41 protein-coding genes and 2 tRNA genes are annotated in these 41,742 nt (G+C 70.5%); 32 read left to right on the top strand and 11 right to left on the bottom strand.

Annotated features, from left to right (window positions below):
- From N5D62_RS24475 to N5D62_RS24460, 4 genes are all read left to right on the top strand, one after another.
- The coding region (locus N5D62_RS24475) for a uroporphyrinogen-III C-methyltransferase (protein WP_279760581.1) at positions 1–354 on the top strand (354 nt) is incomplete at its 5' end.
- A 10-nt stretch (positions 355–364) separates the two neighbouring features.
- Positions 365–1,612: a heme biosynthesis HemY N-terminal domain-containing protein gene (locus N5D62_RS24470; RefSeq protein ID WP_279760580.1), complete on the top strand. Its 1,248-nt coding sequence runs from the start codon at positions 365–367 to the stop codon at positions 1,610–1,612.
- Positions 1,613–1,673: 61 nt separating this feature from the next.
- Positions 1,674–1,750, top strand: a tRNA-Arg gene (locus N5D62_RS24465).
- A 111-nt stretch (positions 1,751–1,861) separates the two neighbouring features.
- A tRNA-Arg gene (locus N5D62_RS24460) sits at positions 1,862–1,938 on the top strand.
- 72 nt (positions 1,939–2,010) lie between these two features.
- Here the strand turns inward: N5D62_RS24460 and N5D62_RS24455 are convergent.
- Positions 2,011–3,120 (bottom strand): CaiB/BaiF CoA-transferase family protein, encoded by a 1,110-nt coding sequence (locus N5D62_RS24455; protein WP_279760579.1) that lies wholly within the window; start codon positions 3,118–3,120, stop codon positions 2,011–2,013.
- Positions 3,121–3,305: 185 nt separating this feature from the next.
- On the opposite strand from N5D62_RS24455, the gene N5D62_RS24450 reads away from it, so the two are divergent.
- Together N5D62_RS24450 and greB are read left to right on the top strand one after the other, a co-directional pair.
- Complete coding sequence (locus N5D62_RS24450; RefSeq protein ID WP_279760578.1) at positions 3,306–3,929, top strand: hypothetical protein; 624 nt, start codon at positions 3,306–3,308, stop codon at positions 3,927–3,929.
- A 130-nt stretch (positions 3,930–4,059) separates the two neighbouring features.
- Positions 4,060–4,626 (top strand): transcription elongation factor GreB, encoded by a 567-nt coding sequence (gene greB / locus N5D62_RS24445; protein WP_279760577.1) that lies wholly within the window; start codon positions 4,060–4,062, stop codon positions 4,624–4,626.
- Here the strand turns inward: greB and N5D62_RS24440 are convergent, their stop codons facing one another.
- A complete protein-coding gene (locus tag N5D62_RS24440; protein WP_279760576.1) occupies positions 4,627–6,894 on the bottom strand; it encodes a bifunctional (p)ppGpp synthetase/guanosine-3',5'-bis(diphosphate) 3'-pyrophosphohydrolase in 2,268 nt (755 codons plus the stop codon).
- Positions 6,895–7,222: 328 nt separating this feature from the next.
- Between N5D62_RS24440 and N5D62_RS24435 the strand changes: the two genes are divergently transcribed.
- The 4 genes from N5D62_RS24435 to N5D62_RS24420 all read left to right on the top strand — a co-directional run bounded on the left by N5D62_RS24435 (position 7,223) and on the right by N5D62_RS24420 (position 10,618).
- The gene (locus N5D62_RS24435) at positions 7,223–8,077 is read left to right on the top strand and encodes a hypothetical protein (protein WP_279760574.1); all 855 of its coding nucleotides are present in this window, start codon (positions 7,223–7,225) and stop codon (positions 8,075–8,077) included.
- A gap of 178 nt (positions 8,078–8,255) precedes the next feature.
- Positions 8,256–8,510 carry a hypothetical protein gene (locus N5D62_RS24430; protein ID WP_279760572.1) on the top strand — a complete coding sequence of 85 codons (255 nt, stop codon included), beginning with the start codon at positions 8,256–8,258 and terminating at the stop codon, positions 8,508–8,510.
- Between the two features lie 178 nt (positions 8,511–8,688).
- On the top strand, positions 8,689–9,780 hold the full coding sequence (locus tag N5D62_RS24425; RefSeq protein ID WP_279760570.1) for a histidine kinase: 1,092 nt from the start codon (positions 8,689–8,691) through the stop codon (positions 9,778–9,780).
- Position 9,781: 1 nt separating this feature from the next.
- Positions 9,782–10,618, top strand: coding sequence for a LytTR family DNA-binding domain-containing protein (locus N5D62_RS24420; RefSeq protein WP_279760569.1), 837 nt, complete (start codon positions 9,782–9,784; stop codon positions 10,616–10,618).
- A 21-nt stretch (positions 10,619–10,639) separates the two neighbouring features.
- On the opposite strand, the gene N5D62_RS24415 is transcribed toward N5D62_RS24420, so the two are convergent.
- From N5D62_RS24415 to kynB, 5 genes are all read right to left on the bottom strand, one after another.
- Complete coding sequence (locus tag N5D62_RS24415; protein WP_279760568.1) at positions 10,640–10,921, bottom strand: hypothetical protein; 282 nt, start codon at positions 10,919–10,921, stop codon at positions 10,640–10,642.
- Between the two features lie 173 nt (positions 10,922–11,094).
- A complete protein-coding gene (locus N5D62_RS24410; RefSeq protein ID WP_279760567.1) occupies positions 11,095–12,912 on the bottom strand; it encodes an aminopeptidase P family protein in 1,818 nt (605 codons plus the stop codon).
- A 349-nt stretch (positions 12,913–13,261) separates the two neighbouring features.
- A complete protein-coding gene (kynA, locus tag N5D62_RS24405) occupies positions 13,262–14,155 on the bottom strand; it encodes a tryptophan 2,3-dioxygenase (protein WP_279760565.1) in 894 nt (297 codons plus the stop codon).
- A gap of 8 nt (positions 14,156–14,163) precedes the next feature.
- Positions 14,164–15,468 carry a kynureninase gene (gene kynU, locus N5D62_RS24400; RefSeq protein ID WP_279760563.1) on the bottom strand — a complete coding sequence of 435 codons (1,305 nt, stop codon included), beginning with the start codon at positions 15,466–15,468 and terminating at the stop codon, positions 14,164–14,166.
- Positions 15,469–15,532: 64 nt separating this feature from the next.
- Positions 15,533–16,180, bottom strand: coding sequence for an arylformamidase (gene kynB / locus N5D62_RS24395; RefSeq protein WP_279760562.1), 648 nt, complete (start codon positions 16,178–16,180; stop codon positions 15,533–15,535).
- A 224-nt stretch (positions 16,181–16,404) separates the two neighbouring features.
- On the opposite strand from kynB, the gene N5D62_RS24390 reads away from it, so the two are divergent.
- The 18 genes from N5D62_RS24390 (at position 16,405) to N5D62_RS24305 (ending at position 33,626) form a co-directional block, all read left to right on the top strand.
- Complete coding sequence (locus tag N5D62_RS24390) at positions 16,405–18,753, top strand: bifunctional salicylyl-CoA 5-hydroxylase/oxidoreductase (RefSeq protein ID WP_279760561.1); 2,349 nt, start codon at positions 16,405–16,407, stop codon at positions 18,751–18,753.
- Between the two features lie 37 nt (positions 18,754–18,790).
- The gene (locus N5D62_RS24385; protein ID WP_279760559.1) at positions 18,791–19,579 is read left to right on the top strand and encodes an SDR family NAD(P)-dependent oxidoreductase; all 789 of its coding nucleotides are present in this window, start codon (positions 18,791–18,793) and stop codon (positions 19,577–19,579) included.
- The gene (locus N5D62_RS24380; protein WP_279760558.1) at positions 19,579–20,082 is read left to right on the top strand and encodes a MarR family transcriptional regulator; all 504 of its coding nucleotides are present in this window, start codon (positions 19,579–19,581) and stop codon (positions 20,080–20,082) included. The genes N5D62_RS24385 and N5D62_RS24380 overlap by 1 nt, the downstream gene beginning before the upstream one ends.
- 105 nt (positions 20,083–20,187) lie before the next feature.
- The gene (locus tag N5D62_RS24375) at positions 20,188–21,027 is read left to right on the top strand and encodes an enoyl-CoA hydratase family protein (protein WP_279760557.1); all 840 of its coding nucleotides are present in this window, start codon (positions 20,188–20,190) and stop codon (positions 21,025–21,027) included.
- A gap of 8 nt (positions 21,028–21,035) precedes the next feature.
- Complete coding sequence (locus tag N5D62_RS24370; RefSeq protein ID WP_279760555.1) at positions 21,036–22,187, top strand: acyl-CoA dehydrogenase family protein; 1,152 nt, start codon at positions 21,036–21,038, stop codon at positions 22,185–22,187.
- Positions 22,188–22,197: 10 nt separating this feature from the next.
- Positions 22,198–23,832 carry an AMP-binding protein gene (locus N5D62_RS24365; protein ID WP_279760552.1) on the top strand — a complete coding sequence of 545 codons (1,635 nt, stop codon included), beginning with the start codon at positions 22,198–22,200 and terminating at the stop codon, positions 23,830–23,832.
- 181 nt (positions 23,833–24,013) lie between these two features.
- Entirely contained in the window at positions 24,014–25,144 is a 1,131-nt protein-coding gene (locus N5D62_RS24360; RefSeq protein WP_279760584.1) for an ABC transporter substrate-binding protein, read from the top strand.
- Between the two features lie 37 nt (positions 25,145–25,181).
- Positions 25,182–26,102, top strand: coding sequence for a branched-chain amino acid ABC transporter permease (locus N5D62_RS24355; protein WP_279760551.1), 921 nt, complete (start codon positions 25,182–25,184; stop codon positions 26,100–26,102).
- A gap of 5 nt (positions 26,103–26,107) precedes the next feature.
- Positions 26,108–27,073 carry a branched-chain amino acid ABC transporter permease gene (locus tag N5D62_RS24350; RefSeq protein WP_279760547.1) on the top strand — a complete coding sequence of 322 codons (966 nt, stop codon included), beginning with the start codon at positions 26,108–26,110 and terminating at the stop codon, positions 27,071–27,073.
- A gap of 91 nt (positions 27,074–27,164) precedes the next feature.
- Positions 27,165–27,932, top strand: a complete 768-nt coding sequence (locus tag N5D62_RS24345) for an ABC transporter ATP-binding protein (protein ID WP_279760583.1) — start codon at positions 27,165–27,167, stop codon at positions 27,930–27,932.
- Positions 27,933–27,940: 8 nt separating this feature from the next.
- On the top strand, positions 27,941–28,642 hold the full coding sequence (locus tag N5D62_RS24340) for an ABC transporter ATP-binding protein (RefSeq protein ID WP_279760582.1): 702 nt from the start codon (positions 27,941–27,943) through the stop codon (positions 28,640–28,642).
- A gap of 25 nt (positions 28,643–28,667) precedes the next feature.
- Entirely contained in the window at positions 28,668–29,111 is a 444-nt protein-coding gene (locus tag N5D62_RS24335; RefSeq protein ID WP_279760546.1) for a thioesterase family protein, read from the top strand.
- Between the two features lie 13 nt (positions 29,112–29,124).
- Positions 29,125–29,559, top strand: a complete 435-nt coding sequence (locus N5D62_RS24330; RefSeq protein ID WP_279760545.1) for a RidA family protein — start codon at positions 29,125–29,127, stop codon at positions 29,557–29,559.
- Positions 29,560–29,624: 65 nt separating this feature from the next.
- The gene (locus N5D62_RS24325) at positions 29,625–30,818 is read left to right on the top strand and encodes an acyl-CoA dehydrogenase (protein ID WP_279760544.1); all 1,194 of its coding nucleotides are present in this window, start codon (positions 29,625–29,627) and stop codon (positions 30,816–30,818) included.
- Positions 30,819–30,991: 173 nt separating this feature from the next.
- Positions 30,992–31,186 (top strand): hypothetical protein, encoded by a 195-nt coding sequence (locus tag N5D62_RS24320; RefSeq protein ID WP_279760543.1) that lies wholly within the window; start codon positions 30,992–30,994, stop codon positions 31,184–31,186.
- A complete protein-coding gene (locus N5D62_RS24315; RefSeq protein WP_279760542.1) occupies positions 31,187–31,606 on the top strand; it encodes a hypothetical protein in 420 nt (139 codons plus the stop codon).
- 140 nt (positions 31,607–31,746) lie between these two features.
- Positions 31,747–32,520 (top strand): class II aldolase/adducin family protein, encoded by a 774-nt coding sequence (locus N5D62_RS24310; RefSeq protein WP_279760540.1) that lies wholly within the window; start codon positions 31,747–31,749, stop codon positions 32,518–32,520.
- Positions 32,521–32,663: 143 nt separating this feature from the next.
- Positions 32,664–33,626 carry a tripartite tricarboxylate transporter substrate binding protein gene (locus tag N5D62_RS24305; RefSeq protein ID WP_279760539.1) on the top strand — a complete coding sequence of 321 codons (963 nt, stop codon included), beginning with the start codon at positions 32,664–32,666 and terminating at the stop codon, positions 33,624–33,626.
- Positions 33,627–33,656: 30 nt separating this feature from the next.
- Here N5D62_RS24305 and N5D62_RS24300 read toward each other — a convergent pair whose 3' ends face one another.
- Together N5D62_RS24300 and N5D62_RS24295 are read right to left on the bottom strand one after the other, a co-directional pair.
- A complete protein-coding gene (locus N5D62_RS24300; RefSeq protein WP_279760538.1) occupies positions 33,657–34,085 on the bottom strand; it encodes a CopD family protein in 429 nt (142 codons plus the stop codon).
- Complete coding sequence (locus N5D62_RS24295) at positions 34,082–34,384, bottom strand: DUF3817 domain-containing protein (protein ID WP_279760537.1); 303 nt, start codon at positions 34,382–34,384, stop codon at positions 34,082–34,084. The genes N5D62_RS24300 and N5D62_RS24295 overlap by 4 nt, the downstream gene beginning before the upstream one ends.
- 154 nt (positions 34,385–34,538) lie before the next feature.
- Here N5D62_RS24295 and N5D62_RS24290 point away from each other — a divergent pair, with 154 nt between their 5' ends.
- Positions 34,539–35,525, top strand: coding sequence for a helix-turn-helix domain-containing protein (locus N5D62_RS24290; RefSeq protein ID WP_279760536.1), 987 nt, complete (start codon positions 34,539–34,541; stop codon positions 35,523–35,525).
- Positions 35,526–35,604: 79 nt separating this feature from the next.
- On the opposite strand, the gene N5D62_RS24285 is transcribed toward N5D62_RS24290, so the two are convergent.
- On the bottom strand, positions 35,605–36,078 hold the full coding sequence (locus tag N5D62_RS24285) for a hypothetical protein (RefSeq protein WP_279760535.1): 474 nt from the start codon (positions 36,076–36,078) through the stop codon (positions 35,605–35,607).
- Between the two features lie 354 nt (positions 36,079–36,432).
- Between N5D62_RS24285 and N5D62_RS24280 the strand changes: the two genes are divergently transcribed.
- Positions 36,433–38,499: a prolyl oligopeptidase family serine peptidase gene (locus tag N5D62_RS24280; protein ID WP_279760534.1), complete on the top strand. Its 2,067-nt coding sequence runs from the start codon at positions 36,433–36,435 to the stop codon at positions 38,497–38,499.
- A 28-nt stretch (positions 38,500–38,527) separates the two neighbouring features.
- On the opposite strand, the gene N5D62_RS24275 is transcribed toward N5D62_RS24280, so the two are convergent.
- Complete coding sequence (locus N5D62_RS24275) at positions 38,528–39,391, bottom strand: LysR substrate-binding domain-containing protein (RefSeq protein ID WP_279760533.1); 864 nt, start codon at positions 39,389–39,391, stop codon at positions 38,528–38,530.
- A 175-nt stretch (positions 39,392–39,566) separates the two neighbouring features.
- Here N5D62_RS24275 and N5D62_RS24270 point away from each other — a divergent pair, with 175 nt between their 5' ends.
- Entirely contained in the window at positions 39,567–40,616 is a 1,050-nt protein-coding gene (locus tag N5D62_RS24270) for a putative 2-aminoethylphosphonate ABC transporter substrate-binding protein (RefSeq protein ID WP_279760532.1), read from the top strand.
- 28 nt (positions 40,617–40,644) lie between these two features.
- Entirely contained in the window at positions 40,645–41,703 is a 1,059-nt protein-coding gene (locus N5D62_RS24265; RefSeq protein ID WP_279760531.1) for an ATP-binding cassette domain-containing protein, read from the top strand.
- Positions 41,704–41,742: the final 39 nt, after the last annotated feature.

The raw sequence follows: 41,742 nt of genomic DNA, 5'->3' as shown, positions 1-41,742 counted from the left end.
CGCTGGACGACGCTCAGCGGCGACATCTGGCGCGAGGCCCGCGGCCTGCTGCGCGTCACCCGGATCGATCATCCCGAGGCCGCGTTGATCGCGCCCGAGCAGTCGTTCTTCCTGCGCGAGAACCTCAAGCTGCGCCTGTTGAACGCGCGGCTGGCGCTGCTGAGCCGCCAGTTCGACACCGCGCAGGTCGACCTGCGCGAGGCGCAGGCGATGCTGGACCGCTACTTCGACGCGCGCTCGCGCAAGCTGTCGCTGACGGTGGAGCTGCTGCGCCAGGTGCAGGGCCAGGCCCGCCAGGTCAGCGTGCCGCGTCCCGACGACACCCTCGCCGCGCTCAGCGCGGTGGCCCGCTGAGGAGATCGCCATGCGGATGGTGATCTGGCTGGTGCTGCTGTTCGTCGCGGCGGTCGTCGCGGCGCTGACCCTGGGCAACAACGACGGCCTCGCCAGCTTCTACTGGCGCGGCTGGCGGATGGACCTGTCGCTCAACCTGTTCCTGCTGCTGCTGGTGGCGGGCTGCTTCGCGCTGATGACGCTGATGCAGTCGCTGGACGCGCTGCTGACGCTGCCCAAGCGCGCGCGGCTGTGGCGCATGGCCCAGCGCGAACGCAGCGCCCAGGTCGCGCTGCGCGAGGCGTGGGCCGACTACTTCGGCGCGCGCTACAGCCGCGCCCAGAAGGCGGCGCAGCGCGCGCTCAACATCCAGGCGCAGACGCCGGACCTGGCGCAGGACGGCGCCTTCATGGCGCTGGCCCACCTGGTGGCCGCGCAGAGCGCGCACAAGCTGCAGGACCGCCGCAACCGCGACGAGCACCTGCGCCAGGCGCTGCAGGTGGCGTCGACCTCGGCCGGCGCGCGCGTGCAGGAAGAGGGCGCGCGGCTGCTGGCGGCGGAATGGGCGCTCGACGACCGCGACGCGCCGCGGGCCTTGGGGCTGCTGGGCGAACTGACGCCGGGCGTCGCGCGGCGCACGCAGGCGCTGCGCCTGAAGCTGCAGGGCAGCCGGCTGGCGCGCCAGCCGCTGGAGGCGCTGCGGACCGCGCGGCTGCTGGCCAAGCACCAGGGCTTCTCGAAGTCGGCGGCGCAGGGCTTGCTGCGCTCGCTGGCCTGCGAGGCGCTGGAGACCGCGCGCGACATCGACCAGTTGCGCGGCATCTGGCAGCAACTGGACGCGTCGGATCGCCGCGATGTGTTCGTCGCCTCGCGGGCGGCGAACTGCGCCGCGGGACTGGGCGCGCCGGAGGACGGCCGCGGCTGGTTGCGGCCGTTCTGGGAAGCGATCGCGGAGCAGGGCGCCGACGAGCGCCAGGCCCTCGCCGAGGCCCTGGTGCTGTGCGCGCCCGGCCTGGGACCGGAATGGCTGCAGCGGCTTGAAGGCGCGGTGCAGCGATTCCCCCGCGACGGCACGATGGCGCTGGCGCTGGGCCACGCGCTGGCCGAGCGCCAGTTGTGGGGCAAGGCGCGGCTGATGCTGGAGCAGGCCGCGGAGGACCGCGAGCTGTCGATCGCCGCGCGTCGCCGCAGCTGGCTGCGGCTGGCCGAGATGGCGGAGCAGGACGACGATCCGGAGCGTCGCGCGCGCTGCTTCGAGGCGGCGGCGCGGCTCGGTTGAATGTTTTTCGCCGAGATACTTGCGGGCCTCTGAAAATGCATGCTATAGTCGCAGTCTTTCAGCGGCTGTAGCTCAGTTGGATAGAGTACTTGGCTACGAACCAAGGGGTCGTGGGTTCGAATCCTGCCAGCCGCACCAGAAAAACTGTTGAATCCGAGGGAAACCAGAGATTCGGCAAGCACAAGAAGAAGTAACAAGAAAAACCTGGGGTCGCGCCCACGACGGCGGCCCCTGATCAGTAAAAGTCGAGCGGCTGTAGCTCAGTTGGATAGAGTACTTGGCTACGAACCAAGGGGTCGTGGGTTCGAATCCTGCCAGCCGCACCAAATCGAAAGGCCAGCGTTTCAAGACGCTGGCCTTTTTCTTTGCCTGGACGAAACGCGAGTATCTCGCGCGAGTTATTCCGGGCGAATATCGTCCTCGCCTGAAACCCGGTCGTCGAGATTCCTGGCGGCCGCGGCACCGGGTGTCGCCGGCGTGCGCGACAGTTTCGGCGCCGGCATCGGCCACGCATGGCCGTGCTGCGTGAAGAAGTTGCGCCGGGCTTGCTGATGCGGGTGGTGCGGCGCCTCCGCGGCGGTCAGTACCGGGGCGACGCAGGCGTCGCTGTCCTCGAACCGGGCCACCCAGTGCGCGAGCGTCCGTTCCCGGATCCGCGCCGCTACCCGCTCGCGCAAGGCGGGCCATTGCGCGGGATCGTCCTGGGGCAGGGGGGGAGGGAGTTCCAACCGGCGGATCAGCTCATCGTAGAAGGGCGCCTCGATCGCGCCGAGCGACAGCCAGCGGCCATCCGCGCATTCAAAGCATTCGTAGAAATGCGAGCGGTGCAGGAAGAAGTTGCCGGACGGGTCGTCGTTCCAGTGACCGCCCGCGCGCAAGGCCTGGATCAGCGTGCCCATGTAGCCGACCCCGTCCACGATCGCCGCGTCGATCACCTGCCCACGTCCCGAGCGTTTCGATTCCCACAGCGCGCACATCAGCCCGAACAGCATCGTCAGCGCCCCACCGCCGATGTCGCCCAGCAGGGTCGCCGCCAACGCGGGGGCCTGGCCGGGGCGGGCCGCGAACGGCATCAGGCCGGTGAGCGCGACGTAGTTGATGTCGTGACCCGCGGTGCGCGCCAAGGGGCCGGTCTGGCCCCAGCCGGTCAGGCGCGCGTAGACCAGCCGGGGATGCGCCGCCAGCAAGGTGTCGGGACCGAGGCCGAGGCGCTCCATGACGCCCGGCCGGAACCCTTCGACGAGCGCGTCGGCCTGGGCCACCAGGTCGCGCACGCGGGCCAGTCCCGCTGCCGATTTCAAGTCAGCCTCCACCACGGTCTTGCCACGGTTCAACGCGGCTCCGCCGCCGAGCCGTGTCTCGCCGCCCGGGCGCTCGATGACCGTCACCTCCGCCCCGAAATCGGCCAGGACCATGCCGGCGAATGGAGCCGGGCCAATGCCGGCGAACTCGACGATGCGCAGGCCGCTCAACGGGCCGCCGGTACCGGCGTCGGTGGGGTCGTTCATGCTGCGGGGTCCTCCTCGTGGTCGAACTCATCGCACCTTACCGCGAGCGCATGCCGGACGGTTCCGTCCGGAGAACCGCCCTGGCTGTTCGCCGCACTGGGCTCGTCGCGCGGATTCGCAAGCGGTCGACTGCACACCACTGCGGATTCGCCGCCAATCCATTTCATGGCAAAGGAAGCCAACACATGTTTGTCAACTCTCCGCAATTCGGCTGGGCGCCGTCCTTCGGCGGATTTCCCGCGATGGGCGCGCGGCCCGGCTTCGGTTTCTCGCCCTTCATGGGCAACCTGTTCGGTCACTCGATGATGGGCCAGAGCAGCCACTGGATGGGCGGAGGCTGGTGGCGCCCCAACCACCACCACCATCACCATCACGCCGGCGGGTGCGGCGGCGGTCATCGGCCCCACTGGTCCCAGGTGCCGCGCGAGGGGCACTGGGACTCGTCCAAGGGCGGGTTCGTCGTCGGTGCCAGCGGCCAACTGGAGGCTTCGATCCGCCAGCCCGACGCGGACTTCAACAACAAGATCCAGTACCGCACCGCCCGCGGGGACTGGCAAGACCTGGGCTGGTCCAAGGACACCGGCAAGACCGAGACGATCCATGCGCGGCCCGGATCGACGGTCGAGTTCCGCATCCAGACGCCTCAGGGCAACAACTTCCAGGCCGGCACGACCAACAACGTTGACGGTCGCGACCATGGCCAGGTCACGTCGACTGGCAACGGCGTGCGCATCGGCTTCGAGGATCTGCGCGACAACAGTTCCTTCGACGACGCGATCCTCGACATCCGGCACAAGCCGCGCTGGTGATCGCGGCGCGGCCGCTCGATGCAGCCATGGGCGGCGGGTGATCCCGCTCACGGATGAAGGCCGGCACGGCGACGTGCCGGCCTTTTTCATGGCGCGGCACCGGCGTGGACGAGCGCGACACAATAGCCGGATGAACAAGGCATTCACGAAGGAAAGCGACGCCGCGCCCGAGGACGACGACGACGGCCCGTCGTTGCCCGCGCTGCCCAAGGGATCGCGCAACTACATGACCCCGGCAGGCTATGCGCGGCTGCGCGCGGAGTTCATGCAGCTGCTGGACAACGAACGGCCGAAGATCGTCGAGATCGTGTCCTGGGCGGCGAAGAACGGCGACCGCTCGGAGAACGGGGATTACCTGTACGGCAAGAAGCGCCTGCGCGAGATCGACCGCCGGCTGCGCTTCCTGACCAAGCGCCTGGACATCGCCGAGGTCGTCGACCCGAGCGCCCATCACGGCAGCGACCAGGTGTTCTTCGGCGCGACGGTGACCTACGCCAACGCGAAAGGCGAGGAGCGGACCATCACGATCAAGGGCATCGACGAGTCGGACAGCCTCGCGGGCGAGGTGAGCTGGGTCTCGCCGATCGCGCGCACGCTGCTCAAGGCCCGGGAGGGCGACGAGCTGCAGCTGGTGACGCCGGTGGGCGTGGAGACGATCGAGGTCGTCGAGGTGAGCTACCCGAAGCCGACGGCCTGATCAGGGCTTCACGCGCCAGACGCGCATCACCGCGCTGGAGCGCTTGAGCGTGCGCAGCGTGTCGGCGAGGTGGAGCCGGTCGCGCACCGCGAGCAGCAGCGTCATCTCCGCCGTCTCGCGTTGCTGCGAGTCGTCGCTCATCGCGATGTGCGTGATGTCGGCCTCGGCGCTGCTGACGGCGGTCGCGATCTGCGCCAGCACGCCCTTGCCGTTGCGCATCAGCACGCCGACCTCGGCCTCGAAGCTGCGCGACAACTCCTCGCCCCAGCCGACCGCGATCCAGTGCTCGCTGTCGCGCTGGAACAGCCGGCGCCCGACGGAGCATTCGGCGGTGTGGACCACCAGCCCCTCGCCGCGGCCCAGGTAACCCTTGATGTCGTCGCCCGGGATCGGCCGGCAGCAGGTGGCCAGCCGCACGGAGGCGCCCTCGCTGCCGTCGATCAGCACCTGGCCCTGCGCCGGCGCGTCGTCGGTCGCGAAGCGTCCCATCGTCAGCAGCACCGCGTCGGGGCGCTGGCCCTGCTCGGACAGCGTGCGCGCCAGCTTCTTGGCGACGATGGTCGCGATCTTGCGACCCAGGCCGATCTCGACCAGCAGCTCGTCGACATGGCGGTTGCCGGCCCAGCGCGCCAGGTCCTGCCAGAGCGCGGCGGCGGTCTCGTCCTCGGCCTTCAGGCTGGGCAGCGCCAGGCCCTCGGCGCGCAGCGCCTGGGCCAGCATCTTGTGGCCGAGCTCGCGGGATTCCTCCTGCTCCAGGTTCTTCAGGAAGTGCCGGATCTTGGAGCGCGCCCGGCCGGTGCGCACGAAGCTCAGCCAGGCCGGGTTGGGCCGCGCGCCGGCGGCGGTGACGATCTCGATCACGTCGCCGCTGCGCAGCTCGGTGCGCAATGGCACCGGTTCGCCGTTGACCTTGGCCGCGACGCAGTGGTCGCCGACGTCCGAGTGGATCGCGTAGGCGAAGTCCACCGGCGTCGCGCCCTTGGGCAGCGCCATGATCTTGGACTTGGGCGTGAAGACGTAGACCGCGTCGGGGAACAGGTCGATCTTCACGTGCTCGAGGAACTCGGTCGCGTCGCGGGTCTCGTCCTGGATGTCGAGCAGGGATTGCAGCCAGCGCGAGCCCAGCTGCTGCGCGCCCTTGGCGTCGCCCTTGCTCTTGTAGAGCCAGTGCGCGGCCACGCCCTTCTCGGCGACCATGTGCATCGCCTCGGTCCGCATCTGGAATTCGACCGGCGTGCCCAGCGGGCTCACCAGCGTCGTGTGCAGCGACTGGTAGCCGTTGGGCTTGGGGATCGCGATGTAATCCTTGAAGCGGCCCGGCTGCGGCTTGTACAGCTGGTGCAGCACGCCCAGCGACCAGTAGCACTGCGGCAGTTCCTGCACGATCACGCGGAAGCCGAAGATGTCGCTGACCTGCGCGAAGCTCAGGTGTTTCTCGCGCATCTTCTTGTAGATCGAGAACAGCGTCTTCTCGCGCCCCTGGATCTCGGCGCGCAGGTTGGCCTCGGCGAAGGCCTTCTGCACGTCGCGCTCGATGCGCGAGACCAGGTCGCGCCGGTGGCCGCGGGCCTTCGTGACCGCCTTGGCCAGCGCGCCGTGCCGCCACGGGTGGATGTACTGGAACGAGAGTTCCTGCAGCTCGCGGTAGATCTCGTTGAGGCCGAGCCGGTGGGCGATCGGCGCGTAGATGTCGAGCGTCTCGCGGGCGATGCGGCGGCGCTTGTCGAACGCCATGTGCTGCATCGTGCGCATGTTGTGCAGCCGGTCGGCCAGCTTGATCAGGATGACGCGCACGTCGCGCGCCATCGCCAGCAGCATCTTGCGGAAGCTCTCCGCCTGGGATTCCTCGCGGGTCGAGAACTGCAGCTTGTCCAGCTTGGTCAGGCCGTCGACGAGTTCCGCGGTCGGCGCCTCGAAGCGCTCGATCAGCTCGGTCTTGGTGACGCCGCAGTCCTCCATCGCGTCGTGCATCAGCGCGGCCATGATGGCCTGCGCGTCCAGGCGCCAGTCGGCGCACAGGCCGGCGACGGCGATCGGATGGGTGATGTAGGGCTCGCCGCTGGCCCGGAACTGGCCCAGGTGGGCCTCGTCCGCGAACTTGTAGGCCTCCCGGATGCGCTTGACGTCCGCCTTGGGCAGGTAATGCAGGCGATGGACGAGGGCGTCGAAGGACGAGGCGTCGGCCGGCGTGTCCGGCGGCGTGGACCGGGGACCGGCCAGCCCGGTCAGGCCGGGGATGTGAGCGGTGGCGAAGGAGCGGAGACCCATGCGTGGCAATTTAACCGATGGCGACAGGGGTTTCCGGCGAGTGGACTTGGCGTTCCGGGCGACGCGGGGCGCACGGCGTGTCCTTCTTTCGCGGGTTTACCCCTATCAAGAAATTGCGAAAGCCGGGAATCGGGGCCTAAAGTCCGGTGATCGCCCGCCGATAAACCGTTCATGCCCCGGAAGGGCTTTGGCTTGGAGGAAGTTTCCGAGCCCGGCAACCGCTGGCCGGAATGTGCGGACACCTCGCGGGAGGCGCGCCATGATTGCTGCCCTGAACAACACAACGACTTCGAATGGTCCCGGTGCGACCACCGGGCAGTCGGCGCGCGTGCGCGAAGCTGACGTCTACGATCCCTCGACCGATGCGCCGGCCGAGGCGTCCGCCGTGGTGAGCCTGTCCTCGCAGGCGGCCAGCTTGGCCGCGTCCGGCAGCGGCGCCCCGGCCCAGGCCGCGACCGGCCCCGCCGTGGCCGTCCAGACCGCCACCGCCCAGGCGGTGACCGCGGCACCGGCCGCGCAGGGCGCCGCCGCCCAAGCCGCCGCGTCCTCGACGCCACAGCCGGCCGCCGTGGCCACGCCGTCCTCCGCCGCCGTCTCCGCGCCCGCGCCCGCGCCAGCAACCGCCCCGGCCGCCGCGCCCACCCCGGCCGCCACGACCACCCCGGCCGCCACGACCACCTCGGTCGCCACGACCACCCTGGCCGCTACGTCTACACCGACCGCCACGCCTTCCCTGGCCGCTACGCCTACCCCGGCCGCCGCGCCCCAGACGGCCGCCGCGCCCGCCGCACCAGCAGCCGCGGCTGCGTCGCAGACGTCCGCGACGGCATCCGCGAGCGCGGCCGCCGCGCCGGCGCCGGCACCCGTGCTGGCGCCCGCCTTGGCACCGCCCCCGGCGCAGACCGTGGTGGCGCAGTCGACCTCGTTCCAGGCGTCGAACGCTCTGGCGGCGCCGGTTGGTCAGTCGACGGTCGAGAAGTTCCCGCCGACGGTCAGCCTGATTCCCAACCTGGTCTACGCCGAGGCCGACAGCGACGAGAACGGCGTGATCTCGCCGGCCGAGCGGCGCGCCTACGACATCGTCCATCCGAAGCTGGGCGAGCGCCCGAGCGATGTCCCGCCAAAGCGGGTCGTCGATGCGGAGTTGCGCGAGTACACCTCGATCGCCAACAACCAGTTCTGACCGGTCGGCCCTGGGCGGGCCGGCCGACGAATCGCCCGATCGGGGGATTCGCCAAAGTCTTCCCCCTTCCGAGGGCCCACCTCAGTTGGGTAGGCATCGCGGCTTTCGCCGCGCAAAGTGGACTCCATCGCGGCCTCCTGAGGGCCGATCGCGCCGGGAGGCGCACAAGGAGTCAGCCATGCATTTCGCCGAAGTCGACACCGGGGACTACCGCATCTATGCCGGCGCGATCGAACGTCCGCGCCAGTTCGGCTATGTGGCGGCGGTCGTGGTGGTGCGGATGGGAGCCATCGAGGCGATGAACAAGCGGGAGGCCTTCCGCGACGAGAACCTGGCCGGCGGTTATGGCTGGGCCACGCCGGCGGAGGCGCTGCGCTTCGCGATCAGCGCCGGCAAGGAAGCGGTGATGTGCCGCATCGGGATGTACACATGAACGACGCGCTGTTCGAGGACTTCCTGCTGTCCCTGCCCCGGGTGAGCGACGTGGCGAGACCGCCGTCGCGTGCGAACACCGGCCCGTGTCCCGTGGCTCGACCGGCCCAACCCGTGCTTCGTCGCGCGGACACCCGCCGCGGCTTGGATCGCCGGGGCGTGCCCGCTATCGTGCGGGCATGTCGACCCCGGTCCTTCCCGTCAATCCGTCCGAGCCGGCGCATCCGGCCTGGCATGGGTTCGTCTCGTACCTGACGCCGCAGCGGGTGCTGCTGGCGCTGGCGCTGGCGACCGTTTTCGCGCTGGCGCTGCAGCCGATCTTCATCACGCCGTTCCCCGTCCTGCTGGGGCGGACGATGTTCGTGGGCATGCTGGCGCTGCTGGCGTTCTCGGCGGCGGGGCAATGGCCGCGGCGCCTGCCGCGCTGGTGGGCGCGCTGGTTGTTCCAGGTCGTGGTCGTGGCGGCGGCGGTGCCGCTGGCCACGCTGGCGGTGTACATGGTCGCGGTCGGTGGCGACTTCTCGAGCTTCGTCGAGTCCGAATCGCGGATGCTCGGTTTCCTGTGGATCGCCGGATCCGGCCTGGTCGTCGGCCCGTTGCTGGCGATGGGCGCGCTGTATCGGCAGCGCGATGCCGAGGCCCGCAACCAGGCGCTGAGCTTCGAGCTCGAGCGCAGCGAACTCGAACGCCAGGCGCTCGATGCCCGGCTGCGGCTGCTTCAGGCGCAGGTCGAGCCGCATTTCCTGTTCAACACGCTGGCCAACGTGCGGGCGCTGGTGGAGACCGGCTCGCCGCAGGCCGCGCCGGTGCTGCGCAGCCTGATCGCCTACCTGCGCGCGGCGATGCCGCGATTGCAGGGCGACGCGACCACGCTCTCCGACGAAGTGGCGCTGGTGCGCGCCTACCTGGAGCTGATGCATCTGCGCATGCCGGACCGGCTGGACTTCTTCGTCGACCTGCCGCCGGAGCTCGCCGGCCTGCGTTTCCCGCCGATGGCGCTGCTGACGCTGGTGGAGAACGCCGTGCGTCATGGCATCGATCCGAGCGAGGAGGGCGGCCGCATCGAGGTCGGCGGCGCGCTGCGCGACGGCCAGGTGCGGCTGTGGGTCAGCGACACCGGCGTCGGCATGACCCAGAGCATGGGCAGCGGCACGGGGCTGCGCAACCTGCGCGAGCGGCTGACGCTGTTCTACGGCCTCGGCGCCGGGCTGGCGCTCACCGAGAATCTCCCGCACGGCCTGCTGGCCGAGTTGCGCTTCACCCCGCATTGACATGACATCCGCTGCTTCCGCCCCCACCGCGCTGATCGCCGACGACGAACCGCTGCTGCGCGACAGCTTGCAGCGCAGCCTCGCGCAGCTGTGGCCGGCGCTGCAGGTGGTCGCCCAGGCCCGCAACGGCCGCGAGGCGGTGGAGATGTTCGATCTCCATCGTCCGGACATCGCCTTCCTCGACGTCCACATGCCGGGCCTGAACGGCATGGAGGCCGCGCGGCAGATCGCTCGGCAGGCGCATGTGGTGTTCGTCACCGCCTATGAGCAGTACGCGCTGCAGGCCTTCGAGCGCGGCGCGATCGATTACCTGGTCAAGCCGGTCGACGAGGCGCGCCTGGCCGCGACCGTCGAGCGGCTGCAGGAGCGCCTGGCCGAACGCGCGCGCCAACGGCCCGGCGCGGCGGACCAGGCGGCGCTGGAGGCGGTCATCGACGAGCTCGCGCGGCGCATGGCGAAGCCGCCGGGCGTCGCGCCGGCGCAGGCCGGAGGCGCGCTGGCCACCGACACCGGCCCCTTGCAATGGATCCGGGCCTCGGTCGGATCGACGCTGAAGCTGATCCCGGTCGACGAGATCCTGTTCCTGCGTTCCGACGAGAAGTACACGCTGGTGGTCACCGGCGAGGGCGAGGCGCTGATCCGCACGCCGATCCGCGAACTGATCGAGCGGCTCGACCCGCAACGTTTCGTGCAGGTCCACCGGTCGGTGGTCGTGAACCTGCATGCGATCAGCCACGTCACCCGCGGCCCCAACGAAACGGCGGACCTTCACCTGAAGGCCCGTCCCGAGGTGTTGCCGGTCAGCCGCAGCTACCTGCACCTGTTCCGGCAGATGTGAGCGATCGGCTGGGCGACCGGCTCAGCGCTTGGGCTGGGTCTGCTCCAGCGGCTGGGGTGCCGCCGGCATCGGCAGGTTCTGCGACTTGCCCTGCACGACGACCGGATCCAGCTGCCACATCCGCACCCCGACGCTGATCATCTGCGCCACCGCCATCACCGCGACCGCGATGATCGCGGCCATCAGCACGGTGTGCAGCGCGCCGTCGGAGAACCGGTGCATCGCGCGTTCGTCGTTCGTGGCCGGCGCGGTGCGTGCGTGCGAGCGCCAACCGTGCCAAGCCTGAGAGAGTCGTGTGTCCATGGTCTCTGCTCCTCGTCGACTACCTGCATCAAGTCTAGGTGGCGGCTCGAAGCGCTTCCAGGGAGGCCGAACGCAAAAAAGCGTGGCTCAGCCACGCTTTCCAGCAGTTCGTCGCAAGCCTGGTCGCAGGTGGTCCGCAGACCAACTGCGACCGGCCGCGGAGGCCCGAGGGCTCAGCGCCCCAGCGGCTCGGTGCGGGTGTTCAGCCACGCGAGCGCGTCGCCGTCGACCAGCGGCGCCAGGCGGGCGCGGACCTCGACGTGGTACGCGTTCAGCCAGGCCAGTTCTTCATCCGACAGCAACGCGACGGCGATGCAGCGGGTGTCGATCGGGCACAGCGTCAGCGTCTCGAAGGCCAGCATGTGACCGAACTGCCCCTTTTCGGGGGTGTCGCGCTCGACGTTCAGCACCAGGTTCTCGATCCGCACTCCCCATTGGCCGGGGCGATAGAGGCCGGGTTCGATCGAGGTGATCATGCCGGGCTCCATGGCCATGTTCGCGTCGGGCACGGCCTTGGAGATGCTTTGCGGGCCTTCATGGACGTTCATGAAGTAGCCGACGCCATGGCCGGTGCCGTGGCCGTAGTCCAGGCCATGGGCCCAGAGCGGGGCGCGGGCGATGGCGTCGAGCATCGGGCTCAGCGTGCCGCGCGGGAACACGGTGCGGGACAGGGCGATCGTGCCCTTGAGCACCAGCGTGTAGTCGCGGCGGTGGTCGTCGGTGATGGTGCCGATGGGCCAGACGCGGGTGATGTCGGTGGTGCCGCCGAGGTACTGGGCGCCGGAGTCGATCAGCAGCAGGCCGTCGCCGGCGATCTGGGAGAAGGCTTCCTCGGTGGCGCGGTAGTGGGGCATCGCGCCGTTGGGGTTGAAGCCCGCGATGGTCGGGAACGACAGGCCGACGAAGCCGGGGCGCTTGGCGCGCTCGGCGGTGAGCCGTTCGTCGATCGTCAGTTCGGAGATCTGCTCGCCGCGGGCCAGGGCGGCTTCGAACCAGGCGTAGAAGGCGCACATGGCGGCGCCGTCCTGGGCCATCGCCTCGCGGACGAACTGGGCTTCGGCGGCGTTCTTGCGGCTCTTGAGCAGGGTGCTGGGGTTGATGGCCTCGACGACGGTGGTCGTGGCAGGCAGGGCCTCGCGCAGGCCCAGCGTCACGCGGCGCGGGTCGATCAGCACCGTGGCGTCGGCGGGCAGGGCGCCGAGCGTCGCCCGCGCGTCGGCGTAGGGCGCGAGACGCACGCCGTCCGCGGCCAGGCGCTGCGTCAGGGCCGCGTCGATCTTGCCGGGTTGGACGAACAGCGTGGCGCCCTGGGCGTCGAGCAGCGCGTGGGCGAGGAAGACCGGGTTGTAGGTCACGTCCGAGCCGCGCAGGTTGAACAGCCAGGCGATGTCGTCGACGCTGGAGATCAGGTGGTGGGTGACGCCGTGGCGGGTCATGGCGTCGCGGACCTGGCGGAGCTTGTCTGCGCGGCTGACGGTGGCTTGCGGGGCGGCGTGCTCGTAGATCGGGGCGTCGGGCAGGCCGGGGCGTTCGTCCCAGGCGTGGTCGATCAGGTCGAGGCCGGTGTTGATCTGGATGCCCTTGGGGCCGAGGGTGGCGCGCAGTTGCTTGTCCACGGCGAGGCCGAGGACCTGGCCGTCGACGACCAGGGTTTGTCCGGGCTGCAGCGTTTCCGCGAGCCAGGCGATGTGTTGGGTGGAGGGGCCGGAGGCGATCTTGAACAGGGCGATGCCGCTGTCGGCGAGTTCGCGTTCGGCCTGGGTCCAGTAGCGGCTGTCGGCGAACAGTTGGGCGTCATCGAGGGTGACGACGAGGGTGCCCATGGAGCCGGTGAAGCCGGAGAGGACTTCGCGGGCCTGCCAGCGACGGGGCAGGTATTCGGAGAGGTGGGGGTCGGCCGAGGGCACCAGGATGGCGTGGGCGCCGGCGTTGCGCAGCGCGTCGCGCAGCTTCGAGATGCGCAGCTTGATCTGGGAGAGACGGGTGTCCATGGGCGGGCCTCGGCAGGGTTGGCAGGCAACGACGGGGGGCCACCTGATGAGCGACCCACGTCAAACCAACGATTGTAAGGATCCGCCCCAACGGCGGATGAGCGACCCGCCCACGGCCCCTTTCGGTGAACGAGCAACCCGCCCACGGCCCCTTTCGGTGGACGAGCGACCCGCCCACGGTCCCATTCGGTGGATGAGCGACCCGACCACGGTCCCATTCGGTGGATGAGCGACCCGACCACGGTCCCCTTTCGGAAGTATTAGGAGGAATTTGGCACCCGGGAGGGTGCCAAAGGGGGACATGGAGAAAGGGGACCGTGGTTGGGTTGCGAACGCTCGGTCGGAGCAATCAGAGTTCCGTGCGCAAAGCCCACAGCTCCGGGAACAGCACGACGTCGAGCATCTTTCGCAGATAGCTGACCCCACCGGTTCCCCCGGTCCCGCGCTTGAACCCGATGACGCGTTCCACGGTCGTGACGTGCCGGAACCGCCAAAGCCGGAACGCGTCCTCGAGGTCCACGAGTTCCTCGCCCATCTGGTAGAGGTCCCAGTGTTCCTTGGGGTGGCGATAGACCTCGAGCCAGGCCGCCTTGACGCCGTCGTCGGCGGTGTAGGGCTGGGTCCAATCGCGCTGCAGCCGCGCGGCAGGCACCTGGATGCCGCGCCGCTGCATCAACCGCAGGACTTCGTCGTACAGCGACGGAGCCTCGTAGGCCGTCTTCACTTCTTCCAGCAGGTCGGCCCGATGCGCATGCGGCTTGAGCATCGCGGCATTCTTGTTGCCGAGCATGAACTCGATGCGCCGGTACTGCGCGCTCTGGAAGCCGCTGCTGTTGGAGAGGTAGGGCCGGATGGCCGAGTACTCGGGCGGCGTCATCGTGCCGAGCACGTCCCAGGCGTGGACCAGCTGTTCCATGATCCGCGACACCCGCGCCAGCATCTTGAAGGCTTCGGGCAGTTGGTCGGCGGCGACGTTGGCGACGGCGCCGTGCAGCTCGTGCAGCATCAGCTTCATCCACAGCTCCGAGGTCTGGTGCTGGATGATGAAGAGCATCTCGTTGTGGTCGGGCGAGAGCGGATGTTGCGCGCTCAGCACCCGGTCCAGGTGCAGGTAGTCGCCGTAGCTCATGTCCTTGGAGAAGTCGAGCTGCGCGCCTTCCTCGCGGACGATGGCTTCGCCGCCGGGCGCGGGGGTGTCCGCGCCGGTGTCCGTCGTCGGTCCGTTGCCGGAGCCGTGTCCCATCGGGCAACTCATGTCACTGCCGCCTGCTTGTTGAAGCGCGCCTCGCGCCACTCGCCGGTGGCCAGCACCTGGTGCAGGTGCTCGACCGTGTCCCACACGTCGGCGAAACCGACGTACAGCGGCGTGAAGCCGAAGCGCAGGATGTGCGGCACCTGCTCGAGCCGGGCCGCGTCGCCGGCGCGGTAATCGCCGATCACGCCGCGCTCGATCAGTGCCTGCACGACCGCGTAGCTGGCGTCCTGCAGCGGCGCCTTCAGCGCCAGGCAGACCTGGCTGCCGCGCTGCGCCGCGTCACGCGGCGAGACGACGATCACGCCTTGCTCGCCGCAGCGCTGCTCCGCGAGCCGCGCGAACAGCTCGGTCAGCGCGATCGACTTCTCGCGCAAGGCCGCCATGCCGCCGAAGGGCTCGGCCGCCAGCAGCGTGTCGACGCCGCATTCCAGCGCCGCCGTCGACAGGATCGCCGGCGTGCCGCAGATGTAGCGCTTGATGCCCGGCGCGGGCGCGTAGTTCGAGGTGAACTGGAACGGCGCCGCATGTCCCAGCCAGCCCGACAGCGGCTGCCAGAAGCGGTCCGCGTGGCGCGGATGCGCCCAGACGAAGGCCGGCGCGCCGGGGCCGCCGTTGAGGTACTTGTAGCCGCAGCCGATCGCGAAGTCGGCGTCGGCGCCGTGGAGGTCGACGGGAATCGCGCCGGCGGAGTGCGCCAGGTCCCACACCGTCAGCGCGCCGGCGGCGTGCGCCGCGGCGGTGACCGCCTTCATGTCGTGCTTGCGGCCGGTCCGGTAGTTGACCTCGGTCAGCATCAGCACCGCGAGCCGATCATTCAGCAGGCCGGGGATCTCGTCGACGTGGTCGACCAGGCGCAGCGTCATGCCGTGCTGCTCGGCCAGGCTTTCGGCGATGTACAAGTCGGTGGGGAAGTTGCTGCGCTCCGACACGATCACCGTGCGCCGGCCGGCGCCGTCACCGTCCTTGACGATGCGCAGCGCCGCGCTCAGCACCTTGTACAGGTTCAGCGAGGTCGAGTCCGCGACGATCGTCTCGCCCGGCTTCGCGCCGATCAGCCGGCCGATCTTGTCGCCGATGCGCGCGGGCAGGTCCATCCAGCCGGCGGTGTTCCAGCTCTTGATGAGGTCGCGGCCCCATTCGTCGGCGATGACCTGCTGCACGCGGGCGGCGGTCGCCTTGGGCATCGCGCCCAGCGAGTTGCCGTCCAGGTAGAGCGTGCCCGCGGGCAGCGAGAACTGGTCCTTCAACGGCGCCAGCGGGTCGGCGGCGTCCAGGGCCAGGCAGTCTTGTCGTGTCGTCATGGGCGTTCCAGACAAAGCGATGAAATGAGGGAAGGGGATGGGAAGGGGGAGGCGGCGCGAGGACTCAGAGCGCCCGCAGCACCGCGCGCACCGGTGACGCGCAGGCGCCGGCAAGCTTGAGCGGCAGCGCGATCAGTTCGTAGTCGCCCTCGGGCACGTCGTCGAGGACCAGGTTCTCCAGCACCCGCAGGTCCAGGCGCAGCAGCCGCTGGTGGCTGTCCAGCGTCTTGCTGGTCGCGGGATCGACGGACGGCGTGTCCAGCCCGATCAGCTTGACGCCGCGCGCGGCCAGCCATTCGACGGTCTCGGGCGCGTAGGCGCTGAACTCCGGATTCCAGGTGGTGTCGGCACGCTCGTTGCAGCGCACCAGCACGCGCGGGGGCAGCTCGTGCGCGGCGTGCTCGAGGTGCTCGATGCGGATCAGCGGGCCGCAGCCGATCGCATGGATCACCCGGCAGGGGCCGAGGTAGGGATCGAGCGCCACCTCGGCCGCGCTGGCCACGCCGTCGGCGTAGTGCAGCGGCGCGTCGGCATGCGCGCCGACGTGCGGCGACATCGTGATCGCGCTCAGGTTCACCGGGCAGTCCGGCGACAGCCGCGCGGTCCACTTCAACGCATAGGGTTCGTCGCCGGGAAAGATCGGCGCGTCGCTCGCCACCACCGGCGAGATGTCCCACAGCGATCGCGGCGTGGATTGGCTTGTTGACTTCATCTGCTGCTCCTGCCGGCCCTCGGCGCGGCGGCGCGCACCTTAGCGCGGGGCCTGACGTCGTGGTGTCGGTTAATTCCAACAAGGCCCGACCGATTCCGCAAGCCGCGAGGGCCGACGACGCCGATGGGTTCAGGGTTATCCAGATCGTTGACACCTCAACTATCAAGGCCTAAAGTGATCCCGTCAAGCAGTCACCGTCCGGCGCGAGCCGGCGCCCCGGAATCATGCGTATCACCTGCATCGGCGGCGGCCCCGCCGGCCTGTACTTCGCGCTGCTGATGAAGCGGCAGGACCCCGCCCATCAGGTGACGGTGCTGGAGCGCAATCGCGCCGGCGACACCTTCGGCTGGGGCGTCGTGTTCTCCGACCAGACGCTGGCCGCGCTGCGCGAGGCCGATCCGAAGACGGCCGAGCGGATCCTGCAGTCGTTCAATCACTGGGACGACATCGCGGTGCACATCGACGGCCGGACGATGGTCTCGGGCGGGCATGGTTTCTGCGGCATCGGCCGGCGCCAGCTGCTGGACATCCTGCGCGAGCGTTGCGAGGAACTGGGCGTCGAGATCCGCTACGAGACCGACGTGACCGACGACGCCGGCATCGACGCCGACCTGATCATCGCGGCCGACGGGCTCAACAGCCGGCTGCGCCAGAAGTACACCGCGACCTACCAGCCCGACATCGACCTGCGCCAGTGTCGGTTCGTGTGGCTGGGCACGACCAAGCTGTTCGACGCCTTCACCTTCGATTTCCAGAAGACCGAGTGGGGCTGGTTCCAGGCGCATGCCTACCGCTTCGACCAGACGCATTCGACCTTCATCGTCGAGGCGCCGGAGCCGGTCTGGAAGGCCGCGGGCCTGGAGGACATGAGCAAGGAGGAGGGCATCGCCTTCTGCGAGCGACTCTTCGCCAAGGTGCTCGACGGGCACCCGCTGATCTCCAACGCGTCGCACCTGCGCGGCTCGGCGCAGTGGATCCGTTTCCCGCGGGTCGTGTGCAAGCGCTGGGTGCATCACAACGGCCGCGCGCCGGTGGTGCTGATGGGCGACGCGGCCCATACCGCGCATTTCTCGATCGGCTCGGGCACGAAGCTCGCGCTCGAGGACGCGATCGCGCTGGCCCGCGACATCGAGCGCCATGGCGGCGGTGTCGAGAGCCTGTCCGCCGCGCTCGAGGAGTACGAGGCCACGCGCTCGATCGAGGTGCTGCGCATCCAGAATGCCGCGCGCAATTCCACCGAGTGGTTCGAGAACGTCGAACGCCACGCGCGCCTCGCGCCGGAGCAGTTCGCCTACTCGCTGCTGACGCGCTCGCAGCGCATCTCGCACGAGAACCTGCGGCTGCGCGACGCCCGCTACGTCGGCGAGTACGAGGCCTGGCTGTCCCGCCGCGCGGGCCTGGACCGGCCGGCGCCGCCGATGTTCACGCCGTTCACGCTGCGCGGCGTGACGCTGAAGAACCGGGTCGTCGTCTCGCCGATGGCGCAGTACTCCTGCGAGGACGGCCAGCCGGGCGACTACCACCTGGCGCACCTGGGCGCCCGCGCGATGGGCGGCGCGGGGCTGGTGTTCGTCGAGATGACCTGCGTCTCGCCCGACGCGCGCATCACGCCGGGATGCCCGGGGCTGTGGAGCGACGAGCAGCGCGACGGCTGGAAGCGGATCGTCGACCACGTGCACCGGTCCTCGACCGCGAAGATCGCGATGCAGCTCGGACACGCCGGCGCGAAGGGCTCGACCCGCGTCGCCTGGGACGGCATCGACCAGCCGCTGGACGAGGGCAACTGGCCGCTGATCTCGGCCTCGCCGCAGCAGTACCTGGACGGTGTCAGCCAGTGGTCCCGCGCGATGACGCGCGAGGACATGGACCGCGTCCAGGCCGATTTCATCGCTGCCACCCGGCGCGCCGCCGAGGCCGGTTTCGACTGGCTGGAACTGCACTGCGCGCACGGCTACCTGCTGTCGAGTTTCCTGTCCCCACTGACGAACCAGCGCACCGACGCGTACGGCGGCTCGCTGGAGAACCGGCTGCGCTATCCGCTCGAGGTCTTCGCCGCGATGCGCGCCGTCTGGCCGCAGGACCGGCCGATGTCGGTGCGGATCTCCGCCAACGACTGGGTCAGCGGCGGCACGACCACCGACGACGCCGTCGCGATGGCCGAGGCCTTCAAGGCCGCCGGCGCCGATTTGATCGACGTGTCCTCGGGCCAGGTCAGCAAGCGGGAGAAACCCGTCTACGGCCGCATGTGGCAGACGCCGTTCAGCGAGAGCGTGCGCAACCGCGCCGGCATCGCGACGATCGCGGTGGGTGCGATCTCGGAGGCGGACCATGTCAACAGCATCGTCGCGGCCGGCCGCGCGGACCTGTGCGCGATCGCGCGGCCGCACCTGGCCAACCCGGCCTGGACGCTGACCGAGGCCGCGCGGATCGGTTACCTGTCCGGCCCCGGCCTGGACTGGCCGGCGCAGTACCTGTCGGGCAAGAGCCAGATGGAGCGCGAGTTCGAACGTCAGCGCGCCTTGGGCGGCGGCGCGGCCGCGCAGGAGCAGGCCAACCGCGCGCTGGGCGTGTGAGCGGCGCGGGCGAACGGCACATCGGCAAGGGAACGACATGAGCGACAAGTACCCCCTCGAGGGCCTGCATGCGGTGGTGACCGGCGGCGGCTCCGGCATCGGCGCCGCGATCGCCCAGGCGCTGATCGCCGACGGCGCGCGCGTCACGCTGATGGGTCGGCGCCTGGACAAGCTCCAGGAGCAGCGCGACCGGCTGAGCGTCGACGGCGGCCCCTCGGTCGAGCTGCAGGCCTGCGACGTCGGCGACGAGGCCAGCGTGCGCCAGGCCTTCGCGGCGGCGGTCGCCGCGGCCGGGCCGGTCGACCTGCTGGTCAACAACGCCGGCCAGGTCGAGACCGCGCCGCTGGGCAAGACCTCGCTGGCGACCTGGCAGCGTCTGCTCGACGTCAACCTCACCGGCAGCTTCCTGTGCAGCCGCGAGGTGCTGCCGGCGATGACCGAGCGCCGCTTCGGCCGCATCGTCAACGTCGCCAGCACCGCGGCGCTCAAGGGTTATGCCTACGTCGCCGCGTACTGCGCGGCCAAGCACGGCGTGCTGGGCCTGACGCGCGCGCTGGCGCTGGAGGTGGCGCGCAAGGGCGTGACCGTCAACGCGGTCTGCCCCGGCTACACCGAGACCGACATCGTTGCCGGCGCGATCGACACGATCGTCGCCAAGACCGGCCGCACGCCGGACGATGCGCGCGCGGAGCTGGCCGCGGTCAATCCGCAGGGGCGCCTGGTCGATCCCGCCGAGGTGGCGGCGACGGTCGCGTGGCTGGCGCGGCGCGACAGCGGGTCCCTCACCGGACAGGCGATCGCGGTGGCCGGCGGGGAGGTGATGTGATGCTGGATTCCGACCAGGACCTGGGCCCCGACCTCGAGTCGCGGCTGCGCGACGGCGACCACCAGGCGCTGCGGCTGTGGCTGCGGCTGCTGGCCTGCACCACGCGGATCGAGGACCAGATCCGCCAGCGCCTGCGCAACGACTTCGGCACGACGCTGCCGCGCTTCGACCTGCTGGCGCAGCTCGAGCGCAGCCCCGACGGGCTGACGATGCGCGAGCTGTCGCAGCGGCTGATGGTCACCGGCGGCAACGTCACCGGCGTCACCGACCAGCTCGAGGCCGAGGGCTTCGTGCTGCGCGAGCCGCATCCGTCGGACCGGCGCAGCGTGACGGTGCGGCTGACGCCGGCCGGCCGCCGCCAGTTCAAGCGCATGGCGGCCACGCACGAGGGCTGGATCGTCGAGCTGCTGGCCGGCTGGTCGCCCGAACAGAAGACGGCGGTGTACGAGCTGCTCGCGGGGCTGAAGGGCCACCTCGCGCAGCTGGACGCGGCCCGCAAATGAGCCGGCGATCGATCGCGCGGGGTGTCGCGCCCGGCACGACCGATCGCCGATGAACCGATCAGGACCGGATCACGCCCGGCCAACGACAGGATCACAGGAGTACCGATGGACAGTCACCTCATCACCGGCAACCGCCGCAGCCTCGAAGGCTTCGCCCCGGCGCACTTCAGCTGGCGCCAGGAAGGCGCGGTCGGCGTGATCACGCTGAACCGCCCCGAGCGCAAGAACCCGCTGACCTTCGCGTCCTACGCCGAGCTGCGCGACCTGTTCCGCACGCTGGCCTACGTCGACGAGGTGAACGCCATCGTCGTGCAGGGCGCGGGCGGCAACTTCTGCTCCGGCGGCGACGTGCACGAGATCATCGGCCCGCTGACGGCGATGTCGATGCCGGACTTGCTGGCCTTCACCCGCATGACCGGCGACCTGGTCAAGGCGATGCGCGCCTGCCCGCAGCCGGTGGTCGCCGCGATCGACGGCGTGTGCGCCGGCGCCGGCGCGATCATGGCGATGGCCTCGGACCTGCGCGTGGGCACCGCGCGCAGCAAGACCGCCTTCCTGTTCACCCGGGTCGGCCTGGCCGGCTGCGACATGGGCGCCTGCGCGCTGCTGCCGCGCATCGTCGGGCAGGGCCGCGCGTCGGACCTGCTCTACACCGGGCGCAGCCTGGGCGGCGAGGAAGCGCACCACTGGGGCTTCCTCAACCGCCTGGCCGAGCCGGACGCGCTGGAGGCGCAAGCCGTGGCCTGGGCCGCGGAGATCGCCGCCGGGCCGAACTTCGCGCATGCGATGACCAAGCGGATGCTGCACCAGGAGTGGACGATGGGCGTGGACGAGGCCATCGAGGCCGAGGCGCAGGCCCAGGCGATCTGCATGATGACGCAGGACTTCCACCGCGCGTATCACGCGTTCGTCGCGAAGCAGCGTCCCGAGTTCAAGGGCGATTGAGGACGGCCATGCAGCACCTGAAACACCTGGACTGGCCGTTCTTCGACGACAGGCACCGCGCGCTGGCCAGCGCGCTCGACGCCTGGTGCGCGACGCACCTGGCGCATGGCGCGGTCGACCATGAGGACGTGGATGCCAGCTGCAAGGCGCTGGTGAAGGCGCTGGGCGCCGGCGGCTGGCTCACGCACGCGGTGGCGGGCGAGGGCGAGGCCATCGACACCCGCGCGATCTGCCTGCTGCGCGAGACGCTGGCGCGGCATGATGGCCTGGCCGATTTCGCGTTCGCGATGCAGGGCCTGGGCTCGGGCGCGATCTCGCTGATGGGCACGCCGGCGCAGCGCGAGGCCTACCTGCCGCGGGTGGCGCGCGGCGAGGCGCTGGCGGCCTTCGCGCTGTCGGAGCCGGAGGCGGGCTCCGACGTCGCGGCGATGCGATGCGCCGCGCGGCCGGACGGCGATGACTACGTGCTCGACGGCGAGAAGACCTGGATCTCCAACGGCGGGATCGCCGACTTCTACGTCGTCTTCGCCCGCACCGGCGAGCAGCCCGGATCGCGCGGCATCAGCGCCTTCATCGTCGACGCCGGCCTGCCGGGGTTCGAGATCGCGGAGCGCATCGACGTGATCGCGCCGCATCCGCTGGCGCGGCTGCGTTTCACGAACTGCCGCGTGCCCCGGACCGCGATGGTCGGCGCGCCGGGCGAGGGCTTCAAGGTGGCGATGCGCACGCTGGACGTGTTCCGCACCTCGGTGGCGGCGGCTTCGCTGGGCTTCGCCCGCCGGGCGCTGGAGGAGGGCCTGCATCAGGCCCGCGAGCGCGAGATGTTCGGCGCCACGCTGGCCGACCTGCCGCTGACGCAGGCCAAGCTGGCCGACATGGCCTGCACCGTCGACAGCAGCGCGCTGCTGGTCTACCGCGCCGCCTGGGAACGCGACCAGGGCCGCACGATCACCCGCGAGGCCGCGATGGCCAAGCTGATGGCCACCGAGGGCGCGCAGCGCGTCATCGACGCGGCGGTGCAGCTGCACGGCGGACGCGGCGTGCGGCGTGGCGAGATCGTCGAGTCGCTGTACCGCGAGATCCGCGCGCTGCGCATCTACGAGGGCGCCAGCGAGGTCCAGCAGTTGATCATCGGACGCGACCTGTTGAAGAACGGATAAGGACGCCCTCATGCACCGCACCGCCCACCAGGACACCTTCGCCCGCGACCACCTCCCGCCGCGGGAGCAGTGGCCGGAGTTGATCTTCGAATTGCCGGAGCTGCAGTTCCCCGAGCGGATGAACTGCGCGCATGAGCTGCTCGATCGCTGGGTCGAGCAGGGGCACGGCGGGCGGCCTTGCGTGATCGGCGGCGACGGCCGCGGCGGCGAGGTGCATTGGACCTACGCGGAGCTGCAGGCGCAGGCCAACCGCATCGCCCATGTGCTGGTGAACGAGATGGGCGTGGTGCCCGGCAACCGCGTGCTGCTGCGCGGCGCCAACACGCCGCAGATGGCGGCCTGCTGGTTCGCGGTGATGAAGGTCGGCGCGATCGCGGTGGCGACGATGCCGCTGCTGCGCGCGAAGGAGTTGGCGCAGGTCATCGACAAGGCGCGGGTGTCGCACGCGCTGTGCGACGCGGCGCTGGCCGAGGAGCTGGACGCGGCCCGCGCGCGCTTCCCGGTGCTGGAACGGGTCTGCCTGTTCCGCAGCCAGGCGCCCGAGGGCCTGGAGGCGCGGGCCGGGCGGCAGCCGTCGACCTTCGACAACGTCGACACCGCGTCCGACGACTGCGCGCTGATCGCGTTCACCTCGGGCACGACCGGCCAGCCCAAGGGCACGATGCACTTCCACCGCGACGTGATCGCGATTTGCCGCTGCTGGCCGGTGCACTGCCTGCGCGCCAACGCCGACGACGTCTTCATCGGCAGCCCGCCGCTGGCCTTCACCTTCGGGCTGGGCGGGCTGCTGCTGTTCCCGCTGAGCGTGGGCGCGTCGACGGTGCTGCTGGAGAAGGCCTCGCCGGAGGCGCTGCTGCCGGCGATCGCCCGGTACCGCGCGACCGTGTGCTTCACCGCGCCGACCTCGTACCGCGCGATGGCGGCGCAGGCGGGTTCGCACGACCTGTCGTCGCTGCGCAAGTGCGTCAGCGCCGGCGAGGCGCTGCCCGCGGCCACGCGCCAGCTGTGGAAGGACACGACCGGCCTGGAGATGATCGACGGCATCGGCGCGACCGAGATGCTGCACATCTTCGTCTCGCACACCGAGGCCACGGCGCGCCCCGGCGCGACCGGCAAGGCGGTGCCGGGCTACCGCGCGCGCGTCGTCGACGAGGACGGGCGCGATGTCCCACCGGGCACCGTCGGCAAGCTCGCGGTGCTGGGGCCGACCGGCTGTCGCTACCTGGCCGACGACCGGCAGCAGAAGTACGTGAAGCACGGCTGGAACCTGACCGGCGACGCCTACCTGATCGATGCCGACGGCTACTTCGTCTACCAGGCGCGCACCGACGACATGATCATTTCCGGCGGCTACAACATCGCCGGACCGGAGGTCGAGTCGGCGCTGCTCGCGCATCCCGACGTCGCCGAATGCGCGGTGATCGGCGTGCCCGACGAGGAACGCGGCCAGCTGGTCAAGGCCTTCGTCGTGCTCAAGCCGGGCGTGTCCGCGGACGTCGACGAGGCCGCGCGGGCCAAGGCGATGCAGGACTTCGTCAAGGCCACGATCGCCCCGTACAAGTACCCCCGTGCGATAGAGTTCCGCGCCAGCCTGCCCCGCACCGAAACCGGCAAGCTGCAGCGTTTCCGCCTGCGCGAGCAGTGATCCCCCCGACCGCGCCTTGCCGTACGGGCGCGACCTTCCGACCCGCCCCGTCCGGGGCCTTCTGGAGCGTCCGATGAACGCCAACGATTCGAAGCAGTCGCCGCAGTACGAGCCGTCCTCCCCCCGCCGCGCGCGCACCGCGCCGGCCATCGCCGCGGTCGCCGCCCTGGCGGCCTCGGCGATGCTGGCCTTGCCGGCGCGGGCCGCCGACAAGCTCAAGGTCGGCATGCTGAGCACGCTGTCGGGCGCGGGCGCCGGCCTGGGCGTGGACATCCGCGACGGTTTCGCGTTGGCGGTCAAGCACGGCGGCGGAAAGCTCGGCGGGCTGCCGGTGGAGACCGTCATCGCCGACGACCAGCAGAACCCCGAGGTGGCCAAGCAGTCGGCCGAGCGGCTGCTCAAGCGCGACAAGGTCGACGTGATGACCGGCATCGTGTTCTCCAACGTAATGCTGGCGGTCGGCCCCGGCGTGTTCGCCGCCCAGGTGCCCTATGTCAGCGCCAACGCCGGGCCGTCGCAGTACGCCGGCGAGCAGTGCAACCCGTACTTCTTCAACGTCGCCTGGCAGAACGACAACCTGCACGAGGCCATCGGCAAGACGGTGATGGACAAGGGCTTCAAGAAGGTCGTGGTGCTGGCGCCCAACTACCCGGCGGGCAAGGACGCGGTGGCCGGCTTCAAGCGCTACTACAAGGGCGCCGTCGCCGACGAGATCTACACCAAGCTCGGCCAGCTGGACTACGCGGCCGAGCTGGCGCAGGCGCGCGCCGCCAAGCCCGACGCGATGTACATCTTCCTGCCCGGCGGCATGGGCATCAACTTCATCAAGCAGTTCGTCGGCGCGGGCCTGTCCAAGGACATCACGCTGTTCGGGCCCGGCTTCTCCGCCGACGAGGACGTCATCAAGGCCGTCGGCGAGCCGATGCTGGGCATGTTCAACAGCTCGCACTGGGCGCACGACCTGGACAACCCGGCCAACAAGCGTTTCGTCGCGGACTTCGTCAAGGAGTACGGCCGCCTGCCGTCGCTGTACGCGAGCCAGGGCTACGACGCCGCGCTGCTGATCGGCGCGGCGGTGCGCGACGTCAAGGGCAAGGTCGAGGACAAGCCCGCGCTGCTCAAGGCGCTGAAGGCGGCGAAGTTCGACTCGGTCCGCGGGCCGTTCCGCTTCAACCACAACCAGTACCCGGTGCAGGACTACTACCTGCGCGTGATCACCAAGGACCCGCAGGGCCGCGTGACCAACCGGACGCTGGGCAAGATCTTCGAGCAGCACGCGGACGCCTACGCGCCGCAGTGCAAGATGAAGTGACGGCCGTGACCCTCGACGCACGACGGAGCGCGCCGCGATGAACCTGATCCTGGTCGCCGAGCAGGCCCTGAACGGGCTGCAGTTCGGGCTGATGCTGTTCCTGCTGGCGGCCGGGCTGACGCTGGTGTTCGGGATCATGGACCTGATCAACCTGGCGCACGGCTCGCTGTACATGGTCGGCGCCTACCTGGCCGCGGCGGCGATCGCGGCGGGCGCGTCCTTCCTGGCGGCGGTGCTGGCGGCGGTCGCGGGCACGGCGGTGCTGGGCATGGCGCTGGAGGTGACGCTGCTGCGCCGGCTCTACCAGCGCGACCACCTCAGCCAGGTGCTGGCGACCTTCGCGCTGATCCTGATGCTCAACGAGGGCGTGCGCATGATCTGGGGCGAGCAGCCGCTGATGCTGAACACGCCGGCCGCGCTGTCCGGCCCGGTGGAGCTGCTGCCCGGGCTGATGTACCCGGCCTACCGGCTGCTGATCATCGGCGTCGGCGCGGGCGTGGCGCTGGCGCTGTACCTGCTGGTGACCCGCACCCGCTGGGGCATGTGGGTGCGCGCCGGCGCGTCCAACCGCGCGATGACGACGGCGATGGGCGTGCCCGCCGACCGGCTCTTCACGGCGGTGTTCGGCCTCGGCGCGGCGCTGTGCGCGCTGGCGGGCTCGCTGCTGGGGCCGCTGCTGGCGGTGCAGGTCGGCATGGGCGAGAGCATCCTGATCCTGGCCTTCGTCGTGATCGTCATCGGCGGCATCGGCTCGATCCGCGGCGCGCTGGTCGGCGCGCTGCTGGTGGGGCTGGTGGACACCGGCTCGCGCACGCTGCTGCCGGCGGCGCTGCGGCAGGTGGCCTCGCCCGAGATCGCGTCCAGCGTCGGGCCGGCGGTCGCGTCGATCCTGATCTACGTGTTGATGGCGGCGGTGCTGTTCTGGAAACCGCGCGGCCTGTTCCCCGCGAGAGGCTGACCCCCATGCGCGCTCCCTTCACGATGCTCCATCACCGCGCGCTGGGCCCCTGGGCCTGGGCGCTGCTCGTCGCGCTGGCCGCGCTGCCGCCGGTGCTGCAGGCGACGGGGCTGGCGTTCTACACCGTCGTCGCCACGCGCGTGCTGATCTTCGCGATCGCGGCGGCGAGCCTGAACCTGATCCTCGGTTTCGGCGGGCTGGTCAGCTTCGGCCACGCGGCCTTCGTCGGGCTGGGCGCCTACACGGTGGCGGCGCTGATGGACGCGGGCATCGGCTCTGCCTGGATCGCCTGGCCGGCGGCGATGCTGGTCTCCGGCCTCGCGGCCGCGGTGATCGGCGCCATCAGCCTGCGCACGCGCGGCGTCTACTTCATCATGATCACGCTGGCCTTCGCGCAGATGTTCCATTACCTGGCCGTGTCGCTGAAGGCCTGGGGCGGCGACGACGGCCTGCCGATGGCGTCGCGCTCGGCGATGACCGGGCTGCCGGTGAACCTGGCCGACGACGCGTCGTTCTACTGGGTCGCGCTGGCGGCGTTCGCGCTGGTCTTCGCGGGCCTGCGGCGGCTGGTGAACTCGCCGCTGGGCTGGCTGCTGCAGGCCACGCGCGAGAACGAGACCCGCGTCGCCGCCACCGGCGGACGCGCCTTCACGGTGCAGTGGACGGCCTTCGTCGTGGCGGGCGCGGTCGCCGGACTCGCCGGCGCGCTGCTGGCCAACCTCAACGGCATGGTGTCGCCGCACCTGATGCACTGGTCGCAATCGGGGCAGCTGATGGTGATGGTGATCCTCGGCGGCGCGGGCGCGCTCTGGGGCGGGCCGCTCGGCGCGCTGGTGTTCCTGCTGCTGGAGGAGATGCTCTCCGGCGTGACGATCCATTGGCAGTTCGCGCTCGGCGCGATCCTGCTGGCGGTGGTGCTGTTCGCGCCGCGCGGACTGGCGGGACTGTCCCGGCGAGGCGCCCATGCGTGACGCCGCCACCCTCGCGCCGGACGACGCCGCGATGCTGTCGACCTCGGCTTCGGCTTCGGCTTCGGCATCCACCGCGCCGGCCATCTCGTCGCTGCCGGCGCTGTCGCTGCTCCAGGTCCACCGCCTGGTGAAGCGCTTCGGCGCGCTGACCGCGACCGACGAGGCCAGCTTCGACGTCCGCGCCGGCGAGACCCATGCGCTGATCGGCCCGAACGGCGCCGGCAAGACGACGCTGATCCACCAGATCTCCGGCGCGCTGGCGCCCGACGGCGGCGGCCTGTTCTTCGAGGGCGAGGACATCACCGCCTTGTCGATGCCGCGGCGCGTGCGCGAGGGCCTGGTGCGCTCCTTCCAGATCACCAGCATCTACCGGCGCTTCACCGTGCTGGACAACGTCGTGCTGGCGGTGCTGGCGCGGCGGCCGGCGGCGCCGTCGTGGTGGCGGCCGGCGCGCGCGGACGAGGCCGCCTACGCGGACGCCGAGGCGATGCTGGCGCTGGTCGGCCTGACGGCGATGGCCGATCGCGTCGCGGGCAGCCTCGCGCATGGCGAGCAACGCCAGCTCGAACTGGCGCTGGCGCTCGCGGCGCGGCCGCGGCTGTTGTTGCTCGACGAGCCGATGGCGGGCATGGGACCGGACGAGTCGGCGAGGATGGTCGAGCTGCTGTCGTCGCTCAAGGCGCAGCAGCTGACGCTGCTGCTGGTGGAGCACGACATGGACGCGGTGTTCCGGCTCGCCGACCGCGTGTCGGTGCTGGTCAGCGGCCGCGTGATCGCGACCGGCACGCCGGACGAGATTCGCCAGGATCCGGCGGTGAAGCAGGCTTACCTCGGCGAGGACGCGGAGGGGGACGCATGAGCGACGCGCTGCTCGAGATCGACGGCCTGCGCGCCGGGTATGGCGGCAGCCAGGTGCTGTTCGGGCTGGACCTGCGCATCGCGCCGGGCGAGGTCGCGACGCTGCTGGGCCGCAACGGCATGGGCAAGAGCACGACGCTGCGTTGCCTGACCGGCTGGCTGGCGCCCAGCGGCGGGCGCATCCGTTTCGCCGGCGAGGACGTCACCGGCTGGCGCGCCGACCGCATCGCGCGGCTGGGCCTGGCGATCGTGCCGGAAGGGCGGCAGGTGTTCCCCAACCTGAGCGTGCTGGAGCACCTGCGCGCGTTCGAGGCCAACCGCTGCCGCTCGGGCGCGCCGTGGACCGTCGAGCGCGTGTTCGCGCTGTTCCCGCGGCTGGAGGAACGCGCTTCCAACATGGGCTCGCAGCTCTCGGGCGGCGAGCAGCAGATGCTGGCGATCGGGCGCGCGCTGGTGACCAATCCGCGGCTGCTGGTGCTGGACGAGGCGACCGAGGGCCTGGCGCCACTGATCCGCGAGGACATCTGGCGCTGCCTGGACACGCTGCGCCAGGCGGGGCAGACGATCCTGGTCGTCGACAAGTACGTCAAGCGCCTGATCCGGCTGGCCGATCGCCACAGCATCCTGGAACGCGGCCAGGTGGTGTGGCGCGGGGACTCGGCGGCGCTGGCCGCCGACCACGGCCTGTGGCATCGCCACCTGGGCGTCTGAACGCCGCCACGAGGAGCCTGACGACATGACTGCCGCCTTCGAACGCGAGGTGCTCATCCGCTTCGGTCACTGCGACCCGGCGGGCATCGTCTTCTTCCCGCGTTACTACGAACTGCTGAACGCCTTCGTCGAGGACTGGTTCAACGAGGGCCTGGGCGTGCCGTACGCTGAGCTGCTCGGGCCGCGCCGCGTCGGGCTGCCGACGGTGCAGCTGCAGACCAGCTTCGAGCGCATCAGCCGCCAGGGCGACCGGCTCACGCAGCGGCTGTGGATCGAGCGCGTCGGTCGCAGCTCGCTGACCTTGCGCATCAGCTTCGACGGCGCGGACGGCACGCGGGTGAGCTTCGGCCAGGTGCTGGTGTGCACCTCGCTGGAGACGCACCAGTCGCAACCCTTTCCCGAGGACGTCCGCGCCGCGCTGGTGCGGGCGGTCCAGCAACAGCAATCCCATCAATCGTCCGAGCAGTAGAGGAGTCCCGACGATGAGCAACGAGAACGACAACACGAGCGCCGCCAAGCGGCTGCTGCAGCCCGAAGGCTGGCTGGCGCCGCGCGGGTATGCCAACGGCGTGGCCGCGACGGGGACGCAGGTCTTCGTGGCCGGGCAGATCGGCTGGAACGGGCAATGCCAGTTCGAGAGCGATGACTTCGTCGCTCAAGTTCGGCAGGCCTTGATGAACATCAAGGCGGTGCTGGCGGAAGCGGGGGCGGAGCCGGGGCACATCGCGCGGATGACGTGGTACCTGCTGGACAAGCGGGAGTACGTCGCCCGCGGCCGCGAGGTGGGGCAGGCCTACCGCGAGGTGCTGGGCAGCGAGTACGGGATCGCGATGACCGCCGTGCAGGTGGCGGGGCTGATCGAGGACCGTGCGAAGGTTGAAATCGAGGTGACGGCGGTGGTGCCGGCGCGGGACTAGGATCGTCCCCAGCCACCGTGTCGCGACACACGCATCCAGGCGATCAAGAACGGAAGAGAGACATCATGAGCCAAGCATCCAAGGCGGCGAAGGCCGCATTCCACTGGGACGATCCGCTGCTGCTGGAGCAGCAGCTGACCGACGACGAGCGCGCGGTGCGCGACGCGGCGCGGGCGTACTGCCAGGACCGGCTGGCGCCGCGGGTGGTGGAGGCGTTCCGGCACGAGAAGACGGACGTCGAGATCTTCCGCGAGATGGGCGAGCTGGGCCTGCTGGGCCCGACGATCCCCGAGGAGTACGGCGGCGCGGGGTTGAATTACGTCTGCTACGGGCTGATCGCGCGCGAGGTGGAGCGCGTGGACAGCGGCTACCGCTCGATGATGAGCGTGCAGAGCTCGCTGGTGATGGTGCCGATCAACGAGTTCGGTAACGAGGCCACGAAGCGCAAGTACCTGCCCAAGCTGGCCAGCGGCGAGTGGATCGGCTGCTTCGGGCTGACCGAGCCGAACCATGGCTCGGACCCGGGCTCGATGGTGACGCGGGCGCGCAAGGTCGACGGCGGGTATTCGCTGAGCGGCAGCAAGATGTGGATCACCAACAGCCCGATCGCGGACGTGTTCGTGGTCTGGGCGAAGGACGACGGCGGGCAGATCCGCGGTTTCGTGCTGGAGAAGGGCTGGAAGGGCCTGAGCGCGCCGGCGATCCACGGCAAGGTGGGCCTGCGGGCGTCGATCACCGGCGAGATCGTGATGGACGAGGTGTTCTGTCCCGAGGAGAACGCCTTCCCCGAGGTGCGCGGGCTCAAGGGGCCGTTCACGTGCCTGAACAGCGCGCGCTACGGCATCGCGTGGGGGGCGCTGGGGGCGGCGGAGTCGTGCTGGCACACGGCGCGGCAGTACACGCTGGACCGCAAGCAATTCGGCAAGCCGCTGGCGGCCAACCAGCTGGTGCAGAAGAAGCTGGCGGACATGCAGACCGAGATCACGCTGGGCCTGCAGGGGTGCCTGCGGCTGGGGCGGATGAAGGACGAGGGCACGGCGGCGGTGGAGATCACGTCGATCATGAAGCGCAACAGCTGCGGCAAGTCGCTGGAGATCGCGCGCACGGCGCGGGACATGCTGGGCGGCAACGGCATCAGCGACGAGTTCGGCGTGGCGCGGCACCTGGTCAACCTGGAGGTGGTCAACACCTACGAGGGCACGCATGACATCCACGCGTTGATCCTGGGCCGCGCGCAGACGGGGATCGCGGCGTTCTGAGCGCCGAGACGAGCCGCCACAGATCCGAGTCATTGATCGGGTGGATCGGCAGTGCAATGCTGCCGATCTTCCGCTCCTGCTCACCGGTCTCTTCAAGCCGCGTCGTCAGGTTTGTCCCTACCCGATCATCCTCAACTCGCCTCTATTGCCTCGCGGCAGTAGCATCGCACCCCATGAAGTCCTCGGCCGCCCGCAAGTACATCACCGTGCATACGATCCGGCGCGCGAACAAGCGCCTGATGACGCGTGATCGGGATCATGAGCCGTCACCCATCGTGCGGGCAGCGTTGCCTTGCCGGGAGGACATCGTGAAGGCAGCGAACAACGCACTCGAGCGATGGTTGGCGAAAGCCAAGGTCATCGCTTGAATGCTGCACCAGACCTTCCAGTCCTTCGTACAGAACCCCAAGGATCTCGCAGGCCTGATCGCCTACGCGCTCTACAAGGCCGACAAGGTCGAGTTCATGAAGACGCATCCCGATGCGGATGTGCATGGGTTTGTGCTCAGCATGAACCTGCCCTCGCAGATCGATACCTATCGAACGCGGGCGGAGATCATGCTCGAGGACATGGCCGAGGAGTCCTTGTCTGACGCACTGGCGGACGCGGAAGCCGATCATCTGCGACGCTTGAGGCGCATCGAACGTACGCTGGGTTTCTGGTCAGGCGTATGGTCCAACGTGATCGCCAATCTGATCGCCGCCGGTATTTCAATCCTGCTGGTTGTGATGGTGCTGGGCAGCAAGCTGAATTTTTGGTCGAGCCTTCTGAGGTACCTGGCGGAGTAGGGGGAGATTCCGGGGCGTGTGCGTTCCGGCGCCGGGCTTGGAATCTGTCCTGAACGCGACAGCCACGAGGATCGTCCGGGAGGACGATCCGCCGCGAACCGGGCCCGCCCGACGGCCCGGCGCGGCCAGGAGACGCGTTCATGGACGACATCACCGCCCAGATCCCCTCGCTCAAGGGCCAGGTCAGCGACGCCGAATGGCAGCTGCGCGTGGACCTCGCGGCCTGCTACCGGCTCGTCGCGCGCTACGGCTGGAGCGACCTGATCTTCACCCACATCAGCGCGCGCCTGCCCGGCGACGCCCATGAGTTCCTCATCAATCCCTACGGCCTGATGTTCGACGAGATCACCGCGTCGAGCCTGATCAAGGTCGACGCGCAGGGCAACAAGCTGCAGGAAACGCCGTTCCCGGTGAACCAGGCCGGCTTCATCATCCATTCGGCGATCCACGCCGCGCGCCCCGACGTGGGCTGCGTGCTGCACACCCACACACGGGCCGGCGTCGCGGTGTCGGCGCAGCAGGGCGGGGTGCTGCCGATCTCGCAGCAGTCGACCTTCGTGCTGGCCTCGCTGGCGTACCACGACTACGAAGGCGTCGCGATCCGTCCCGACGAGCAGCCCCGGCTGCAAGGCGACCTCGGCGACAAGATCTTCTATTGCCTGCGCAACCACGGGCTGCTGACCGTGGGCAGGACGATCGCCGACGCGTTCCTGTCGATGTACACCTTCGAGAGCGCCTGCCAGATCCAGATCGCCGCGCAGGCCGGCGGCGTCGCGCTGACGCCGGTGGACGACGCCATCATCCGCGGCACCGCCGAGTCGATGCGGGTGCAGACCGGCGGCCTGGGCGGCGCCTTCGTGTGGCCGACGCTGCTGCGGCAGGCGCGGCGGCAGTGCGCGGGATTCGACGTCTGAGCGGCCGCGAGGCCGCATCGAATCGACGCCGGATCCTTAACCTGCAGGAACGAAAGAATGGCCCGCCGCTAAATTCTGGACGGCCGTCTCCCGCCTAGCATGAGGCGACCCTGGCGCACGACCGGGGCTTCACAGGAGACACGATGAACCGCAGATCCGTCCTCGCGGCGCTGGCCCTCGCCGCCCTGTCGGCGAGCGCGCTGGCGCAGTCCTATCCCGACCGGCCGGTGCGCCTGGTCGTTCCCTACGCCCCCGGCGGCAGCGCCGACATCGTCGCCCGGCTGATCTCCGACGAATGGGGCAAGGCGCTCGGCAAGCCGCTGGTCGTCGAGAACAAGGCGGGCGCCGGCGGCAACCTCGGCGTGGCCGAGGTCGCGAAGTCGGCCGGCGACGGCTACACGATCGGGTTGCAGACCGTCTCCCTGGCCATCAACCCGTCGCTGACGGCGCGGATGCCCTACGACACGCTCAAGGACCTCGCGCCGATCGGCATGGTGGCGAATTCCCAGCACGTCCTGGTCGTCAACGAGCGCGTGCCGGCCAAGGACCTCAAGGCGCTGATCGCGCTGGCCCGGAGCCAGCCCGGCAAGCTGTCCTATGCGTCGGCCGGTACCGGCAGCACCTTCCACATGTCGGCGGAGCTGTTCAAGGCGGTCGCCGGCGTGAGCATTGTCCACATCCCGTATCGCGGCGGCGGCCCGGCGCTCAGCGACACCATCGGCGGCCAGGTCGACATGGCCTTCCCGGTGCTGTCCGCCGCGCAAGGCCACGTGCAGGCCGGCAAGCTGCGCGCGCTCGGCGTGACCGGGCCCAAGCGCTCGCCGCTGTTGCCCGACGTGCCCACCATCGCCGAGGCCGGCTTGCCCGGCTACTCGTTCGAGACCTGGTTCATGGTCTTCGCGCCGTCGGCCACGCCCAAGCCGGTGCTGGAGAAGCTGCATGCGACGCTCAACACCGTGCTCGCGTCGCCTGTGGTGAAGGAGCGGATGGCCAAGGAGGGCTTCGAGGCCAGTCCCTCGACGATCGCCCAGGCCCGCGCGCGGCTCGAGAAGGAGCTGCCGCAATGGGCCAAGCTCGTGAAGGAGCGCGGCATCACGGCGGATTGAGGCAGGGCGCCTCGACCGGGCCTCGGCCCGCTACGGCTTCACCACCGCGAGGATCGCGATCGCGCACAGCCCCGCGATCGCCATGGCAGGGGCGAGGCGCAACCATCCCGGCCCCGCCTCGCCGGCCTGGTCGAGCGGCCGGCGCAGCGTGGCCGACAGCATCCCGTGCAGCCCCGACAGCAGCACCACGATCGGCAACTTCGCGTTGAGCCAGAGTGCGCCGAACCAGCCGCCCCAGGTCGCCAGGCCGATGCCCAGCGCCCAGGCCGCGAGCATCGCCGGCGTGGTCACGCGCCGGTCCCATTGCAAGACGGCGGTGCCGATGCGCTTCTCATGCGGCAGCAGCACCGCATCCCGCGCGGGCCGCATCGCCGCGGCGGCGACGCCGAGCAGCAGCAACCCGCCGACCCAGGTCAACACCGCCGCGAGGTGCAGCCCCTTGATCCAGAGGTAGCTCATGCCGACGCTCCGCGGCCGAGCGTCACCCAGCTGTAGATCCCGCCGAAGGGCACGACCGCGGCGAGCAGCAAGCGCCACGCCGTCGAAGCCTCGACCTCGCGCGCCGCCGCGGCCTGCGCGAGCCGCCAGCAGAAGGCCAGGAAGGCCATGCCGTGGATCGGCCCCATCACCGAGACCGCGAGCGGCAGGCCGGCCAGGTGCTTCAACGGCACCGCGACGAGCACCAGCGCCAGCAGCGTGAAGGCCTCGAGCAGGCAGAGCAGGCGAAGGGATGAATTCCGGGGGGCGGCAGCGGGCAAGGATCTCTCCATCGACGGGAACGACCGGAATTCTTCCGATCCTGGCTCCGCGAGGAAAGTGGCTGAATCGACAATCTTCGACGGTATTCGGACAGGCGGGCGCAGAATGCGCTCGCTCCCGACCTGTCGTCCATCGTCCCTGGAACCTGTCCTCATGCCTGCCCGACCCGTCCCTGTCCCGCCCTCCACGACGGCCGTCCCGCATCGCATCGCGGTCCTCGCGCTGCCCGGGCTCATCGCTTTCGATCTCACGCTGGCCTGCGAGGTCTTCGGCCGCGCCGAGCTGGCGGACGGCCGCAAGGCCTATGCCGTCATCGTCTGCGGCGAGCAGGCCGAGATCGATGTCGGCGGCTTCACCCTCGGCGTGCGTCGGCGGCTGTCGGCGCTGAAGCAGGCCGACACGATCGTGGTGCCCGGCATCGCGTCGCCGGAGATCCCGGTCAGCGCCGCCGTGCTGCGCGCGCTGCGGGCGGCGCAGGCGCGTGGCGCGCGGATCGCGTCGATCTGCTCGGGCGCCTTCGTGCTGGCGCAGGCAGGGCTGCTCGACGGCCGTCGCGCGACGACGCACTGGGCCGCGGCGTCGTTGATGGCGGCGCTGCATCCGGCGGTCGACCTGGACCCCTCGGTGCTCTTCGTCGACGACGGCCAGGTGCTCACCTCGGCGGGCGCGGCCGCCGGCATCGACCTGTGCCTGCACATGGTTCGCGCGGACCTGGGGACCGCGGTGGCGGCTCGGGTGGCTCGGCTGTCGGTGGTGCCGCTACAGCGGGAGGGCGGCCAGGCGCAGTTCATCGAGGCGGCGGACCTGCCGCCGGACCGCGACCTGCAGCCGGTGATCGACTGGGCGCTGGCGAACCTGCATCGGCCGATCTCGATGGAGGACCTCGCGCGCGAGGGCTGCGTCAGCACGCGGACCTTGCATCGGCGTTTCCTGCAGCGTTTCGGCGTCGCGCCGGTGCGCTGGCTGATCGAGGCCCGCGTGCGTCGCGCGCAGGAGCTGCTGGAGACCGGCTCGCTGGCGATCGAGCAGATCGTGGCGGCGGTCGGCTTGGGATCGGCGGCCAACTTCCGGGCGCAGTTCCAGCGGATCGCCGGGGTCAGTCCGAGCGGCTATCGCAAGAGCTTCGGGCCGCGCGCCTGAGCGCCGGCGCGGGCCCGGATCCCCGCGCGGACCCTCGTCCTCGCCCCAGGCCTGGTCACGGGCCGGGGCTCAGACCGCATCAGAGCCACACCCGCGGACGACGGCCGAGGCTGGCGTCGACCAGCAGCTTGCGGGTCTTCTTGTCGAGCGCGTCGGCCGGCACATGGGCCAGCGCGAGCCGCGCGAACTCCGGCAGGCCGGAGAGTCCGGCCGCGATCCGCGCCTTCGCGCCGGCGCCGTCCTCGAGCACGAACCATTTCATCGTCGGCGAGAAGCGCACGCGCCGCACCTCGACCCAGCGCATCGTGCCGCGACCGCCGAGGCGGCGACCGAAGTCGAGCCTGTCGTCGTCGACTTCGTGACGGGCGAGGAAGTAGTCGAGGACCATCGGCAGCGCCATCAGGCCCAGCGCGACGAAGCACAGCGTGGTGCCGATCGTCGCCGCGGGATGCCGGCCGGTGGTGAAGGACACCGCGGCGAGCCAGAAGAAGAACGCCGCGCTGACCGTGCCGACGGCGAGCGTGGTGGCGGAGTGCCGCAGGGGAATGGACATCGTCGGGATTCGATCCGTGGAAACGGCGCGGGCGTGCCGGCCGCGAAGGCGCCGAGTATCCGCGACGTCGACGCCACGTCGGGCAGGCGAGGGCACCGGCATGCTGGCTGCAAGCGCTCGGGAACCGCCTTGGTCAAGCGGAATTTTTTCTGCCGCGAACGGCAGAAAATTGTCTGAAATCGCCGATCGCGGAAGATTTTTATCCGCTCACGGGAGATTTTTGTTCGGCGACGGCGGAGCGTCCGCTTCGGGACATCCCCAGCCCGTCCGGGCTCCCCTGGCCGCTAGCATCGGCCGCTATCACAAGACCAATCGCCGGCCGCCGTCGCGGCGCGGCGCCCCAGGGAGTCCCCGATGCATCCGATCGCCGTCGCGCGCCGCTGCGCGCTGTCGTTCAGCCTCGCGCTGGCCGGCCTGCACACCGTCGCGCTCGCGCAGCCCGCGCCCGCGCCGGCCTCGCTCGCCCCCGAGGTGTTCTTCAAGGACGCCGTCCTGCACGAGGCCCGGCTCTCCCCCAGCGGCAAGCGCCTGGCCGTCGCCGCCCCGGGCGCCGCCGGCCTGCGCGTCGGCCTGTACGTGTTCGAGCTCGGCGCCAAGATCGAGGCCCGCCGCGTCGTCCAGTTCAGCAACGACGACGTCGGCGCCTTCTACTGGGTCAACGACGACAAGCTCGTCTTCTCCGCCACCGACCGGCGCATCGCCTCGGGCACCCACTACCAGGCCAACGGCTTGTTCTCCGTCGCCGCGGACGGCTCCGGCGTGCGCCAGATCGTCCAGCGCGACAGCGATTCCGAAGGCGAGCGCAAGGCCTTCGGCGGCGCGCTGACCTTCAACCACCACCTGCTGCACGTGCCGTATCCCCACCCGGGCGAGCCCGGCAACCGCGTGCTGGTCGGCAAGTACGGCCTGAACCGCTCCAACAACACCGTCGCCTACACGCCGTACTGGCTCAACGTCGACACCGGCCGCGCGCTGCCCGCCGTCTTCGACGAGCCGCGCGGCGCCTACCGCTTCCTGTTCGACAGCCACGGCGAGGCCCGCGTCGTCCTCACCGAGCAGGAGAACGTGCGCACCGCCTTCTGGCGCGCGCCCGGCGAGAAGACCTGGACCGAGATCACCCGCGGCGACCTGCTGGGCCTGCCCTTCGTGCCGGTGGCCGTCGACGACGGCGGCCGGCTGTTCGTCGAGCGCCTCGAGGGACCGCAGCGCTACACCGTGCTGACGCGCTTCGACTTCCAGGCGCGCCAGCCCGAACCGCGCGCGCTGCTGAGCACGCCGGGCTTCGACCCCGAGCCCCAGGTGCTGCTCGACGCCGGCCGCACCGTCGGCCTGCGCTACCAGACCGATGCCTCCGCCACCGCCTGGTTCGATCCCGCGATGCGCGAGTTCCAGAAGCAGGTCGACGCCCGCTTCACCGACGGCGTCAACGACGTCGACTGCGCCCGCTGCGGCAAGCCCGACATGGTGGCCGTGGTGCGCAACCACTCGGACCGCGATCCCGGCACCTATTGGGTCTACCGCGCGGCCGCGCCCGAGGCCGAGCGCTGGTCGCCGCTGGGCGCGCAGCAGCCCGATGTCGATCCGCGCGCGATGGCCGGGCTGGAGCTGCACCGCATCAAGGCCCGCGACGGCGTCGAGGTGCCGGTCTGGCTGACCCTGCCCAAGGGCGTCGCGCCCGGCAAGCCCGCGCCGGCGGTGGTGCTGGTGCACGGCGGCCCGTTCCTTCGCGGCCGCACCTGGGAATGGGACGGCATGTCGCAGTTCCTCGCCTCGCGCGGCTACCTCGTCATCGAGCCCGAGTTCCGCGGCAGCCAGGGCTACGGCGACAAGCACTTCCGTTCCGGCTACCGGCAATGGGGCCAGGCGATGCAGGACGACGTGGCCGACGCGCTGCGCTGGGCCCAGTCGCAGAAGCTGGCCACCGACCGCGCCTGCATCGCCGGCGGCAGCTACGGCGGCTACAGCACGCTGATGGGCCTGGCCAAGGACGGCGACCTGTACCGCTGCGGCGTGGCCTGGTCGGGCGCCACCGACCTGATGCTCTGGATCAAGGGCGACCGCTGGGTCGACGACGACCTCGGCAGCTCCTACCGCAACTACCTCGCGCCGCAGGAGATCGGCGACCCGGTCAAGGACGCCGACATGCTCAAGGCCAATTCGCCGGTCTACCTGGCCGAGCGCATCCGCGCGCCGCTGATGCTGGTCTACGGCGAGCGCGACCGCCGCGTCCCGATCGAGCACGGCGAGCGCATGCGCGAGGCGCTGGTCAAGGCCGGCCGTCCGCCGGAATGGGTGACCTACCGCGGCGAGGCCCATGGCTTCGGCAACCTCGACAACAGCGTCGACTTCGCCAATCGCCTGCAGGGCTTCCTGGACAAGCACCTCAAGGGCGCGCCGGCCGCAGCCCAGGGCGGGCAGTAAGCCGCCCCGCGGACCGCCCCGGGCCGCGTCAGTCCGCCGCGCCCACGCAGTCCAGCATCGCCTCGATCAGCCGCGCGCCCTGCCGCTCCCGCAGGAAGTAGAGGTACTCCCGCACCAGCGGCATCGGTTCCTCGAAGGGCAGGGCGACCAGCTCGGGATGCCGGCCCGTCTCGTGCGCGGCGAAGATGCTCACGCCCAGCCCGCGCACGACGGCCTCGCGCAGCGCCTCGCGGCTGGCGATCTCCATCTGCCCCCGCGGCCGCACGCCGGCCGCGTCCAGCGCCCGCTCGCTGAGCGCGCGCGTCATCGAGCCGCGCTCGCGCACCAGCAGCGTCTGTCCGGCCAGCGCCGCCAGCGGCACCGCCGCCAGGCGCGCCAGCGCGTGCCCCCGCGGCAGCAACAGCACCAGCGGATCCGCGCCCAGCTCGACCCGGTGCAGCCGCGGGTCGTCCTCCAGGTGGCTCGACGTCGCCAGGTCGGCCTGGTAGGCCAGCAGCGCATCCACCATCTGCCGCGAGTTGCCCGCCGACACGCTCAACTCCACCTGCGGATGCCGCGCCCGGAAGCGCTGCGCCAGCGTCAGCGTGTAGTACGGCGCCGTCGCGCCCAGCCGCAGCAGCCCGCCCTGCAGCTCGGACGAGTTGCGCAGCGCGAATTCGATGTCCAGCTCCTGCTGCAGCAGCGCGTCGACCTGCGGCATCAGCCGCCGTCCGGCCTCGCTGAGCGTCAGCCGCCCGCCGCCGCGGTGGAACAGCTCCACCCCGTACTGCTCCTCCAGCGCCCGGACCTGCGTCGTCACCGTCGGCTGGGACAAGCCGAGCTGCTTGGCCGCGCCGGTGATGGAGCCCGTCCTCGCCACGGCGAAGAAGGCCTTGAGGTGGTTCACCAGCATGAGGACCCCGTCCCGGTCGCGTCCCCCAAATCCGCCAATACCGGCTTTCGGGAACTTTGGGCGTTTGACGCGCAGATGACATATGCCATTCCTACAGTGTCGCCCATCGATCGCCCCTCGCCGGCGCCGGAACACCCCGGCAAGCCGGTCCCCTCACCGACTCGTTGGAGCGCCCATGCGTCTCAAGTCCCTCTCGACCCTCGCCCACACCGCCGCCGCGCTGACGCTGGCCGCGATCGCCGCGATCACCAGCCCCGAGGCCCATGCCCAGGGCAAGACCGAGCTGCTGGTCTACAGCGCGCTCGAGGCCGACCAGATCAAGGCCTACAAGACCGCCTTCGAGCAGGACCACCCGTCCATCGAGCTCAAGTTCGTGCGCGAGTCCACCGGCATCGTCACCGCGCGGCTGCTGGCCGAGAAGGCCAACCCGCAGGCCGACGTCGTCTGGGGCCTGGCCGCCACCTCGCTGATGCTGCTGGACAAGGAAGGCATGCTGGCCGCCTACGCGCCCAAGGGCCTGGAGCAGGTGCGCGCCAACATGCGCGACCCGCGGCCCCAGCCGACCTGGGTCGGCATGGACCTGTGGTCCTCGGCCGTGTGCTTCAACACCGCCGAGGCCGGCAAGCGCAACCTGCCCAAGCCCGCCTCCTGGCTCGACCTGACCCAGCCGGTCTACAAGGGCCTGCTGACGATGCCGCATCCCGCCTCCAGCGGCACCGGCTACCTGATGGTGTCGGCCTGGCTGCAGATGATGGGCGAGGCCAAGGGCTGGGCCTTCATGGACGCGCTGCACCAGAACATCGGCGTCTACACGCACTCCGGCTCCAAGCCCTGCCGCCAGGCCGGCGCGGGCGAGTTCCCGGTCGGCCTGTCCTTCGAGTACCGCGCCAACAAGACCAAGAAGGAAGGCGCGCCCATCGACATCGTCTTCCCCAAGGAGGGCCTGGGCTGGGACGTCGAGGCCACCGCGGTGATGAAGACCACGAAGAAGCTCGACGCCGCCAAGGCGCTGGCCGACTGGTCCGTCACCCGCAAGGCCAACGAGCTGTACGCGAAGAACTTCGCCGTGCTGGCGCTGCCCTCGGTGCAGGAGCAGCTCGAGTACGTGCCCTCCGACCTCGACAAGCTGCTGGCGAAGAACGACTTCAACTGGGCCGCCGCCAACCGCGACCGCATCCTGGCCGAGTGGTCGCGCCGCTACGAGGCCAAGGCCGAGAAGAAGTAAGCCACCCAGCGACAGGCACGGGCTCCTCATGCTGCATCTGCGTCAGATCACCAAGCGTTTCGGCCTCCAGACGGTGCTGCAAGGCATCGACCTGGACCTGCAGGCTGGCGAGTTCGTGTCCTTGCTCGGCCCCTCGGGCTGCGGCAAGACCACGCTGCTGCGCATCGTCTGCGGCATCGAGACGCCCGAGCTCGGCCAGGTGCTGATGCAGGGCCAGGACATCACCGGCTGGCCCGCGTCGCGGCGGCGCTTCGGCGTGGTGTTCCAGTCCTATGCGCTGTTCCCCAACATGACGGCGCTGGAGAACGTCCGCTACGGCCTGACCGAGCTGCCCAGGCGCGAGGCCGTCGAGCGCGCGGACGAGATGCTGGCGCTGGTGGGCCTGACGGAGCAGGCGGGCAAGTTCCCGTCGCAGCTCTCCGGCGGGCAGCAGCAGCGCGTGGCGCTGGCCCGCGCGCTGGCGCCCCGGCCGAAGCTGCTGCTGCTGGACGAGCCGCTGTCGGCGCTGGACGCGCAGGTGCGCCAGGAGCTGCGCGCGGAGATCCGCGCGCTGCAGCAGCGGCTGGGCATCACCACGCTGATGGTGACGCATGACCAGGACGAGGCGCTGGCGATGTCCGACCGGGTGGTGCTGCTGGCCAAGGGCCAGATCGCGCAGCAGGGCGCGCCGCGCCAGCTCTACGACACGCCGGCCAGCGCGCTGGTGGCCGGCTTCGTCGGCCGGATGAACTGGATGGACGCGCAGGTGGTCGCCGAGGGCCGCGTGCGCATCGGCACGACGCTGGTGGACTGCGACACCCGTGTCTACAAGACCGGCAGCGTGGTGCGGGTGGGCGTCCGGCCGGAGGCGCTGCGGCTGCTGGACGGCGAGGGCGCGATGATCCGCGCCCGCATCGACGCGCTGCAGTTCCAGGGCGCGATCACGCAGGTGCTGCTGCGCTGCGACGCGCTGGGCGGCGAGCTGACGCTGGACCTGCCCAGCGCCGAGGCTGCCGGCCTGACCGAGGGCGAGGTCCGCGGCCTGCGGCTGCCGCCCGCGGCGGTGCAACTGTTCGACGCGCCGCTGTCGATGCGGAGGGCGGCGTGAGCGTCGGGGACATCCCCGGCGGGGAAGGTCCTGCGCGTC

Origin of the sequence: Mitsuaria sp. GD03876, from assembly GCF_029840635.1 — a bacterium.
Classification (GTDB): domain Bacteria; phylum Pseudomonadota; class Gammaproteobacteria; order Burkholderiales; family Burkholderiaceae_C; genus Roseateles.
This window is presented reverse-complemented; position numbering and strand designations above follow the sequence as displayed.

Coding starts and splice junctions, on each gene's coding strand:
- N5D62_RS24470 (WP_279760580.1), top strand. CDS start 365: ATGCGGATGGTGATCTGGCTGGTGCTGCTGTTCGTCGCGGCGGTCGTC.
- N5D62_RS24455 (WP_279760579.1), bottom strand. CDS start 3,120: ATGAACGACCCCACCGACGCCGGTACCGGCGGCCCGTTGAGCGGCCTG.
- N5D62_RS24450 (WP_279760578.1), top strand. CDS start 3,306: ATGTTTGTCAACTCTCCGCAATTCGGCTGGGCGCCGTCCTTCGGCGGA.
- greB (WP_279760577.1), top strand. CDS start 4,060: ATGAACAAGGCATTCACGAAGGAAAGCGACGCCGCGCCCGAGGACGAC.
- N5D62_RS24440 (WP_279760576.1), bottom strand. CDS start 6,894: ATGGGTCTCCGCTCCTTCGCCACCGCTCACATCCCCGGCCTGACCGGG.
- N5D62_RS24430 (WP_279760572.1), top strand. CDS start 8,256: ATGCATTTCGCCGAAGTCGACACCGGGGACTACCGCATCTATGCCGGC.
- N5D62_RS24425 (WP_279760570.1), top strand. CDS start 8,689: ATGTCGACCCCGGTCCTTCCCGTCAATCCGTCCGAGCCGGCGCATCCG.
- N5D62_RS24420 (WP_279760569.1), top strand. CDS start 9,782: ATGACATCCGCTGCTTCCGCCCCCACCGCGCTGATCGCCGACGACGAA.
- N5D62_RS24415 (WP_279760568.1), bottom strand. CDS start 10,921: ATGGACACACGACTCTCTCAGGCTTGGCACGGTTGGCGCTCGCACGCA.
- N5D62_RS24410 (WP_279760567.1), bottom strand. CDS start 12,912: ATGGACACCCGTCTCTCCCAGATCAAGCTGCGCATCTCGAAGCTGCGC.
- kynA (WP_279760565.1), bottom strand. CDS start 14,155: ATGGGACACGGCTCCGGCAACGGACCGACGACGGACACCGGCGCGGAC.
- kynU (WP_279760563.1), bottom strand. CDS start 15,468: ATGACGACACGACAAGACTGCCTGGCCCTGGACGCCGCCGACCCGCTG.
- kynB (WP_279760562.1), bottom strand. CDS start 16,180: ATGAAGTCAACAAGCCAATCCACGCCGCGATCGCTGTGGGACATCTCG.
- N5D62_RS24390 (WP_279760561.1), top strand. CDS start 16,405: ATGCGTATCACCTGCATCGGCGGCGGCCCCGCCGGCCTGTACTTCGCG.
- N5D62_RS24385 (WP_279760559.1), top strand. CDS start 18,791: ATGAGCGACAAGTACCCCCTCGAGGGCCTGCATGCGGTGGTGACCGGC.
- N5D62_RS24380 (WP_279760558.1), top strand. CDS start 19,579: ATGCTGGATTCCGACCAGGACCTGGGCCCCGACCTCGAGTCGCGGCTG.
- N5D62_RS24375 (WP_279760557.1), top strand. CDS start 20,188: ATGGACAGTCACCTCATCACCGGCAACCGCCGCAGCCTCGAAGGCTTC.
- N5D62_RS24370 (WP_279760555.1), top strand. CDS start 21,036: ATGCAGCACCTGAAACACCTGGACTGGCCGTTCTTCGACGACAGGCAC.
- N5D62_RS24365 (WP_279760552.1), top strand. CDS start 22,198: ATGCACCGCACCGCCCACCAGGACACCTTCGCCCGCGACCACCTCCCG.
- N5D62_RS24360 (WP_279760584.1), top strand. CDS start 24,014: ATGCTGGCCTTGCCGGCGCGGGCCGCCGACAAGCTCAAGGTCGGCATG.
- N5D62_RS24355 (WP_279760551.1), top strand. CDS start 25,182: ATGAACCTGATCCTGGTCGCCGAGCAGGCCCTGAACGGGCTGCAGTTC.
- N5D62_RS24350 (WP_279760547.1), top strand. CDS start 26,108: ATGCGCGCTCCCTTCACGATGCTCCATCACCGCGCGCTGGGCCCCTGG.
- N5D62_RS24335 (WP_279760546.1), top strand. CDS start 28,668: ATGACTGCCGCCTTCGAACGCGAGGTGCTCATCCGCTTCGGTCACTGC.
- N5D62_RS24330 (WP_279760545.1), top strand. CDS start 29,125: ATGAGCAACGAGAACGACAACACGAGCGCCGCCAAGCGGCTGCTGCAG.
- N5D62_RS24325 (WP_279760544.1), top strand. CDS start 29,625: ATGAGCCAAGCATCCAAGGCGGCGAAGGCCGCATTCCACTGGGACGAT.
- N5D62_RS24320 (WP_279760543.1), top strand. CDS start 30,992: ATGAAGTCCTCGGCCGCCCGCAAGTACATCACCGTGCATACGATCCGG.
- N5D62_RS24315 (WP_279760542.1), top strand. CDS start 31,187: ATGCTGCACCAGACCTTCCAGTCCTTCGTACAGAACCCCAAGGATCTC.
- N5D62_RS24310 (WP_279760540.1), top strand. CDS start 31,747: ATGGACGACATCACCGCCCAGATCCCCTCGCTCAAGGGCCAGGTCAGC.
- N5D62_RS24305 (WP_279760539.1), top strand. CDS start 32,664: ATGAACCGCAGATCCGTCCTCGCGGCGCTGGCCCTCGCCGCCCTGTCG.
- N5D62_RS24300 (WP_279760538.1), bottom strand. CDS start 34,085: ATGAGCTACCTCTGGATCAAGGGGCTGCACCTCGCGGCGGTGTTGACC.
- N5D62_RS24290 (WP_279760536.1), top strand. CDS start 34,539: ATGCCTGCCCGACCCGTCCCTGTCCCGCCCTCCACGACGGCCGTCCCG.
- N5D62_RS24285 (WP_279760535.1), bottom strand. CDS start 36,078: ATGTCCATTCCCCTGCGGCACTCCGCCACCACGCTCGCCGTCGGCACG.
- N5D62_RS24280 (WP_279760534.1), top strand. CDS start 36,433: ATGCATCCGATCGCCGTCGCGCGCCGCTGCGCGCTGTCGTTCAGCCTC.
- N5D62_RS24275 (WP_279760533.1), bottom strand. CDS start 39,391: ATGCTGGTGAACCACCTCAAGGCCTTCTTCGCCGTGGCGAGGACGGGC.
- N5D62_RS24270 (WP_279760532.1), top strand. CDS start 39,567: ATGCGTCTCAAGTCCCTCTCGACCCTCGCCCACACCGCCGCCGCGCTG.
- N5D62_RS24265 (WP_279760531.1), top strand. CDS start 40,645: ATGCTGCATCTGCGTCAGATCACCAAGCGTTTCGGCCTCCAGACGGTG.